Source organism: Cupriavidus sp. PB-02, assembly GCF_058252315.1.
This window is the reverse complement of the sequence record NZ_JBXPSX010000003.1, coordinates 1-56,268: the sequence shown is the minus strand read 5'-3', so window position 1 is coordinate 56,268 and position 56,268 is coordinate 1. Positions and strand designations below refer to the sequence as shown.

46 protein-coding genes and 12 pseudogenes (1 of these 58 only partly in view) are annotated in these 56,268 nt (G+C 64.3%); 24 read left to right on the top strand and 34 right to left on the bottom strand.

Annotated features, from left to right (window positions below; translation table 11 throughout):
- From AC10V3_RS34575 to AC10V3_RS34560, 4 genes and pseudogenes are all read left to right on the top strand, one after another.
- Positions 1 to 644, top strand: partial view of a 3-isopropylmalate dehydratase large subunit gene (locus AC10V3_RS34575; RefSeq protein ID WP_051370066.1) — the end only. The gene continues 655 nt to the left of window position 1, outside the view; 644 of the gene's 1,299 nt are visible here — the last part of the coding sequence; its start codon lies off the left edge, out of view; its stop codon occupies positions 642 to 644.
- Entirely contained in the window at positions 641 to 1,171 is a 531-nt protein-coding gene (locus tag AC10V3_RS34570) for a LeuD/DmdB family oxidoreductase small subunit (protein WP_022540473.1), read from the top strand. The genes AC10V3_RS34575 and AC10V3_RS34570 overlap by 4 nt, the downstream gene beginning before the upstream one ends.
- A complete protein-coding gene (locus tag AC10V3_RS34565) occupies positions 1,168 to 2,022 on the top strand; it encodes an isocitrate lyase/PEP mutase family protein (protein WP_022540474.1) in 855 nt (284 codons plus the stop codon). Before AC10V3_RS34570 ends, AC10V3_RS34565 begins: the two co-directional genes overlap by 4 nt.
- A gap of 118 nt (positions 2,023 to 2,140) precedes the next feature.
- Positions 2,141 to 2,929 (top strand): annotated as a pseudogene (locus AC10V3_RS34560) (GntR family transcriptional regulator).
- Positions 2,930 to 3,229: 300 nt separating this feature from the next.
- Here AC10V3_RS34560 and AC10V3_RS34555 read toward each other — a convergent pair.
- The 3 genes from AC10V3_RS34555 to AC10V3_RS34545 all read right to left on the bottom strand — a co-directional run bounded on the left by AC10V3_RS34555 (position 3,230) and on the right by AC10V3_RS34545 (position 5,687).
- Entirely contained in the window at positions 3,230 to 3,544 is a 315-nt protein-coding gene (locus AC10V3_RS34555; protein WP_490924417.1) for an aldehyde dehydrogenase family protein, read from the bottom strand.
- Positions 3,489 to 4,709, bottom strand: a complete 1,221-nt coding sequence (locus tag AC10V3_RS34550) for an aldehyde dehydrogenase family protein (RefSeq protein WP_490924416.1) — start codon at positions 4,707 to 4,709, stop codon at positions 3,489 to 3,491. The genes AC10V3_RS34555 and AC10V3_RS34550 overlap by 56 nt, the downstream gene beginning before the upstream one ends.
- A 546-nt stretch (positions 4,710 to 5,255) precedes the next feature.
- Positions 5,256 to 5,687 carry a GNAT family N-acetyltransferase gene (locus tag AC10V3_RS34545; protein WP_490924415.1) on the bottom strand — a complete coding sequence of 144 codons (432 nt, stop codon included), beginning with the start codon at positions 5,685 to 5,687 and terminating at the stop codon, positions 5,256 to 5,258.
- 477 nt (positions 5,688 to 6,164) lie between these two features.
- Here AC10V3_RS34545 and AC10V3_RS34540 point away from each other — a divergent pair, with 477 nt between their 5' ends.
- Positions 6,165 to 6,368 carry a cold-shock protein gene (locus tag AC10V3_RS34540; protein WP_022540476.1) on the top strand — a complete coding sequence of 68 codons (204 nt, stop codon included), beginning with the start codon at positions 6,165 to 6,167 and terminating at the stop codon, positions 6,366 to 6,368.
- Positions 6,369 to 6,688: 320 nt separating this feature from the next.
- Here the strand turns inward: AC10V3_RS34540 and AC10V3_RS34535 are convergent, their stop codons facing one another.
- Genes AC10V3_RS34535 through AC10V3_RS34525 form a run of 3 tightly spaced genes read right to left on the bottom strand, consistent with a single transcriptional unit; the run spans position 6,689 to position 10,224 of the window.
- Positions 6,689 to 7,678 (bottom strand): tripartite tricarboxylate transporter substrate-binding protein, encoded by a 990-nt coding sequence (locus AC10V3_RS34535; RefSeq protein ID WP_022540477.1) that lies wholly within the window; start codon positions 7,676 to 7,678, stop codon positions 6,689 to 6,691.
- A gap of 32 nt (positions 7,679 to 7,710) precedes the next feature.
- Entirely contained in the window at positions 7,711 to 9,213 is a 1,503-nt protein-coding gene (locus AC10V3_RS34530; RefSeq protein ID WP_022540478.1) for a M81 family metallopeptidase, read from the bottom strand.
- 21 nt (positions 9,214 to 9,234) lie between these two features.
- On the bottom strand, positions 9,235 to 10,224 hold the full coding sequence (locus tag AC10V3_RS34525) for a Bug family tripartite tricarboxylate transporter substrate binding protein (RefSeq protein ID WP_022540479.1): 990 nt from the start codon (positions 10,222 to 10,224) through the stop codon (positions 9,235 to 9,237).
- A gap of 171 nt (positions 10,225 to 10,395) precedes the next feature.
- Between AC10V3_RS34525 and AC10V3_RS34520 the strand changes: the two genes are divergently transcribed.
- Complete coding sequence (locus AC10V3_RS34520; protein ID WP_041682437.1) at positions 10,396 to 11,403, top strand: LysR family transcriptional regulator; 1,008 nt, start codon at positions 10,396 to 10,398, stop codon at positions 11,401 to 11,403.
- An 83-nt stretch (positions 11,404 to 11,486) separates the two neighbouring features.
- On the opposite strand, the gene AC10V3_RS34515 is transcribed toward AC10V3_RS34520, so the two are convergent.
- Positions 11,487 to 11,828 carry a hypothetical protein gene (locus AC10V3_RS34515; RefSeq protein ID WP_022540481.1) on the bottom strand — a complete coding sequence of 114 codons (342 nt, stop codon included), beginning with the start codon at positions 11,826 to 11,828 and terminating at the stop codon, positions 11,487 to 11,489.
- 79 nt (positions 11,829 to 11,907) lie between these two features.
- Here AC10V3_RS34515 and AC10V3_RS34510 point away from each other — a divergent pair.
- Positions 11,908 to 12,135 (top strand): annotated as a pseudogene (locus tag AC10V3_RS34510) (CoA transferase); the annotation flags it as partial.
- 236 nt (positions 12,136 to 12,371) lie between these two features.
- Here AC10V3_RS34510 and AC10V3_RS34505 read toward each other — a convergent pair.
- Positions 12,372 to 13,290: pseudogene (locus AC10V3_RS34505) on the bottom strand (LysR family transcriptional regulator).
- Between the two features lie 167 nt (positions 13,291 to 13,457).
- Here AC10V3_RS34505 and AC10V3_RS34500 point away from each other — a divergent pair.
- From AC10V3_RS34500 to AC10V3_RS34480, 5 genes and pseudogenes are all read left to right on the top strand, one after another.
- The gene (locus AC10V3_RS34500; RefSeq protein ID WP_022540483.1) at positions 13,458 to 14,423 is read left to right on the top strand and encodes a tripartite tricarboxylate transporter substrate binding protein; all 966 of its coding nucleotides are present in this window, start codon (positions 13,458 to 13,460) and stop codon (positions 14,421 to 14,423) included.
- A 38-nt stretch (positions 14,424 to 14,461) separates the two neighbouring features.
- The gene (locus AC10V3_RS34495; RefSeq protein ID WP_022540484.1) at positions 14,462 to 15,529 is read left to right on the top strand and encodes a Bug family tripartite tricarboxylate transporter substrate binding protein; all 1,068 of its coding nucleotides are present in this window, start codon (positions 14,462 to 14,464) and stop codon (positions 15,527 to 15,529) included.
- A gap of 44 nt (positions 15,530 to 15,573) precedes the next feature.
- Positions 15,574 to 16,635 carry an isocitrate/isopropylmalate dehydrogenase family protein gene (locus AC10V3_RS34490; protein ID WP_022540486.1) on the top strand — a complete coding sequence of 354 codons (1,062 nt, stop codon included), beginning with the start codon at positions 15,574 to 15,576 and terminating at the stop codon, positions 16,633 to 16,635.
- Positions 16,636 to 16,639: 4 nt separating this feature from the next.
- A pseudogene (locus tag AC10V3_RS34485) lies at positions 16,640 to 17,125 on the top strand (amidohydrolase family protein); the annotation flags it as partial.
- Entirely contained in the window at positions 17,067 to 17,510 is a 444-nt protein-coding gene (locus AC10V3_RS34480) for an amidohydrolase family protein (RefSeq protein WP_490924658.1), read from the top strand. The pseudogene AC10V3_RS34485 and the gene AC10V3_RS34480, both read left to right, overlap by 59 nt.
- 268 nt (positions 17,511 to 17,778) lie before the next feature.
- Here AC10V3_RS34480 and AC10V3_RS34475 read toward each other — a convergent pair whose 3' ends face one another.
- The 3 genes from AC10V3_RS34475 to AC10V3_RS34465 are packed head-to-tail and all read right to left on the bottom strand — an operon-like array spanning position 17,779 to position 21,057.
- Complete coding sequence (locus AC10V3_RS34475; protein WP_022540487.1) at positions 17,779 to 18,984, bottom strand: aminotransferase-like domain-containing protein; 1,206 nt, start codon at positions 18,982 to 18,984, stop codon at positions 17,779 to 17,781.
- A 13-nt stretch (positions 18,985 to 18,997) separates the two neighbouring features.
- Positions 18,998 to 20,020: a DUF1338 domain-containing protein gene (locus AC10V3_RS34470; RefSeq protein WP_041682326.1), complete on the bottom strand. Its 1,023-nt coding sequence runs from the start codon at positions 20,018 to 20,020 to the stop codon at positions 18,998 to 19,000.
- Positions 20,021 to 20,064: 44 nt separating this feature from the next.
- Complete coding sequence (locus tag AC10V3_RS34465) at positions 20,065 to 21,057, bottom strand: Bug family tripartite tricarboxylate transporter substrate binding protein (protein WP_022540489.1); 993 nt, start codon at positions 21,055 to 21,057, stop codon at positions 20,065 to 20,067.
- A gap of 152 nt (positions 21,058 to 21,209) precedes the next feature.
- On the opposite strand from AC10V3_RS34465, the gene AC10V3_RS34460 reads away from it, so the two are divergent.
- Positions 21,210 to 22,139, top strand: coding sequence for a LysR substrate-binding domain-containing protein (locus AC10V3_RS34460; RefSeq protein ID WP_022540490.1), 930 nt, complete (start codon positions 21,210 to 21,212; stop codon positions 22,137 to 22,139).
- A 241-nt stretch (positions 22,140 to 22,380) separates the two neighbouring features.
- Here AC10V3_RS34460 and AC10V3_RS34455 read toward each other — a convergent pair whose 3' ends face one another.
- From AC10V3_RS34455 to AC10V3_RS34440, 4 genes are all read right to left on the bottom strand, one after another.
- Complete coding sequence (locus AC10V3_RS34455; protein ID WP_041682439.1) at positions 22,381 to 23,559, bottom strand: MFS transporter; 1,179 nt, start codon at positions 23,557 to 23,559, stop codon at positions 22,381 to 22,383.
- Between the two features lie 50 nt (positions 23,560 to 23,609).
- The gene (locus tag AC10V3_RS34450) at positions 23,610 to 24,965 is read right to left on the bottom strand and encodes an MFS transporter (RefSeq protein WP_022540492.1); all 1,356 of its coding nucleotides are present in this window, start codon (positions 24,963 to 24,965) and stop codon (positions 23,610 to 23,612) included.
- Between the two features lie 56 nt (positions 24,966 to 25,021).
- Entirely contained in the window at positions 25,022 to 25,780 is a 759-nt protein-coding gene (locus AC10V3_RS34445) for an SDR family NAD(P)-dependent oxidoreductase (protein WP_349606796.1), read from the bottom strand.
- Between the two features lie 88 nt (positions 25,781 to 25,868).
- Positions 25,869 to 27,629 carry an FAD-dependent oxidoreductase gene (locus tag AC10V3_RS34440; protein WP_022540494.1) on the bottom strand — a complete coding sequence of 587 codons (1,761 nt, stop codon included), beginning with the start codon at positions 27,627 to 27,629 and terminating at the stop codon, positions 25,869 to 25,871.
- 171 nt (positions 27,630 to 27,800) lie between these two features.
- Between AC10V3_RS34440 and AC10V3_RS34435 the strand changes: the two genes are divergently transcribed.
- Positions 27,801 to 28,601, top strand: a complete 801-nt coding sequence (locus AC10V3_RS34435; protein WP_022540495.1) for an IclR family transcriptional regulator — start codon at positions 27,801 to 27,803, stop codon at positions 28,599 to 28,601.
- A gap of 249 nt (positions 28,602 to 28,850) precedes the next feature.
- Here AC10V3_RS34435 and ligD read toward each other — a convergent pair.
- The 8 genes and pseudogenes from ligD to AC10V3_RS34395 all read right to left on the bottom strand — a co-directional run bounded on the left by ligD (position 28,851) and on the right by AC10V3_RS34395 (position 40,281).
- Positions 28,851 to 31,327, bottom strand: a pseudogene (gene ligD / locus AC10V3_RS34430) (DNA ligase D).
- 17 nt (positions 31,328 to 31,344) lie between these two features.
- Complete coding sequence (locus AC10V3_RS34425; protein WP_022540497.1) at positions 31,345 to 32,145, bottom strand: tetratricopeptide repeat protein; 801 nt, start codon at positions 32,143 to 32,145, stop codon at positions 31,345 to 31,347.
- Positions 32,145 to 33,050: a non-homologous end joining protein Ku gene (ku, locus tag AC10V3_RS34420; protein WP_041682328.1), complete on the bottom strand. Its 906-nt coding sequence runs from the start codon at positions 33,048 to 33,050 to the stop codon at positions 32,145 to 32,147. Before ku ends, AC10V3_RS34425 begins: the two co-directional genes overlap by 1 nt.
- 500 nt (positions 33,051 to 33,550) lie before the next feature.
- The gene (locus AC10V3_RS34415; RefSeq protein ID WP_051370088.1) at positions 33,551 to 35,299 is read right to left on the bottom strand and encodes a long-chain fatty acid--CoA ligase; all 1,749 of its coding nucleotides are present in this window, start codon (positions 35,297 to 35,299) and stop codon (positions 33,551 to 33,553) included.
- A gap of 23 nt (positions 35,300 to 35,322) precedes the next feature.
- Complete coding sequence (locus AC10V3_RS34410) at positions 35,323 to 36,744, bottom strand: aldehyde dehydrogenase family protein (protein WP_490924413.1); 1,422 nt, start codon at positions 36,742 to 36,744, stop codon at positions 35,323 to 35,325.
- Between the two features lie 104 nt (positions 36,745 to 36,848).
- A complete protein-coding gene (locus AC10V3_RS34405; RefSeq protein ID WP_349606780.1) occupies positions 36,849 to 37,814 on the bottom strand; it encodes a PDR/VanB family oxidoreductase in 966 nt (321 codons plus the stop codon).
- Positions 37,815 to 37,849: 35 nt separating this feature from the next.
- The gene (locus AC10V3_RS34400) at positions 37,850 to 39,142 is read right to left on the bottom strand and encodes a cytochrome P450 (protein ID WP_022540502.1); all 1,293 of its coding nucleotides are present in this window, start codon (positions 39,140 to 39,142) and stop codon (positions 37,850 to 37,852) included.
- Positions 39,143 to 39,171: 29 nt separating this feature from the next.
- Positions 39,172 to 40,281 (bottom strand): NAD(P)-dependent alcohol dehydrogenase, encoded by a 1,110-nt coding sequence (locus AC10V3_RS34395; RefSeq protein ID WP_490924412.1) that lies wholly within the window; start codon positions 40,279 to 40,281, stop codon positions 39,172 to 39,174.
- A gap of 236 nt (positions 40,282 to 40,517) precedes the next feature.
- Between AC10V3_RS34395 and AC10V3_RS34390 the strand changes: the two genes are divergently transcribed.
- The gene (locus AC10V3_RS34390; protein ID WP_022540504.1) at positions 40,518 to 41,225 is read left to right on the top strand and encodes a TetR/AcrR family transcriptional regulator; all 708 of its coding nucleotides are present in this window, start codon (positions 40,518 to 40,520) and stop codon (positions 41,223 to 41,225) included.
- A 194-nt stretch (positions 41,226 to 41,419) separates the two neighbouring features.
- On the opposite strand, the gene AC10V3_RS34385 is transcribed toward AC10V3_RS34390, so the two are convergent.
- Complete coding sequence (locus AC10V3_RS34385) at positions 41,420 to 41,560, bottom strand: hypothetical protein (protein ID WP_022540505.1); 141 nt, start codon at positions 41,558 to 41,560, stop codon at positions 41,420 to 41,422.
- Positions 41,557 to 42,846, bottom strand: a complete 1,290-nt coding sequence (locus AC10V3_RS34380; protein ID WP_022540506.1) for an MFS transporter — start codon at positions 42,844 to 42,846, stop codon at positions 41,557 to 41,559. The genes AC10V3_RS34385 and AC10V3_RS34380 overlap by 4 nt, the downstream gene beginning before the upstream one ends.
- A 173-nt stretch (positions 42,847 to 43,019) precedes the next feature.
- Here AC10V3_RS34380 and AC10V3_RS34375 point away from each other — a divergent pair, with 173 nt between their 5' ends.
- On the top strand, positions 43,020 to 43,952 hold the full coding sequence (locus tag AC10V3_RS34375) for a LysR substrate-binding domain-containing protein (protein WP_022540507.1): 933 nt from the start codon (positions 43,020 to 43,022) through the stop codon (positions 43,950 to 43,952).
- Here the strand turns inward: AC10V3_RS34375 and AC10V3_RS34370 are convergent.
- A complete protein-coding gene (locus tag AC10V3_RS34370) occupies positions 43,921 to 44,223 on the bottom strand; it encodes a DUF2917 domain-containing protein (RefSeq protein WP_022540508.1) in 303 nt (100 codons plus the stop codon). The genes AC10V3_RS34375 and AC10V3_RS34370 overlap by 32 nt on opposite strands.
- Before the next feature lie 215 nt (positions 44,224 to 44,438).
- Between AC10V3_RS34370 and AC10V3_RS34365 the strand changes: the two are divergent.
- The 5 genes and pseudogenes from AC10V3_RS34365 to AC10V3_RS34345 all read left to right on the top strand — a co-directional run.
- Positions 44,439 to 44,573, top strand: a pseudogene (locus AC10V3_RS34365) (porin); the annotation flags it as partial.
- A gap of 264 nt (positions 44,574 to 44,837) precedes the next feature.
- Positions 44,838 to 44,999, top strand: a pseudogene (locus AC10V3_RS34360) (pirin-like C-terminal cupin domain-containing protein); the annotation flags it as partial.
- Between the two features lie 72 nt (positions 45,000 to 45,071).
- Entirely contained in the window at positions 45,072 to 45,749 is a 678-nt protein-coding gene (locus AC10V3_RS34355; RefSeq protein WP_022540510.1) for a hydrolase, read from the top strand.
- Between the two features lie 112 nt (positions 45,750 to 45,861).
- Positions 45,862 to 47,265, top strand: coding sequence for an alginate export family protein (locus AC10V3_RS34350; protein ID WP_490924411.1), 1,404 nt, complete (start codon positions 45,862 to 45,864; stop codon positions 47,263 to 47,265).
- A 97-nt stretch (positions 47,266 to 47,362) separates the two neighbouring features.
- Positions 47,363 to 47,617, top strand: a complete 255-nt coding sequence (locus AC10V3_RS34345; protein ID WP_490924657.1) for a DUF2783 domain-containing protein — start codon at positions 47,363 to 47,365, stop codon at positions 47,615 to 47,617.
- A 61-nt stretch (positions 47,618 to 47,678) separates the two neighbouring features.
- On the opposite strand, the pseudogene AC10V3_RS34340 reads toward AC10V3_RS34345, so the two are convergent.
- Positions 47,679 to 48,760: pseudogene (locus AC10V3_RS34340) on the bottom strand (enolase C-terminal domain-like protein).
- Positions 48,757 to 49,509, bottom strand: a pseudogene (locus AC10V3_RS34335) (alpha-hydroxy-acid oxidizing protein); the annotation flags it as partial. The pseudogenes AC10V3_RS34340 and AC10V3_RS34335, both read right to left, overlap by 4 nt.
- A 4-nt stretch (positions 49,510 to 49,513) precedes the next feature.
- Here AC10V3_RS34335 and AC10V3_RS34330 point away from each other — a divergent pair.
- A pseudogene (locus AC10V3_RS34330) lies at positions 49,514 to 49,660 on the top strand (RNA-guided endonuclease InsQ/TnpB family protein); the annotation flags it as partial.
- A 566-nt stretch (positions 49,661 to 50,226) separates the two neighbouring features.
- On the opposite strand, the gene AC10V3_RS34325 reads toward AC10V3_RS34330, so the two are convergent.
- From AC10V3_RS34325 to AC10V3_RS34315, 3 genes are all read right to left on the bottom strand, one after another.
- Positions 50,227 to 50,691, bottom strand: a complete 465-nt coding sequence (locus AC10V3_RS34325) for a YaiI/YqxD family protein (RefSeq protein ID WP_022540515.1) — start codon at positions 50,689 to 50,691, stop codon at positions 50,227 to 50,229.
- Between the two features lie 262 nt (positions 50,692 to 50,953).
- Positions 50,954 to 51,112, bottom strand: a complete 159-nt coding sequence (locus tag AC10V3_RS34320) for a hypothetical protein (protein ID WP_349606743.1) — start codon at positions 51,110 to 51,112, stop codon at positions 50,954 to 50,956.
- A gap of 261 nt (positions 51,113 to 51,373) precedes the next feature.
- Positions 51,374 to 53,110, bottom strand: coding sequence for an IS1634 family transposase (locus AC10V3_RS34315; protein WP_022540517.1), 1,737 nt, complete (start codon positions 53,108 to 53,110; stop codon positions 51,374 to 51,376).
- Between the two features lie 265 nt (positions 53,111 to 53,375).
- Between AC10V3_RS34315 and AC10V3_RS34310 the strand changes: the two are divergent.
- Positions 53,376 to 53,670, top strand: a pseudogene (locus tag AC10V3_RS34310) (helix-turn-helix domain-containing protein).
- Between the two features lie 56 nt (positions 53,671 to 53,726).
- Here AC10V3_RS34310 and AC10V3_RS34305 read toward each other — a convergent pair.
- Complete coding sequence (locus AC10V3_RS34305; RefSeq protein ID WP_041682329.1) at positions 53,727 to 54,038, bottom strand: DUF736 domain-containing protein; 312 nt, start codon at positions 54,036 to 54,038, stop codon at positions 53,727 to 53,729.
- 190 nt (positions 54,039 to 54,228) lie between these two features.
- Here AC10V3_RS34305 and AC10V3_RS34300 point away from each other — a divergent pair, with 190 nt between their 5' ends.
- The gene (locus AC10V3_RS34300) at positions 54,229 to 54,438 is read left to right on the top strand and encodes a hypothetical protein (protein ID WP_022540519.1); all 210 of its coding nucleotides are present in this window, start codon (positions 54,229 to 54,231) and stop codon (positions 54,436 to 54,438) included.
- Here the strand turns inward: AC10V3_RS34300 and AC10V3_RS34295 are convergent.
- Both AC10V3_RS34295 and AC10V3_RS34290 read right to left on the bottom strand, forming a co-directional pair.
- Positions 54,339 to 54,593 (bottom strand): annotated as a pseudogene (locus AC10V3_RS34295) (DUF932 domain-containing protein); the annotation flags it as partial. The gene AC10V3_RS34300 and the pseudogene AC10V3_RS34295 overlap by 100 nt on opposite strands.
- Positions 54,594 to 54,870: 277 nt before the next feature.
- Entirely contained in the window at positions 54,871 to 56,268 is a 1,398-nt protein-coding gene (locus tag AC10V3_RS34290) for a replication initiation protein (RefSeq protein ID WP_041682442.1), read from the bottom strand.

Genomic DNA, 56,268 nt, shown 5'->3' with positions numbered 1-56,268 from the left:
TGACGCTGGCGAACATGACCGCCGAGCTGGGCGCGCAGGTCGGACTGGTCCCTCCTGACTCGGTCACACGCGACTGGCTGCTGGCAGCGGGCGTCGACGCAGCGTCCATCGATATCGATGCCTGGCAGTCCGATGCCGATGCCGCCTGCCTCGCCACGCACGACTTCGACGCCGCGTCGCTGGCGCCGCAGGTGTCGCGGCCCGGTACGCCTGCCGATGCCTGCGACGTCGATACCCTCGGCAACGTGGCGGTCGATATCGCCTATATCGGCGCCTGCACGGGCGCCAAGCTCGAAGACCTGCGCATGGCGGCCGAGGTGTTGCGCGGCCAGCGCGTGGCACGCAATACCCGGCTGCTGGTGGCGCCGGCAAGCGCCGCTGACCAGGCGCAAGCCGCGCAGGAAGGCACGCTCGGCGCACTGCTGGACGCCGGGGCCGAACTGCTGCCGAACGCGTGCGGCGCCTGCGCCGGTTACGGCGAACACCGCTTTGGCGAAGACACCGTGGTGATCAGCGCCACGGCACGCAATTTCAAGGGGCGCATGGGCGCCGCATCGTCGCAGGTCTACCTGGGCTCGCCCTACACGGCGGCCGCGTCGGCGATTGCGGGCCGAATCGCCGATCCACGGGAGAGGCTGGCGTGAATCAACGCACTGCGCAATATACCGGTCGCGCCTGGGTATTTGGCGACGACATCAATACCGACCTGCTCGCGCCAGGCGCCTACATGAAGTTCGGCATCGACGAGATCGCCCGCCATTGCATGGAACAGGTCGATCCCTCCTTCGCCACCGCGGTGCAGCCCGGCGACATCGTGTTCGGCGGGCGCAACTTTGGCGCGGGATCCTCGCGCGAGCAGGCCGTGGAGGTGCTGCGCCATCTCGGCGTTGCCGCCGTCGTGGCGCCCTCGTTCGCCGGCCTGTTTTATCGCAATGGCTTCAACCTGGGCCTGCCCCTGCTAACGTGCCCCGCGCTGCCGCGGATGGCCACCGGCCGGCGCGTCGGCTGCGACATCGGCACAGCGCAGGTCATCGTCGAAGACCATTCGCCGCTACAATGCGAGCCGATTCCGCCACACCTGGTGGCTATGATCCGCGACGGCGGACTCGTGCCGCACCTGATGCGCAAGATCGCGACAGGCCAACTCTCCGTGACCGAAACCACATCATGACGCTGAAGCAACGCCTGCAACAACCCGGCATCGTTACCGCACCGGGCGTCTACGACGCCTTTTCGGCCCTGCTGGTCGAGCAGGCCGGATTCCAGGCCGCCTACCTGTCGGGCGCCAGCCTCGCCTATACGCGCTTCGGTCGGCCGGACATCGGCTTCCTGTCGCTCGACGACGTGGCGTCCGTCACCCGCAATATCCGTGAACGCGTGGCGCTGCCGTTGATCGTCGATGCCGATACCGGTTTCGGCAACGCGCTCAACGTGATGCAGACCGTACGCGTGCTGGAGCGCGCCGGGGCATCGGCAATCCAGCTCGAAGACCAGGCGATGCCGAAGCGCTGCGGGCACCTCGACGGCAAGTCAGTGATTGCCGCAACCGAGATGGCGGGCAAGATCCGCGCAGCCTGCGACGCTCGCCGTGATGCGAACACACTGGTCATCGCACGCACCGACGCCGTGGCCGTGGAGGGTATGGAGGCGGCGCTCGAACGCGCCGAGCGCTATGCCGAGGCCGGCGCCGACGTTTTGTTTGTGGAAGCACTGCGCAGCCGCGATGACATGAGCGCCGCCATCGCGCGGCTGGGCGGCCGCGCGCCGCTGCTGGCCAATATGGTCGAAGGGGGCAAGACGCCCGTGCTGCCCGCGCCGGAGCTGGAGGAAATCGGCTTCCGCATCGTGATCTTCCCCGGCGGGACCGTGCGGGCCCTGAGCTTCGCGCTGCGTGACTACCTGCAAAGCCTGGCCTCGCACGGCACCACCACGCCGTACCTGGATCGGATGCTGTCATTCCAGGCGCTCAACGAGATGATCGGCACGCCGCAGATGCTGGCGCTGGGCAAGCGATACGAATAGGCCGCCTGAACTCGGCCCCGGTAGCACTTGTCGCCGAGGCACCGAGGGCGTACCGTGGCGGCATGGCCGCCCAAGGCCGCCCAAGGCCGCACAAGGCCTCAGGTCGCCCCATCCGCCCATGTCACTCGACGCCAATCCCGACCTGCCCCGCTTCCAGCAGGTCCGCCTGATCCTGCGCGACCGCATCCGGAGCGGCTTCTACGAAATGGGGATGCCCTTGCCCGGGGAGCGGCAACTTGCCGAAGAATTCGGCGTGGCGCGCGTGACGGTACGCTCGGCGCTGGCGCGATTGCAGGAGGAGGGCCTGGTCGCCCGGCTGCGGGGCAAGGGCACGGTGCCGACCTTCCGGCACGATGCACCGGCCGCCTCCGTGCGCAGCGGACTGCTCGACAACATCGTCAGTGTCAGCATGCGCACGCGCGTGACCGTGCTCGAATGGAAGCGAATGCCGGCGCCGCCGGCCGTCAGTGCAGCGCTGGGCCTGGCCCCCGGGGCGCCCGTGCTCAAGGTGGTGCGCGTGCGCAAGTTCAAGGCGCAGCCGATTGCCTAAACCGAGGTGTTCGTTCCCGGCGAGCTGGCCGGCGCGCTCGATCGCCATACTTTGCAGGACACGCCAATGCTCGTGGCGCTGGAGCGGCATGGGGTGGAAGTTGTCTCTGCCGACCAGACCCTCGGTGCCGCCGTGGCCGACCTCGACGTGGCGCGCATCCTGCGCATCGCCCCCGGCGTGCCGCTGTTGCGTGTGTCGCGCGTCGTCTCGGACCGGCATGGCAGGCCCGTGCAGTTCCTGGTCGGCCTCTATCACCCGGAGCGTTACACGTACCAGATGCGCTTGTCGCGCGTGGGCGCGTCCACGCGCGTCTGGATCGATGCCGATGCTTCCAATACGACCGAGCCGGGCGCCTGACGCTGCTGGCGCCCGGGCGGTTCTCGATCACGACCGGCTGGCCGAGCTGCTCCTGCAGCTGGGGTCCGAGGGTGCGCGCGACGGTGTCGACGGATCCGCCTGGCGGAAACGGCACCACCAGCCTGATCGGTCCCGACGGGTAAGTGCCCGTGGCCCTTGACGCGAACGGTACGGCACCGGCCGCCAGCGCCAGGGCGCCGCCGCACAGCGCCAGGGCCTGACGCCGGCTGATCTCGCGGGGCCCCGCTTGCGGGGCTTCGCCTTGCTTGGTCTTCATGGGGGTTCTCCTTGCGGCGGGGGTCAGGTGCGGATCGCGAAGGGATCGCGCACCTCGTCGGAGAAATCGATCATCACATTGCGGGTGGTCAGGTATTCGCGCAAGCCGGCCTCGCCGCGTTCACGGCCGTTGCCGGACTCCTTGAAGCCCCCGAAGGGTGCCTGGGCGGCGATGGCGCGATAGGTGTTGACCCAGACCGAGCCGCATTGCAGCTGCCGCGACACGCGCATGACGCACGAGAGATCGCGCGACCACAGGCCGGCGGCGAGCCCGTAGCGGCTGTCATTGGCCAACTGTACGGCCTCGTCTTCGGTATCGAACGGGATGATCGCCAGCACGGGGCCCGAAGATCTCTTCCTGTGCGAGTTGGCTGCCGTTGTCGACGTCGGTAAAAATGGTCGGCTCGATGAAATAGCCCTGCCCCAGCCCGGCGCCTTCGGCACGGCGCCCGCCGGTGACCAGCCGCGCACCGGCCTCCCTGGCCTGCTCGATGGCGGCCAGGATGCGGCGGAACTGCGGTTCGTTGGCGACGGTGCCCATTTCGGTGGCGGGATCGAGCGGATCGCCCATACGGATATTGCGCGCGCGCTCCGCCAGGCGCGGCACCACCTGGTCCAGCACCCCCCGCTGCACCAGCAGCCGCGAACCGGCGACGCAGGTCTGGCCGGTGGCGCCAAAGATGCCGGCCAGTGCGCCGACCACGGCCTTGTCCAGGTCGGCATCGTCAAAGATGATGTTCGGCGACTTGCCGCCAAGCTCCAGCTTGACGGGCACCAGCCGGCGCCCGGCCATGGCGGCAATCTCGCGCCCGACCTGCGGGCTGCCGGTAAAGCTCACCAGCGCGACGCCGGGATCCTCCACCAGCGCCCGCCCGGTTTCGGCGCCGCCGGTCACTACGTTGAACACGCCCGGCGGGAAGCCGGCTTCCTCCACCAGCGCGGCAAACTCCAGCGTCGATGCCGACGCATGCTCGGACGGCTTGACCACCACGCAGTTGCCGGCGGCAAGCGGCGGGGCGAGCTTGTTGGCCAGCAACGCCAGCGGCGAATTCCACGCCGTGATCAGCGCCACCACGCCAAAGGGCTCGAGCGAGAGGTAGTCAAGCGTGTTCGGCTGATCTAGCGGCACATGCTGGCCGAATAGCTTGTCGGCATAGCCCGCGAAGTAGCGCAACTGGCGGCCGACCCACAGCATCTGCGGGCGGGTTTCCCGCACGATCTTGCCGTTGTCGGTGCTTTCGATGCGCGACAAGCGGGCTGCCTGGCTTTCGATCAGCGTGGCCAGCTTCAGCATCATCTCGGCGCGCCGGACGCCCGGCGTATCCCGCCAGACTTCACGGAAGGCGCGATTGGCGGCTGCCACCGCGGCGGCTACGTCTTCGGCACTGGCATCGGGGATCTCGGCCCAGACCTGGGACGTGAAAGGATTGGTGCTTTGCAGCATACGGCCGCTGGCCGGTGGGATGCGACGCCCGGCCACATTCAAGTGATACGTCTGGACCACTGTTGTCTCCTCGTTATCTTGTATTTGTCGGCGAGGCCGGGCGTTCTGCATAGCGTACCGGCGTCGCTTGCGTCATGGCAAATCAGTGGAGGGAGTATAGGGACGCGGTTTTCCCGGCGTCTAATACCGTTTTGCTCATTCAGTTATCTGAAGACGTCGTATTTCGCTGCGTGGCGGCGCCAACACCCGTTGGCAAGAAAAATGGCCCGCCCGGGAATCGCCGGGCGGGCCAAGCCATGCTTCTTGTTGTCCGTATTCAGGCGCTCAGTTCTGGCGCTCAGCTCCGCGGCTTGGGGGTGGGTAATCGTCCGCATTGGGTCCACTGAGTGGTGGAGGTCGCGCCGTCACATTAATACCCGCCAAGTACGCGCCAGGCGCATCGGGATCGACCACCCGAAGATGGATCCGGAAATCCGCCGTTGACACTCGAGGAGCGCGAACGCGCGGCCCTCGAAGGATGGATACTTGGCGTTTCGTAACACGCTCAGGGTAGGCTCTCCCAATTGCACCGTACCGCGGTTTGAGATAGTCCTAATGACCGAGGGTTCAGTCGAGTCGACGGCACATGTAATGCGTCCTCGCACCAAAGCGTCGAAGGAATTCCATCGACAACTGCATTTCCTGTGGCATGTCGTTCAAGGCCGTAAGCGTAAAGCCGAAGCGGGCGAAGAACGTGGGATGGTCGGACGTGAGCACTGCAGCCCTGGTGCAGCCACTGGCGCGGGCACGCATCAAGATGGCCCCGAGAAGATGGGTGGCTACCTGGTGGCCTCGGTACTCACTTAGAACCGCAACGGCCTGGATGATGATCATCTCGCCATATTTTTCGCCGCAGGCGCAGCCGATTACCTTCTCACCTAGGAGACCCAGACTGTAGAGACGGGCCGAGGGGTCCACATCGCTGCCGGGCAAACCGCAGGAACGGAGCACCTGTGAGATGGCTTGGATGTCTGACGCCCCGGCCGCGCGGAGTCTCATATCCTTTATCATTTTCTTTTTCTCGACTCCCGACGCACGTGCAACGATGTTCTACAAGCAGTGTGTCGCAAGAATTCGAGGCATACCATCGGCTAACGGTATGAGTGGCACCATTTCAAACATAATGCCTGCCTTCACTATTCCGTGCGCCGTGCCCAGTGCCAGGCAATATCGAGTGATTTAATTCTGATGTGAAAATTTTTAATTTCACCTGAGGCAGTCATGCGAAGTTCTTGGTCCAGCACAAACATGGCTGAATGAGTGGCGGCTATCAGACCCCACCAGCATCCCGCCCTCGCGACTCGCTGCCCATCGCCAAAGGTAAACCCTAGCGAGGGGTTGCTTGGCGTCAGGGAGACGGCGCGATATGCTAACGGCACGAGCAGCTACCGGCAGCGAAGCTTGCACCGGGGCTCAGCGAGTCTTGACAATTTTTCCTTGCATGCAAGTCTGCATGCTTTTGGCTTCGAGGATGAGATGGCAACAGGTATCGTGAAGTGGTTTAACAATGAGAAGGGCTATGGCTTTATTACGCCGGATGACGGCGGCAAAGACCTGTTCGCGCATCACTCGGAAATCCAAGGTACCGGGTTCAAGTCGCTCGAGGAAGGTGCGAAAGTAGAGTTCGAAGCCACGCAAGGCCAGAAAGGCCCACAAGCATCGAAGATTCGCAAGCTATAGGCCATCGCGGCTCCAGTAGTACAAATACAAAGGCCCTTCGTCACGGCGAAGGGCTATGTTGTTTCCGGCTCGCCGCTTCCTCCGCTTCCCACTAGACCTTGGGAACAGTCGTTGGCGCTGTCCAGCGTTCTTTTTAGTCACGAAGGCGATTCTTTCTCGCCTCCGTTTGGCCTCCCAGGCCGATGCAAAAAGGGACCGTTCGCTTACGTCCCTCGCACCTGCCTCGCCCGACACCGTGGTTCCTCCGGATCATGCCGGCAGGGCGGCCGTCGCGGGTGCGCGAACCCGAATGAGCCGGGGCGCGCTCTATTCACCCACATTCAGTCGCTCGCAGTAAACCCGGACGCCTCGACCACAGGTCTCCATTGCGCACGCTGGTCCAGGATGAGCTTGCGCAGCGCTGCGCCGGACTGGCCGTTCATTTCCATCCCTAGCGCGGCCATCTTGTCGCGCACCACTGGGTCTTTGATCGCCTCCAACATGGCCTTCTCGATCCTGGCGACGGTGGCGGGCGGCGTACCGGCCGGCAAAAATGCCGAATACCAGCCCGATGCGGTCTCGAAGCCCGGTGCGCCGGCCTCAGCAAGCGTCGGCACTTCCGGCAGCAGTGCGCTGCGCCGGGTACCGGTCACGCCGAGGAAGCGGATCTTGCCTGCCCGGTACAGTTCCATCTGACCCGCCACCGCATCGATGCCGAGCGGCAGCGTGCCACCGATCTCGTCGGTCAGCATCATCACGGCGCCTCGATAGGCGGTAGGCAACAGCGGCACGCCGATAGCCTTGCTGAGCGACAACACGCCGAAATGGATACTGCCGCCCAAGGTGACCAGCCCAACGCCGCCCTTGCCGGGCTCGCGCTTCACCCAGGCCAGGTATTCCTGCATGGTCCGGTATGGCTGGTTGACGCTGGTGGAAGCCACCAGCGGCACATCGGCCAGGTAGGCAACGGGAACGAAGTCCTTATCCGGGTCGTAAGGCAGGCGCTTATAGGTGAGCGGAAAGATGGTGAACGGCGGTGCCGGCGAGATCAGCACCGTCCTGCCGTCCGGCGCAGCGCGCCTGACGTTCTCCAGCGCCAGACGCGCCGAAGCCCCGGGCCGGTTCTCGACCAGGACCGGCGTGCCAAGCGATACGCGCAGCTTCTCGCCAAGCGTGCGCGCAAAAATATCCAGCGCGCCACCGGGCGCAAATCCGATAACGATGCGCGTGGGCGTCTCCGCGGTTGTAGCAGCGGTGGCATGCAAGGAGGCGCCGCCGCAGGCAAGCGCCAGCGCGGTTGCCAACCGCCTCAAGGTGGTTTGATATGGCATGGGGTGTCTCCGTGGGTGGCGTGGCGATACGTTCACGCGTGCTTCGCGGTGGTATGCGGCTCCAGCGGGTAGATCGGACGGCGCAAGTTGCGGAACGGGAACTGGCTGTAGTCCGAGCTGCAGACCCCGGGGCCGGCCACCAGGACGATCTCCTTGGCGATCGGCTCGAATCCGGCGCGAAAGTGCTGGCGCGACTTGATCAGGATGTACTTGCGGCGCGATAGATCAATGCCCGCGTGCGTGAACACGCCGCTATCGAACGGCTCCTGTGGCTTCTCGCAGACCACGACCAGCGTACCCCCAACATCCAGCACGACGGTGCGGCCCAGGCTCAGCTTCATGCCCGTGAACATCGGGCCGGTCACCTGGTAGTTGCCGTCGGTGATGCACTTTACGCAGCCCGTAAGCCGCAGCGGCGTGCCCTTGAGGCCGAGCGCCGGCATGTCGGTCTTACCACCGACATCCAGCGTGACGGTCTGGCCAACGCCCGCGGCTACCAGTTCCGCCACGGCCGCCGGATCCCAGAACGGGCCGGCGACCACCCCGTCGAGCCCCTGGCGCAGCACCTCTTTCAGCACTGTCATCTCGTCGGTCGGCCCACCCGCGCCGCAGTTGTCGCCGTGGTCGACCAGCACCACCGGCCAGTGCGCGAGCTCCCGGGCTCGAGCGACGGACGTTTGCATGGATTCGAACGGAAAGACAAAGTCGGCGCGGCGCTCCCAGGCCATACCACAGAGTTCGTCGAGCAGGCGCTGGCCAGTGTCCATCCGGTCCCCATCAGCCACGATCACCACGGCCAGGCCCGTATGTGGAATATCGGCCAGCGGAAAGCCGCCGAACACCGAAGCATTGAGTACCTCGCCATCGCGCTCGGCCGCCATCGCGCGATCCATGATGTCCTTCATCGGTTGCGCGCGCGGGGTCTGGCGCAGCATGTGGGTAAGCATCGGCAGCGTCCGCCAAAGCAGTACCGGCTTGGCTTCGCCGCGCAGCGCCGCCATTAACGTGCGGGCCGCGCGCGCTCCGGTCTCGTAGACGTCCACGTGCGGATAGGTGCAATAGCCGGCAATCACGGTGGCGTTGCCAACCAGGGCATCGCTGAAGTTGGCGTGGAAATCCAGCGCCACCGCGATCGGCACCTGCGGGGCGACGGCGCGGATGCGCGCCAGCAGTTCACCTTCCGCATCGGGGAAGCCCTCGGCCACCATGGCACCGTGGAGGTCGAGCATGACCGCATCGCAACCGGCGCGCACCGCCTCGACGATGGTGCCGGCCATCGACTCGAACGCCTCCGCGGTCACGATGCCGCTGGGGACGGCGTTAGCCATCAGCGGCATGACGGACTCATCGCCCTGGCGCTGCGCGATATCTATGAAGGCCGCGGCGGCGCTGTTGGTCCCCTGGCATGCACGCACCGCGTCGTCGCCATAGAGCGGGCCATCGGTGCTGCTGCCGCGGTTGAAGGCGCGCAACGGCGTGGCAATTGGCGAGAAAGTATTGGTTTCATGCCGCATCAGGGCAATGACAAAACGCATGGACAAGCTCCGGCGTAAGAATCAGTTGGCTTCGAGGTCGACCGCGCGCGCAATGGCGCCGTAGCGGGTCGTCTCCGTATGCAGGAAGCGGCGCGCCTGCGCCGGCGGGGTCAATACCGGCTCATAGGCAAGCGCCTGCAGGCGGGCGATGAAATCCGGTTCCTGCACGCTGGCCTTTACCTCTCTGTAGAGCCGCTCGATGATTGCGTCCGGCGTGCCGGCCTTGACTACCAGCGCGAGATTGGCCCGCACCTGCAGCGCGTCCGCGCCACCCGCCTTCTGCGTTTCGAGATTCGGGAGCTGGGCCACTGGCTCTGCCTGCAGCGTGGCCAGCGGCTTGGCCTTGCCGTCCTTGACGTAGGTGACGGAGGAGCCGATCACGTCGACGTGCGCATAGGTCTGGCCGCCGATCAGGTCCGACATTGCCGGGGGCGAGCCGCGGTAAGGCACGATGGTGAAGTCGAGCCGGTTGCGGCGTTTCCAGTCGGCCAGGCCGAGGTGGGCGGCACCGGCCACCGCGTTGACGCTGATCGAGACTTTGCCCGGGTTGCGCTGGATATGCGCCTTGAGTTCGGCGAGAGTCGCCTCCTTGCGATCGGCGCGAGTGATGATCCAGTGCGGCACGGTATTGACGATGGTGACCGGCACCAGGTCGGTATCGGGGTCGTAGCGCAGGCCCTTGATCGTGTGCGGATTGATGTTGAGCGTGCCGTCGCTGGCAAGCAGCAGCGTGTTGCCGTCAGGCTTATCCTTCAGCACGGACGACACGCCCGCCACGGTTGCGCCGCCGGCGATGTTCTCCACCACCACGGACTGCCCCAGCCGCTGCTCCAGCTTGCGTGCCAGGGCGCGGCCGACGATGTCGTACGAGCCGCCGGCAGGGAATGGCACCACCAGGCGCAGCGGCCGGTCCGGCCACGCGGCAGCCGCGTTGGCACCGGTAGCCGTCACCTGCAATGCGCCGGCAAGCGCGCCGCGCAGCACCGCGGCAAATCCGCTCATTGTCATCATCGATATCTCTCCTCCGAGGTCTGCTTGCCTCGTGTTTGCATATGGAATGGCAGGTGATGCGCCGACTATAGGGGAACTGCATTGATACCAAAAGCGAATTTAAATCTTAAATAGTTGAGCAAATGGTTAACTTGTAGAATGGGCATCTCCCCACCGCATGACCGCAACGCCATGACCTCCGCAGATCCTGCGCACACCTTGCTGAGCCGCCTCAAGCTGCGCCACTTGCGCATCATCCTGGCGCTGAGCGAAATGCAGACCGCCGCAGCCGTCGCCGCGCGCTTCCACGTCAGTCCAGCGGCAGTGTCCAAGACGCTGGCGGAGATCGAGGACATCGTCGGCATGCCCCTGTTCGAGCGCGGCCGCCGCGGCCATCTCCTGACCGAGTCCGGCCAGGAGATGGCCGCACACGCCGGGGTCTTGCTGGCGCAGCTTGAGCGGCTGGCCGAGTCGCTGCACGCCGTGCGCACCGGCAGCAAGGGCCAGTTGCGCATCGCGTTCCGGACCATGTCCGTGCAACCCTTCCTGGCGCAGGCGATGAGCGACTTCTACCGTGACCATCCGCGCGTGGAGATCAGCGTGATCGAAGGCGGCATCGCCGACCTGACCGAGCAACTGGTCGACGGTTCGCTGGACCTGCTGTTTGCCTATGACGATCCGCGCCTGTCGCTGCGCACGCTGCGCACGGCGCCGGTGGTGGCGGCCCAGAAAGTGGTGATCGTCTGCAGCCCGGACCATCCGCTGCTGGCCCGTCGCAAAATCACTGCGCAGGAGCTGTCGATTCAGCAGTGGTGTATTCCAGCGACCGGCTCGCGCATGCTGCATCTGCTTCATACGGCATTTCATGCCCTGGGCGCCGCGCCGCCGGAAGGCGGCATCCGCACCAGCGACGTGGCGGCGACGGCCAGCCTGCTGCAGGCGGGACATTTCCTCGCCGTGTTTCCCGAGCGCATCGCCGCACAGCTCACGCTCGCCAAGGTGGCAAAGGTGCTTCGCTTTGAACTGGAAAGCCACGTGGAGCCGGTGGTCACCGTTTGGAACAGTGAACTCACGCCGCGCACGCCGGCGCGCCTGTTCCGGGATTTCGTCATGCGCCGTGCAGGCGACAGCGCCGTGAACGCGCCCGTTCCACTGCTGGCCGCGCGCGCTGTGGCCGCCGCGGGCATCGGAAAGCCCTGAGCGAGCAGCCTGGCCGCTGGCACAGCGGCTAGCTAGCGAACCGCGAGGTGCTGCCCAAATCGATCTCGACGCACCGCCGAAGCTCAGGCAGGCCGCGTTGCCGGAACGCGGGCTTCGACCTGCTGGCGCAGCGTGATATGCGCCTCCGGCAGAAGCCACGCCTGCAACGCGAAGTGCGCCGACACAAGCGCGGTTTCAGGCGAAGTACGGTTGCCCCATAGGTTCGTGTAGGCTGTGAGGTAGCCGTGCTCAACAGCAGCCGGCATCAAGTCGCGGCGCAGGAACTCGGTCTTGCCCATCCCTCGGAGAGCGAACAATCCGCGAGCTGCGGATAGCTTCAAATCGAATGCACGCAGATACGCGTTCGCCAGTTCCGGACGGGCAAAGTGCCAAAGATCTGGCAACCTCTTCTCATCAGTTCTCATGGATCCTGAGAATTCTCAAATCTCTTGAGAAGTTTTGATTCAAGTCATTCAGTTCTTCGTAAAGAACTCGTGCGGACGCGGCAGCGTGACGTTGCTGGCGCTGAACAATGCGCAGTTCGCCAAGCTCTGCCACGCGCTGGACCGTGCCGACTGGCTGGAAGACCCGCGCTTTGCCGACAATGCCGCGCGCATGGCCCACGCCGCGCTGCTGAACCAGCAGGTGACGGAGAAGATCGCCACGCGCACAACCGCGCAATGGCAGGACATCCTGAGCCGGCATGACGTGCTGCATGCCCCGGTGCGTAGCCCCTGGATGGGCTTGTGCCCGACTGCATAGGCATGCGCATGGGTATGAGGCGTCTTCGGCCAAATTAGCTCGGAAGCGACCACCGGAATCCATCGCGTACCACCTAGCTGCCGCAGCGCCTTGATGTAGCCCGCATCAATCTGTAGCGCAACAGACGGACCAGTCAGAAGCGGACTTCGCGGTGGCGCGGTCACGCGCCGTAACCACCATCGTGCGGACAGCAAACTCGACTATCGCTATTTTTTCCGCGAACGTTTTTGCGCGGGTCGGCCGTAGGAGGCAACCAACAAATCGTGGAATGCCTGTGCGGCAGGCGCCAGCGGCCGGCCACGAAGCCTGGTGATACCTATGGTGCGAACAATCTCTGGCTCGACCAGCGGGACGCCGACCAAACCGGCCGGATGGTTGCCAGGCACCGCGTAAGCGGGCACGGCGCCGATACCAATGCCCGCTTCGATCAGGCTCACCAGCGCCGGTACATGGCGGACTTCGCAGGTCCACGCCGGACGCGCTGCGATGGCCGATAAGCCCTGATCGATCAGCATGCGATTGCCGCTGCCCGGCGCAAGCGTCACGCATTCATACTCGGCCAGCTCGGCCCAGGTGACCTGACGCCTCTGCGCCAGAGGATGGTCCGGCCGGCACGCCAGGACGAATGGCTGCTCAAGCAGCGGCTCGAACTCCAGATCCGGCTCCTGTGTTCCCAGGTAACTGACGCCAAAGTCCGCCTCCGAGCGCCCCACGGCCAGCAGGATCTCGGAGGCGGTCTCGTCCAGCAATCGGACGTGGATACGCGGGTACGCATGGTGAAACTTCCTGACGACATCCGCCAAAAAATTACCGATGGCGGAAGGAATGCAGGCCACGGAAACCTGTCCACGAAGGCGGTCAGACAAGTCAGTCATGCCAAGCAACGCGCTCTCAAGCTCGTTCAGGACGTGCCGGGCCTTGGGGATAAAGTTTCTGCCCATGGCGTTGAGCTCCACCTTGCGCGTGGTGCGCTCAAGCAAGCGAAACCCCAGCGCTTGCTCCAGCTTGTCCACCCTGCGTGAGAGTGCCGGCTGGGAAATATGCAGCGTCGCCGAGGCCGTCCCGGAAGCTGCCAAGGTCCGCAACAGTCACGAATGCACGTAAGTCTGCGAGATCAAAATTCATTCAATTTCGGCATCAATCGATAGGATATTTGCACTTTACAGCAAATTCCGTCCACCCGATCATTGCCGCTCAGGCAGGCGTGCGGCCCGCCGGAATACCCGCGCTGCCACGCTACCCGTGGAAACGATCCATGGCCGGCACGCAACCAAAATAACGGAGACACACGCATGTCCATATCCATTCGTGGTGCGCTGGCCGCGCTGGCGGCATTCCCGCTGCTGGCGGGGGCCGAGCCCGCCTACCCTTCCCGGCCGATTACACTGGTCGTCCCATTCGCGGCAGGCGGCGGCACCGACAGCATCGCGCGTGACATCGCAAAGAACATGTCGGATCGCCTTCACCAGCCGGTGGTCATCGATAACCGTGGCGGCGCTGGCGGTGCGCTGGGTGCTGACATCGTGGCCAAGGCCAAACCGGACGGCTACACGCTGCTGTTCGCCACGTCGACCTTCGCCACCAACGCTGCCGTCGAAGCCAGGCTCCCGTATGACCCGGTCAAGTCCTTCACCCCGGTCGCCATGATCGGCCGCGGGCCGCTACTGGTCGTGACCTCCAAACAACTTGGCGTGCAGAACGTGGCGCAGTTGATTTCGGCTGCGAATGCACGACCCGATGGCCTGAATTTCTGCTCGGCTGGCAATGGCAGCATTAACCACCTGGCAGGCGAAATGTTCCGTCAGAAGGCCAGCCTTACGATGACGCATGTGCCCTTCAAGGGCAGTGGTCCGGCAACGGTCGAATTGCTGGCCGGGCGCATCGATCTTTTCTTCGCCACCGTGCCGACCATCCTGCCCTACGTACGGGGTGGCAAGGTGTCAGTGCTGGCGGTCACCAGCACGAAGCGCTCGCCGCTGTTCCCCCATGTGCCGACGATCGCCGAGGCTGGCGTCCCGGGTCTCGACATCACCACCTGGTGGGGCGTGCTTGCGCCAGCCCGAACACCGGCACCCGTCATCGACGCACTCAATCGCGCGGTCAATGAAGCCGCCGCTGCCGATCCGGTCAAGGCGCGACCGGTGCAGGAAGGGGCCGATTCTGTCCGGCTCACGCCAGCCGCCTTCGGTCAGGCGTTGAACAAGGAACTCGCATTGTGGCGCGGCGTGGCAAGCCACCCGGGCATCCAATTGCAATGACGAGGCTCCCCGCTTCGGTTCGATCAAGGAGACATGGATTGGAAACCGCCACCACAGACGCCCGGGCGTTCACGGACCGCCGGGGACTCCTGCGCGCGGGCGTTGCTGCGGCAGCCTGCGGAATCCTCGGCAACGCGTGGGCAAGCAAGGACTATCCGGCAAAACCCATCACCGTCATCGTGCCCTATGCCCCGGGCGGGCAAGGCGATGTCTTTGCCCGGCTGATCGGTGAACGACTCTCCCGGGTACTAGGGCAACCGGTGGTTGTCGACAACCGGCCCGGCGCAAGCGGGGCACTGGGTAGCCGGCTCGTGACCAGGGCGCGGGGCGACGGCTATACGCTGCTGTTGGGGCAAACCGGTGAGATTGCGATCAACGGATCCGCGATGAAAGCGCCCGGCTATGACACGCTGAAGGACTTCCGGGCCGTAGCCCTGGTGGGCAACGCCCCGCTGGTGCTGGCCGCACCCGCAAGCGCGCCTTTCAGCAGCCTGCGCGAGTTGCTGCAGACGGCGCGCAGCAAACCAGGCAGCGTGTCCTACGCGTCGTCCGGCACGGCCACGCCGGGCCACCTCGCAGCAGCCGCCCTGGCAATCGGAACCCGGACTCAGATGGTCCATATTCCGTACAAGGGTGCCGGACAGGCAATCACGGACCTGATAGGTGGGCAGGTGCAGTTCTTCTTTTCCAGCGCCTCCGCCATCATGCCTCACCTCAAGGGTGGCAAGCTCAAGCCACCGGCCGTATCCACGCCCCGCCGGGTGCCAGCGCTGCCCCAAGTGCCTACGGTCGCGGAACTGGCCTTGCCGGGCTTCGATTTCAGTCTCTGGGGTGGCTACTTTGCGCCACGCGAAACTTCCGAGGCCATCGTCACGCTGCTCAATGCCGCGATCAACAGGATCATTGCCGAGCCCGCGATCCGCACGCGCTTCGAGGCGGACGGCAGCGCCGTCGAGCCCGTCACGCCAGCGCGATTCGATGCGTTCGTGCGCGTCCGAACGCCAAAAGTTCGCGCAACTCGTCAAGGCAGCGGGTGCTTACGTCGAATGACCGGGCCCGCGTATCGCTTTGCCCCTTCCCCTCGCACAATCAAGGACCAAACTTGACATCCTCTCCTCCCTAAAGGGCGGGGTTTCTCGAAGCAAGTCTGATGAAAATCGTCGTGCTTCCCGGTGATGGCATCGGCCCCGAAACGATAGCTGCCACGCTCGAGGTGCTGCGAGCCGTATCGTCGCGCTTCCGGCTCGACCTTGAATTCGACCTGGACATAGCCGGCCATGAGAGCCTGCGCCGACACGGGGCCACCGTGACGCCGGCCTTGCTGCAGAAAGTGAAGTCCGCCGATGGCCTGATGCTCGGACCGATGGCCACCTATGACTTCAAGGATGAGGCCAAGGGCGAGATCAATCCCTCGAAATTCTTCCGCAAGGAACTGGACCTGTACGCCAATATCAGGCCATCCCGCACCTATCCGGGCCTGCAGCACCGGGCTGGCGAGTTCGACCTCGTCGTCGTGCGCGAGAATACCGAGGGTTTCTATGCCGACCGCAATATCGAGTCCGGCGGAAGCGAGATGCTGATCACGCCGGATGTTGTCGTCTCGTTGCGTCGCATTACGCGCCAATGCTGCGAGCGTATTGCGCGCTCAGCGTTCGAGCTGGCCATGACACGCCGCAGGCATGTCAGCATCGTGCACAAGGCCAATGTGCTGAAAATCGGCGATGGCATGTTCATCGACATCTGCCACCAGGTGGCGCGCGAATTCCCGGAAGTACAGGTCGACGACTTCATTGTCGACGCAATGATGGCACACGTGGTGCGCGCCCCGCAGCGATTCGACGTCATCGTCACGACCAACATGTTCGGCGACATCCTGTCCGACCTGACCGCTGAATTGTCCGGCAGCCTGGGCCTGGGCGGCTCGCTGAACGCCGGCAAGGACCATGCAATGGGCCAGGCGGCACACGGATCGGCGCCGGACATTTCCGGCCAGGACATTGCCAATCCTTTCTCGCTGATCGTGTCCGCCGGACAACTGCTTGGCTGGCATGGCCAGCGCAGAAACCTGCCTGCCTTCCTGGCTGCTGCGCGCGCCATCGACGAAGCGATGATCGCCGCGATCCAGGCGGGCGAGGCCACGCGCGACGTCGGTGGCCGCCTGGGCACCGCTGAAACGGGCCGCGCCTTCGCCCGACGCCTGCTGGAAGGGTGACGACATGCGCGACGTTCCTGAGCTACCGGCAGGCGCCTGGGACTGCCACACCCACGTCATCGGCACGCGCAGCGACTATCCCATGGTCGCGGAGCGGCACTATACGCCAGGACCGGCATCGCATGAGGACCTGCTTGCCCACCTGTCGCGGCAGGGTCTGCAACGCGTAGTGATCGTGCAGCCCAGCGTCTATGGCACGGACAACCGATGCATGCTCAACAGCCTCGACCGCCTACAGGGCGCGGGCCGCGGTGTGGCTGTGCTGGACGAGGACGTGGACAACAAGACGTTGCGCGAAATGCACGCACGCGGCGTGCGTGGGCTGCGCCTCAACCTGGAAAGCAGCGGCCTGCGCGACGCTGGCGCCGCGCAGGCGGCGCTCGCACGTCGGGCCGACCGCATCGCCATGCTCGGCTGGCACCTGCAGCTCTATGCCAGCCTGGATGTCATCGTGGCCATGGCTGGCCACCTCGCGAATCTGCCCGTTCCGGTCGTGCTGGACCATTTCGCCATGGTGCCAACCACACTGGCCCATGACGACACGCGCGCGATCGCCTTGCAGCCGCTGCTGCGCTCCGGCAACGTTCTACATCAAACTCTCCGCGCCGTACCGGCTCGCGTCTGCAGGCATGCCGCCAGACGACGCGGCCAGCGCGTGGGCTGCGACCTTCCTGCGAACCGCGCCGCGACACGTGCTGTGGGGCAGCGACTGGCCCCACACCGCACGGGATCCGGGCAAGGCAAGGCACGACGTCTCCGCCTACCGAACGCTACCAGAGGCAGCGCTCGCGCGCTCCATCCGGGACTGGCTTCCCTCGCAGGAGCTCAAGCAGCAGGTCCTGGTGGAAAATCCAGCTCGCCTCTACGCACCTTAAAGAGAAAGCGGTGAAGCTTGGCAAGCGCCGGTGTGAGACGGACGTGAACCGGGCACTGCGTTGCGAAAAAGGCCGACGAGCGGTATCCCCCAGCTCGTCGGTTGAGGACAGCTCGCCTCTCTGCTGCAAGGGTGCAGATAGGCCCCACCGGGGAGCAAATGGAGAGTCAGCGGAGTGAGAAGCGCTCCGCCTTGCACCATAGAGACCGGACAAGTATCAGACAGCGAGTGAAATCGCGTGCGTTTGTCCGTTTACCGCATATTCGCCGTCAACCGACCCGCGCCACTGCATGAGCGAGCCGTGACACGCCATCGCCAATCTGCGCGGGGTCGGCGCCAGCGAACGACAGCCGGAATGTGGGCCGTGCGCGCCGCTCGGCATAGAATCCGGCGCCCGGGACGAACAGCACCTTCTCGGCAATCGCGAGCGGCAGCAGCGTGGCCGCGTCATCAATGCCGTCGATGGACGCCCACAGGAACATGCCTCCCCCCGGCTCGGCAAACCGGATGCGCGCGCCGAACACCTCACGCAGCGCCCGCGCCAACCGGTCGCGCTTGTCGCGATAGACGGCCACCTCGCGCGCGACCTGCGCGGGCAGCCCGCCTGCCTCCAGATAGTACGCGGCGGTCAGCTGGATCCACGGCGGCGTGCACAGGTCCGACACCTGCTTGGCAATGACCGCACGGCGCACGATCTCCGGCGCCGCTACCATCCAGCCGAGCCGCAGCCCGGGTGTCAGCGTCTTCGACAGGCTCGCCAGATGCACGAGCCATGGGCGCGCGTCGGGCACCTGTGTGCACAGGGCGAGCAGCGAGGGCGGCGGCGCGCCGTCGAAGCTCAGCGCGCCGTAGGGATCGTCCTCGACCAGCACCACGCGATGCCGCGCCACCAGTTCCAGCAGCCGCAAGCGGCGCGCGGGCGACAGCGTCGCGCCGGTCGGGTTGGCGAAAGTCGGCACCGTGTAGATCAGGCGCGGACGCACCGACGGGTCGGCGAGCATGGCCTCCAGGGCGTCCACGTCCATGCCGTCATGATCGGACGGCACGCCGCGCACATCGGCCCCGGCCAGCCGCAGCGCCTGCAGCGTCGCCGAATAGGTTGGCTCTTCGACCAGCACCATGCTGCCGGGCTCGACCAACGCTCGCACGAGAAAGTCGAAACCTTGTTGCGAGCCGCTGGTGACGAGCAACTCATCCTGCGCCACGACAGCTCCGCGCCCGGCCATCAGCGCCGCCAGCGCGCGGCGCAGCGAGGGCGTCCCCTCCGTCGCGCCGTACTGCAGGCACTCGGCGGGACGTTCGCGCAGCGCCTGTGCGGACGCGGCGCCGATACCCTCCGCATCGAACAGTGCGGCGGACGGATAGCCGCCCGCGAACGAGATCATCTGTGGGTCGGACAGGTACTTGAACAGCTCCCGGATCGGCGAGCCCTCCGGCTCGCGCAGTGCGAAAACGAATGGATAGTGGACTGTCATGGCGCGCTCGTCTTTAGCAGGCCGCGGCGGTCATCTTGAAGATGCCCTGCGCGTTGCCCGCGTCGAAGCCCAGGTCGGTGCGCGTGACGGCCTGCGCCTCGTCCACATAGCGGTCGCGCGTGATGAACTCGTAGAACGAGCCCGGCACCTCGCGCACGACCTCGGCGCCGTCCGCGCCGACGAACGCGCGCCGCACGGGATCGGCGCGGAACGCAGTCTGGCGCACGCGACCGCTCTGTGAAACCTCGACCTTCTCCTTCATCGGGCGGCCAATGCGCTTCTGCTGATCGGCGAGCGCGAACACATCTTCGACGCGGTCGGTGGCATGGTTGAACGCGTTGCCTTCGGTGGAGAGCCACGCCATCTCGGCCGACTCGGCCAGCAGGCGCTCATAGTCTTCCAGCCGCGGCGTCGCGTGCTGGCGCTCGAAACAGCGTGCGAGCACGCCGATCAGCTCCCCCGCGTCATCCAGCGGCAGCGCGCCGTCACGTTCGAGTTCCCACAGCAGCGCCTGCGCTCTGGGCGTCAGCGGATCGGCAGAGGTGCCGGTCACGCGACTGACGGCCTGCCGGAAGCCCTCGCTGTAGCGCTCCGGGTGGAACTCGCTGACGAAGAACTGTGCGATCTCCTCCGGAGCATCTTCATGCGCATAGGAGCGGCCCGTCATGCCGATACGGTCAAGTGGATAGGTACCGTTGAGCCGGTAGCCGAGCGGGCGCAGGATACGCGTGAAGGCGGCCTCGCCGGCAGGCAGTGCACCGTTGTCCTGCCAGCGTACGGTGCGAAGCGCGCCATGGTCGAAGTGCACCTTGCCGCCGGCGGCAGCCACGTCTTCGGTATAGGCCTTTCCGGTCGGCACGCGCTCGAGGATGCCGGAAAACAGCACCAGGTTCAGCGCATGGGCAATCTCGGCGCGCGCGGGGCGGCCGGGCTCGCCGGCAGGCAGCCGGGTGGGCGTCGCGACCAGATGCGTGAGGCGCTCGGCGGCCTCTGTGCCGAGGTCGATGGAAACGAGACGGGTGACGTTGGAGCTCATGATGGGATGCAACCTGGAAACAAATGGGAAAATTGTGGCGGCCTTCAGTCCACCGAGGCACCGGACAGGCGGACGATCTCGCCCCACTTCTGACGGTCCTTCTTCAGCACGTCGGCGAAGGCCTCGGGCGTGCTCGGCGCGGGCTCCGCACCGAGGTCGCGCATCTTGGCCTGCACGGCGGGTTCGCCGAGCACGCGTGTGAGGTCCTGGCTGATCTTCTGCGCCACCGCGGCGGGTGTGCCGCGTGGCGCGAGCAGGCCGAACCACGGGCTCGCATCGAAACCCGGCACCGGGCCTGCGGCGGCGACCGTCGGTACATTGGGCAGAGCCGACGAGCGGGCCGGCGTGGTCACCGCCAATGGCTTGAGCTTGCCCGAGCGGATGAACGGCAGCGATGCCGGCAGGTTGTCGAACATCACATCGACGCTGCCGCCCATCAGGTCGGCGATGGCCGGGCTGCTGCCCTTGTAGGCCACATGGCTCATCTCGGTGGACGTCATGCGCTGGAACATTTCGCCCGCAAGGTGCGTGGAGGTGCCATTGCCGGCCGAAGCCATGTTCACGCGCTTCGGGTTGGCTTTCAGGTAGGCGATGAACTCGGCCAGCGTCTGCACCCGGGCGCGCTCCGCGAAGGCGGGCGACAGCACGACCACGTTGGGTACCCGCGCGACCATCGTGACGGGCACGAAGTCGGCCGCCGCGTCATAGGGCAGCTTCTTGTACAGCGTGGGGTTGATGCCGAATTCGCCCACCGAGCCCATCAGCAGGGTGTAGCCGTCCGCCGTGGACTTGGCGGCCGTGCCGGTGCCAACGATACCGCCGGCGCCGGGCCGGTTGTCAACGATCACCGACTGCTTCCATTGCGCGGTGAGTTGCTCGCCGATCAGACGCGCCACCATATCGGTGGTGCCGCCCGGCGGATACGGCACGATGATGCGCACCGGCTTGGTCGGGAACTCCTGGGCGCCGGCGATGCCGGGAATCGTCATGCCGAATGCGAGGCCGCTGGCGGCGAGGACGCTGAACAAGCGCTTCATGTTGTCTACCTATCTTCTGGTTGTTGTTCGTTGTGGGCATGCACCGCGAGGGGGCGGCGGGACAAGGTCGCATCATTTCTCATCAAGTCGAGGCTTTCAAGCGAGATTTCGGTATAGGATGATGACTTTTAGTCATCAACTCCGCCTCCCCCATGCGGCAACGCCTTCCGAGCCTCTCCAGCCTGCGCGCCTTCGAGTCCGCCGCGCTGCACCTGAATCTGCGCCGCGCGGCAGCGGACCTGTTCATCACCGAAAGCGCGGTGTCGCGCCAGATCGCGTCGCTGGAAAGCCTGCTCGGGGTGCAGCTCTTTCACCGCGCCAATCAGCGCATCACGCTGACGGCGGCCGGCGCGCTCTATAGCGGCCAGGTGCGCGAGATGCTGCGCAAGCTGCAGCGCGACACGCTGGACATCATGGCGCACGAGGGCGCGGGCGGCACCGTCGAACTGGCCTGCGTGCCGACGCTGGCCGTCGAGTGGCTGATCCCGCGGCTGCCGGATTTCTACGCGCGCCACCCCAAGGTGGTCATCAACATTAGCGCGCAGTCGGACGTGTTCCTGTTTGACGGCACGCCCTACGACGCGGCGATCCACTTCGGCGAGGCGGTCTATCCCGGTGCGCGCGCGGACCCGCTGTTCGGCGAGGAATCGGTGGCCATCTGCCATCCGGACTTCTTCAGCGGCAGGAAGCGGATCGGCGCGCATGACATCGCGCGTGCGCCGCTGCTGCACCTCGCCACGCGCAGTTTCGGCTGGAAGCAGTGGATGGAGGCTGCCGGCATCGACGACGTCAACGCGATGCGCGGCGCGCGCTACGACCACCACAGCATGGTCATCGCCGCCGCGCGCGCCGGGCTCGGCATTGGCCTCGTGCCGCGTTTCCTCGTCGAGGAATACCTCGCGAGCCGGCAGCTGGTGATACCCGTCGCCCGCGCGCTGCGGGCCACGAGCGCCTACTACCTGGTTTCGCCCGACACGCGGCCGATGAGCGACGCGATGCAACGGCTACGCGACTGGCTGCTGGAGGCTGCGGGGGAGTTTGCCGGGCAATCCACCCAGGATAAGCCTCCACAAGACTTATAAGCCGCATTGTCGATAAGCTTTATGGGGAGGCGGACGGGACGTGGTGTTGAGGATCGTTTCGCTAATGAAGACCACCAATTCTCTTCTGGGTAACGCCACATCGGAATGGGATTGACCTGACTTCACGCTTCCCGCCGGCCGTGGCCGTCACATACCGACAGCCAACGTGTCAGTCGTCCGTATCGAATCAGCCGGGGCCGCTCTATGCAAGCGGGTCCAAATGCTTACCTGACCGGCCGGGCTAGCAACCCTTGCGATTGACCAAGTTGCCAAAGGCAATGCCAACAAGTGGAAGTGCCACGGCAGCGGAACAGAACAACGACGTCTCTCCGAAGGCGTCGATCATTACCGCTGCCAACTCCATCCCAAGGGCCTGACCGAAGAACAGACTCGCCGCAAATAGTCCCACCGCGGTGCCTCTTGCCTGTGGCGCCATCTGCGTTGCCTCGGTCTGCAAGGTGTTGTGAAGCATGTAAAAGCCAAGTCCGCCAAGGAAGCATCCCAGCACGCTCCATTCCCAGCGCGACCCGCCAGCGACGATTGCGAATGCCGCTCCAAGTAAAGCGCCACCGAGTCTTGCGAGACTGCCAGGAGAAAAGCGCCTGATCAATACGCTGGACAGGGTCACGTAAGCCAGGCCGCCCCCTCCGTACATCGCCATCACAGCCCCTGCCGCACCGATACCAATGCCGAAACGCCTGTGCAGATAGGCCGGCACAAAGGCAAACCCCGCGAGGGTGAACAGGCCTTCTATCGCAGTAACCAGCAGGATCAGCCGCGCCCATCGCTCACTGAGGACGGCCCTGACTTGATTGGCAAAACCCTGACTGCTGCTAAAGTCCGGCGCGGCGCATGATGCCTGCGCTCGCACCAGAAAGGCAGCCACGCCAAAAGCCGTTGCGAGCACGCAAAAGACAACTCGCCAGTTGAGCACATCGGCGAGGAATCCGGATAGCCACTGACCGCCGATCAGCCCACCGACCGTCGCAAACATGAAGCGAGCAAGCGCCTGCTGGCGCTTCTCGATCGGCACCGTATCGCCAATTCTTGCCATGCTCAAGGGAATGATGCCTGCCGCCGCGGCACCCGATAGGCCGCGCGCCAGTGCAAGGAACGTCATGGACGGAGCCATTGCCGCCATGACGTTCGCCATCGAGCAAGCCGCCAGCGCTGCCGATATGACACGAAGCCTCCCAAAGCGGTCGCCCAGCGGCCCATATAAGAGTTGCAGGAAACCATAGGCCAACACAAAGGCAGATACGGACTGTGCTGCTACGCCGACAGGTACGGCGAAGTCCGACGACAGCGCGGGAAGGAGGGCATCGCAGGCGCGCATCGACGCCATGCTCAGGGCCGCGGCTATCCCAAGGGCGCCGGACGTGGCCCCATTTTCACGAAGTCTGCCCGGCGGCGCAGTCATTGGCGCATTCTCCCTCATGCCCCGCTACGTTGACTGCGCATGTCGATACGTCACTCCGCCGCCCTGCTGACCCGATAGTCATGCTGCGGATTCGCGATCAGGAAGACGGCACAGGCCGCGGCCAGCGCCGGCACCGCCAGCAAGCCGAATACATCGCCGAAGTTCCAGCCAAAGCCCAATAGCGCGGCGCCAATGAATGAGCCGGTGACACCGCCGATCCGCCCGATCCCTTGCATCCATGCGACGCCGGTATTACGCGCCTCGGTCGGATAAAGGCTCGCGGCATAGGTGGACATTGACGTCGCGGCGCTGGTGACAAGGGTTCCGCACAGGAATAGCGATACCCCAAGGAATCCCGGATGGTCGACGCAGCGCCCGACTGCGACGACGAGAACGCCTGCCAGCAAGTACGCAAAGACAATGGTGCGATTGGCGTCGAAGCGATCCATCAGCCAACCGGCGACCAGGTTGCCGAGCAGACCGCCAAGGGGAAACAGCGAGGCCAGCAAGGCACCGTGCTCGATACTGAATCCTGCTTCGCGGAACAGCGTCGGCATCCAGTTCGTCATGAGGTAGTAGATCACCAACCCCATGAAGCACGACAACCAAAGCAATAGCGTGCGGCGCCGATATCCTTCCGACAGGACGAGTGCCAGTGCAGAGCTTTTTCGCTTCGACCCGGGTAGCGCCATTGGTGCGACGAACGTGCAGTCATCCAGCCGCTGTTGCGGCGCAATGCGCTTCAGGATTCGTGCTATCTGCTTGCGGGTGCCGGAGCGCACCGCAAGGAACTGGGGCGACTCAGGAAGCAAGACAAAAAGCAGCACGGCAAGCGCCAGGGGCCCGATGCCGCCGGCCGTCAGGACGCTGCGCCAGCCGAAATGGGGAATCAACCACGCTGACGCCGCGCCGCCCGCCACTAGCCCGCCCGAGAATCCACAGTACATGGCGTTCACGGTAAAGGCGCGAAGCCGCGCTGGTGCGTACTCCGACATCAGGGTGATGGTCGTCGGCATCGCTGCACCAAGGCCGAGCCCCGTCAGAAAACGTAGCACCGTCAGTGCGGTAATGGTCTGCGCATGCGCCGCTACCAGCGTCCACGCGCCAAAGCACGTCACCGCCACCACCAGCACTGCCTTCCGGCCGATGCGATCTGCGACAGGGCCCGCGAAAATGGCGCCCAGACTGAGGCCGACGAGTGCCGCACTCATGACCACACCCAGTTCGCCGCGGGCGATGCCCCAGTCGTGGACGAGGGATGGTGCGATGAAGCCGATCGCGGCGGTGTCATAGCCATCGGCCGCTACGACCAGGAAGCAGAAAATAAGAACCAGCCATTGACAGGGGGAAAAGCGTTCGGCGTCGATGAATGACTGCACATCGACGGTACGGGATACCTGCTTCATTGGTTGTCTCCTTGATAGTGGGCAAGCGCTGTTTGCGCTTGCATCCTTTATGCGTTTCAGGCAGCCAGGTAACCGCCGTCTACGGGCAAGATCACGCCGGTCACGTATGTCGACATCGACGACGCGAGGAACAGCACCGCTCCGACCAGTTCCTCCGGTTTGCCAACCCGGTTCATCGGAATGCGGGCCATGAATCGTTCCAGCTTCGCCGGATCGGAGCGCGTCGATACGGTCATCGGTGTTTCGATGACGCCCGGCGCGATGGCATTGACGCGGATGCCGTCGCGCGCCAGATCGGCGGCAAGCGACTGGGTCAGCATCTTCACGGCACCCTTGGATGCGGAATAGCCGAGCGTGTTGGGCTGGCCCGAGAAGGACGCGATGGAGGCGACATTGACTATGGCGCCCCTGGTCCGGCGCATGGCGGGCAGCCAGGCGTGGCAGACATTGAAAGTGCCTTCATGGTTGACCTTCATGACCTGCTGCAAGTTATGTCGGGCATTGGGGCTGTCGATGCCCTCGCGGATGAGAATGCCGGCGTTGTTCACCAGCACATCGACGGGGCCGACACTGGCTTCGACCTCCCCGGCAACGGCGTGGCATTGGCCGGCGTCGGTCACATCCAGCGAGCAGGACCGTGCCGCGTGGCCTCGGGCGTTGATCATGTCGGCCGTCTGCCGGGCATTGGCCTCGTTCATGTCGGTGACGACAACAAGCGCGCCGGCTTCGGCCAGGCCAATGGCAATGGCGCGGCCATTGCCCTGCCCTGCGCCGGTAATAAACGCGACCTTCCCGGTCAGCAGATTGGGAATCATCATGGTGTGTTGCGAGAGAAGAGAAAGAAGCTGCCACGGCGACAGCGCGCGCAGCGCGGCCGCCTGACGACTGAGCCGGTTCCGGCCGTCAGTCCATCGTTGCCAGTGCCTGTCGCGCCGGCGACGCAAGGCGCTGCAGAGGCGAAACCCTTGTCTGGTCGGCGATGTGGTTGCCTGCCACGTATCCGAAGGTCAGGCCCGGGCCGAGCGTAATCCCCGCCCCGCTGTACTCGCCGCCCATAATGCTGGCGGCGTCATTGCCGGCGGCATACAGGCCGGGGATCGGCATCCCGTGGGCATTGATCACCTGGGCGTGCTCGTTGGTCCTGATCCCCATAAAGGAGCCCAGATCACCCGGCACGAGCTTGAGGGCATAGAACGGCCCGGTGCGCAGCGGCGCGACGCACGGGTTGGGGCTGTGCAGGGCATCGCCCTGGTAACGGTTGTAGGCCTTGCTGCCGCGCCCGAACTCGGGATCATGTCCGTGCTGCGCGGTCTCGTTGTACTGCCGGATGGTGTTCTCCAGCGTCGGCGCATCGATGCCGAGCTGCCGGGCCAGGTCGGCAGCGGTCTTGCCCCGCTTCAGGTAGCCGTTGCGCAGGTGGTTGCAGAGTGGCATCGGGAAGGGCTTGACGAAGCCGAGGCCATATCGCCGCAGCGCTGCATGGTCGGCGACCAGCCAGCAGGCGGTTTCCGACTTCCCCTTCGAGGCGGCGATCATCGCCTGCACGAGGTCGTGGTACGAGTTGGCCTCGTTGGCAAAGCGGCGCCCGTCCAGGCTGACGGCGATCACGCCCGGTTTGGCCCGGTCGATGAAGTGGGGCATGATGCCCGTCGAGCCATCCTTGCGCGGCACCAGCGACATGGGCGTCCAGGCGGCGGCATTCGACAGGCTCTGGTCGAAGACACCGCCTACTGCCTCGGCCATGCGGACGCCATCGCCCACGTTCGTTTGCGGTGTGGGCGAATAGTGACCATGCCCGGCCTTGACATGCGGGTAGGTCTGCTTGCGGCGCTCGAGGTTGTGCGGGAATCCGCCGCTGGCCAGGACGACGCCGTGGCGCGCCTTCACAGCGACCTTTTTGCCGTCGCGCTCCACCACCGCCCCCGTGATCCGATCACCATCCTGCAGTAGCTGGATGGCCGGGGCAGAGAGCCAGACCGGAATCGACAGATCAGCTGCGGATTTTGCCAGACGCGCGGCCAGCGCGTTACCGTTGGTCAGCGTCATCCCGCGCCCATACTTGCGCACCTCGAGGAAATGTTTCGCCAGGCGTTTGGTGACATACCAGGCGGATGCCAGCGACCGCGTGACACGCATGAAGTGGACGATCTCCTTGCCCGAGCCGATCGTGACGCCGAACACGGTCAGTTCCGGCAATACCGGTCCCAGCGTCTTGAGCAGCGGGCCCAGCTCGCGAGCGTCGTAGGGCCGCGTCACCATCGAGCGCCCGCCTTGCGCGGCACCGGGGGCCTCCGCATGGTAGTCGGGGAAGGTCAGCGGCATGTCGAACTGGACCGCGGTGTTCGACATAAAGAACTCGATGGCTTTCGGCCCGTGCGCGAGGAAGGCGCGCACGCGCGCTTCGTCGAATCCCGCGCCGGCCTGGTTCCGGATATAGGCGAGCGCCTGGTCGGGCAGCTCATGATGGCCATACGCCCTGGCCAGATGGGTGTTCGGAATCCATAGCCATCCGCCGGAGCGCGCGGTCGTCCCGCCGTAGTAGCTGGCCTTCTCGGCCACGATCACCCTCAAACCACGGCTGGCAGCAGTAATGGCCGCCGACATGCCGGCGACGCCTGATCCAATGATCAGGACATCACATTTTTCCTCATACGTTGTAGACATCGAGTTCTCCCTTCAAGAACGCCGGGGCGAGCAACGCCGCACAACCCCGTCAATGTCGCTAGATTAGAACTAGCGCGCTTGAAATGATCTACTCGTTAACCCTACGCAATAGCGTTAGATAATATCTAGTGCTACACTCACGGCATCATCCATCTCTTCGCAGGAACGTACGTGGATCACACCGAGCCGGTGCCTGAGCGCGAGCGCCGTGGCATACAGTCGATTGAAGTCGGGGGGGAAATTCTCAAGGTGCTGGCATCCGAGGCCAGACCGATGGCGCTTCGCGACCTGGTGAAGGCGGCCAATATGCCGTCAGGGAAAATCCACCCTTACCTGGTCAGCTTTGGAAAGATTGGCCTGGTCGCCCAGGACCCGGTCACGGGCCACTACCTGCTGGGGCCCATGGCTATCCAGTTGGGACTGACAAGCCTGCAGACGCTGAACCCGATCCGCGAGGCCACACCGTTTGCGGAATCGCTGTCTGAAGAAACCTCGCACGCCGTCGCGCTTGCCGTATGGGGAAACCTGGGGCCGGTCATCGTGCGCCTGATCGATGCGACATATCCCATCCATACGAACATCCGCACCGGGACAGTCATGTCGCTCGCCAATACGGCGACGGGCCGGGTCTTCTCGGCGTTCCTGTCGCCCAAGTTCACCGAGAAGCTGTTGTTGGACGATCGCATACGCCTCGGCCCCGACATCGCGCATCCGCTCGACGCAAAGGTGGTGGAGGGCATGATCGAGGAGACGCGCACGCGCGGGATGTCTCGAAGCGTCAACCATCCGACGCCTGGTATCGTCGCTTTCTCAGCGCCGGTGTTCGATTATTCCGGCAATATCGCCTTGGCCATCACGATCATGGGGCCGACTGGTACCCTCGACACAGATTGGGACGGCCCGGTTGCCAGAGCCTTGCACGGATGTGTGGAGGCCGTTTCGAAGCGCCTGGGCTACCGACACTCCCTCTGATTTCCCAGCGGCTCAGGCTTGCCCCAGCAGGCTCTGGGGCGCCGACCCAACTGCTGCCAAGCGCAGGCCGCCCGCTGCTGGCCATTTTTCGATCGCTGGCGCCTCCCATTGCCATGGCCCAAAAATCGGCTCTGAAGTCGTTCGCATCTGCCGGCGTGCGCAATCCCCCGGTGGAGCAGGCTTCAGCGATATCTACCAGTTTCAGTCACTCGGCTTCGCCCTGCTGAACCAGCAAGCCAGGTAGTCGTTCTAACAAAGTCTCTTTATCGCGGCGGACAACGTTTGACGCGTTGTCCAATAATCCGCCCAAGGGTCTGCGCGCTGAAAGCTGAGGTATTCACGCGCGTCTCTGATGGTCCAGTGAGCACCGCTCTTCAGCTTCGGAAGGTCGTCCCAGGAGACCGGCATCGAGACGCCCATACCCGGCCTGGCGCGCGCTGAGAACGCTGCTGCTGTTGTCTGCCCATGGCCGTTTCTCAGGTAGTCCACGAATATCTTGCCTTTCCGGTTGGGCGGCCCGGACTTCGCGATGAAGCGCTGCGGTAGCGTCGCGGCCAGATGCTGCACGGCGGCGCGCGAAAAGTCCTTTACGACCTCGTAGTTCTGTCTCCCGCTAAGTGGAACAACGACATGCAGGCCTTTGCCGCCGCTTGTCTTCAACCAGGATCGCAGGCCCACTTCGTCGAGAAGTGTCCTCACGAGTAGCGCTCCCTCCTGCAGCTTCGACCACTCAAGTCCTTCGCCGGGGTCAAGATCGAGAATGAAGCGGTCGGGTGTATCGATGCGACGCTCTATTGAATTCCACGTATGGAACTCTACGACATTCATTTGGGCCGCCGCGACGATTGCCTCGACAGAGTTGGCCACAAGCAAGGGCGCGTGGCCTGGCCAGCGGCCCCTCGGCAGTTCCGTCAATCCTGGTATCGATGTCTCGGTATGCTTCTGGAAAAACATGGTACCGGCAATGCCTTCAGGCGCCCGCACAAGTGACAGCGGCCTGTCCTTCAGGTGCGGAAGCATCAGGCTCGCCACGCTTTCGTAGTAGCGAACCAGATCCAGCTTGGTGATGCCTGTCGTCGGGTCAATGACCCTGTCAGGGTTCGTCACCTTCACGCTCGACACGCCCTGGGGCGCGACGGACGCCCGTATGGCCTCCTTTCGCACGGACTTAGCTTGGAGATCCGAACGCAGCCCCTTGAAAATGGCATGGCGCACATGTCCTTCAGCTGTCCATTCGGAAAACTCCACCTCAGCAACAAGCGACGGCTTCACCCACCGAGCCGTTTCGGAACCGCCCCTGCCCCAGCGCCGGGCCTTTGTGTACTGATCGAAGGGCATGGATTCGATTTCCAACGACACAAGCTTTCGCATGAGAGCTGCCGCGGTCGAGCTGTCCCACCCCGTACCGACACCGCCGGTATAGCGCAGCGCACCATCCTCATACACGCCAAGGTACAACCTCCCTACCTCTTGCCTCGACCCGGTGCGAAGGGAGAAGCCACCGACGACAAACTCCTGCCGAAGCTTGCATTTGGCTTTGAGCCATGTCGGCGTCCTGGCGGAAACGTATGGTGCATCCGCCCGCTTGAACATCAAGCCTTCCAATCCGAGGCCGCATGCCGCCTTGAAGAGCTTGGCTGGTGGCGCATCGAAAGCTTCGCTGAGCCGGACTCGTTCCGAAGCGCTCCCCAGGATTCCCGCGAGGAGTTCTTTCCGTTGGGAAAGGCGGAATGCCCGCAAGTCCCGCCCGTTCAGGTAGGGAACATCAAACGCGAAGTACACGATTTCATCGTCTTGACGTGCAGCAATCGCGCTTTGCAATGCATTGAAATCGGGCACATCGTTGCGAAGGACGACTATCTCACCATCTATCCAGGCTTCATCCGCATCCAGTGATTCCAGCTCAGAAGCAAGAGAGGGATTGCGGTCCAGTCGTGCCCTGCCCGGGTGAACAGCCTTACGGTGCCATTTGCTATGCGCGCCAGCAAGCGATATCCATCGAACTTCGTCTCAATGATCCACCCTTCTCCCGTTGGAACCGTTGGAGAAAGGGACGCGAGCTGTGGCGCGAGCTTCGCGGGCAATGATGCCCTCGGTGCGCGATCTATCGACAAGCTCGCGGAAGCGAGATCCTCGTCGGGTAAGGATTCATCCTGGCTTGTTTGCGGTGTTGACGTGACGCTGTCTGGGAGCGCCGTCAGGACATCGAACTCGGCTAGGGGCCGTGCCCATGCGTCGGGCTTCTTAAACAGGATCCATTGCTCTGACTTGTCACCGGGCTTTGCGATGCGCACCAACTCCCACCGCCCTTCCAGTTTTACCCCGTGAAGGTCGAACAGGATCTTTCCCTCCGCCATGCCTTTACGCGGGTCGCCCACCGGATCCCAGGTACCCCGGTCCCAAACGATGACTGAGCCGGCGCCGTACTGTCCCCGTGGGATATCTCCTTCGAAGTTGGCATACTCCAGGGGATGGTCCTCGACATGCACAGCGATTCGCTTCTCCTTGGGATCGTAGCTCGGCCCCTTTGGCACCGCCCAACTCAAGAGCACACCATCAAGCTCAAGGCGAAAATCGTAATGCAGTCGCCGTGCCCAGTGCTTTTGAATCACGAAGGACAGCTTGCTCCTGGCTTTGCGGGCATTCGTGGCGCGCCCTGACGGTTCAGGCGTGATGGCGAAATCGCGCTTTTTCTCGTAGCGCTTCAGGTCGGCGTTGGTCTTCATGCCGGAAGAGCACCGGATCAGCGAGTCAGCATGCGATACTGGTTGTAGTGCCGCAGCGCGTCCTTGATTCGACCGGCGCTGTCATACAACCTCCCGATGTTGAAATGCGCGTCCGCGTTGTCAGGCTCAAGGTCCAGGCATTGCTGGTAGGCTCTCAACGCATCCCGGAAATCCCCGGTATCCTCAAACGCAAGGGCTTGGTTAAACAGCAACTCGGTGCTCGTCGGGAAGCGCCTGCGCGCCTCAGCAAGGACCTTCAACGCCTTTGTGCAACTCCCTCGGTCACACAGCAACGCGCTAAGGTTGACCCACGCTTCATACAAGCAGGGATCCCACTCCACCGCTTGCCGATAGGCTGCTTCTGCTTCGTCATCCAGGCGTTGGCGCTCGTATTCCTTCCCTAGCTCGTATGAACGCCGTGCGTCGTCACTGACCGCCCCCACATGCGGCACTACGACGGTGTTGTCGGCGTACCGCGTCAGATCGAAGCGCATTTGCCCAGAGTCAGCATTCCACTCAGCGCCATTGGCACTGGCGATGACGTCATTGCCCTCCGCACGCAAGGACGTGGCGGACGGATGACGGTCACGCGACAGCGACTTCGTGCGAAGCATCGACCTGCGGATGCGCCCGGAAGAGATGTTGGAAAGCCGCAGCGCATTGGCCGTGCGCAGCACGACGAGATCTCGAAAGCTGAAGCGATACTCGCCCCGTTCGCCTCGGCTTGGCGCAACCACTCCGGCTGCGACGAGCGACATGACTGCGGGGCGCGGTATGCCGACGATTTCCATGACGTCGCGCATCGTGTAAGAACGCATCAGGCCTGCTTCTTGGCTCGCTTAGTCGGGATTGTCGCGGTTGTCGGCGTTTCGGCACGTTTCGCTGCACGGCGCGCCGGCGCCTTGGCGCCTTTCCCGGCTTTCGCCGCGGCGGCAGCAGACTTTGGCGCCCCAATACTCTTCCTGAGAGCATCCATCAAATCGATGACTTCTGCGCCACCCTCAGCCGCCGCAGTCTCGGGGGAAACTGTGATGGCCTTGCCCTCTATCTTCTTGTCTATCTGGGCCAGGATTCGCTGCTTTTCTTCGTCTGTGTACTCCGTCGGGTCATAACCATCGACCGAGTTCTGGTCGATGAGCTGCTCCGCCAGGGAAAGCTCTGCCTTGGACACATCGACAGTCTCCACGTGCAGATCCGCCATCGAGCGAACCTCGTCTGCGTAGAGCAGCTGCTGGAGGATGAGCCCGTCGTCGCCGACCCGTATTTGCACCATATATTGCTTGCCCTTCCACGACCATTTTGCGAGCGCACATTTGTCCGTGGCTCGCATCGCCTCCGAAAGCAGGCTGTATGGCTTTGCGCCGCGCTTGTCAGGTCCCAGGTAGTAGGCCTTGTCGTAGTAGATTGGGTCGATGGCCTTCACGGGCATGAAGGCAACGATGTCGATGGTCTGTTGAGCCGCCTCCTCCAGCGCCTTGAGCTCATCCGGAGTGAAGACAACGTATTTGTCCTTTTCAAACTCGTAGCCCTTGACCATCTCTGAACGGTCGACTACCACCCCTTCCCTCTGGCAAATGTATTGTTGTCGCAGTCGTGAACCACACCCCTTATGGAGCAGGTTGAAACCCACAGCGGACGTGCTCTCCGTGGCGGAGAAGACCTTCACAGGGATAGAGACAAGCCCGAAGCTGATGGACAGCGAGGCGATAGAGCGCGCAGCCATTTTGGCACTCCTGGTGAGGGGGACATACGCTAGCAGCGTAGTAAATGGCGGGCCGTTGCGCCGTAGGTAAAAGTCGCATTCCACGAGCGGTGCTGACCGACGCGAGCGAGTTCGCCTGGCTGGAGAATTGCGAGTCGACTTGACGCCCCTTGGTGGGGCGCTGGGATAAGCAATCCAGCCCTGCAGGGCTGCTCGAGGCCAAGGCGCCGGCATGGTGTCATGCCCTTCACATTGCGGGATCATTCCCGAAGGGATTACGCATCCGTATTTGCCCGTCACCGACGTGAACCAAGAGATCGACACGCCTCTCTCCATCCCAGCGCAATCGCTTCGTCCTGGGTTCCGAAGAGCATGCCTGCGCCAGGGTCGCTCTCCATGTGAATCATTCTCGCCGCTTGTAACGCCTCCCGACAGAAAAACGTCCTTTTCCCGCACTATTTTGCGCGTGCGCTTTTGCTGGACTGGAAATCCGTATGCCGCGCCAGGGGATGGGTGATGGATCAAATACCATGCCGCGGCGCCTCGTTCTGCGCTTCTTGCAGTTCGCGCCACTGGATCTTTCCGATGGCCGACTTCGGCAGCGCCTCGACGAACTCGACCACGCGGGGGACCTTGTAGGCGGCCAGGCGCTCGCGGCACCACTGCATGATCTGTTCGGCGCCGGCCTCCTCGCGCCCCTGCATGCCCGCCTTGAGGACGATGACAGCCTTCACGGTCTCGCCGCGCCGCTCGTCGCGGGCGGCGATCACGCAGGCCTCATGGATGGCCGGATGGCCATAGAGCAGGTTCTCCACCTCGGCCGGCCAGATCTTGAAGCCGGATGCGTTGATCATGCGCTTGAGGCGGTCGCGCATGAAGAAATAGCCGTCATCGTCGACGAAGCCAAGGTCGCCCGTGCGCAGGAAGCGCTTGCTGTCGATCTCGATAAAGCTCTCGGCATCGGCCTGCGGATTGCGCCAGTAACCTCGCATCACCTGGGCGCCGCTGGCGATGATCTCACCCAGCTCGCCCCGCGGCAGCTCCACGCCGCTCTGCGGGTCAATCACGCGCGCGTCGACCCCGAAGGTGGCGATGCCGAGACACTCGCGCTTGGGCTGGTGGCGTGGGTTGGACAGCAGGAAGGCGGCCGTCTCGGTCATGCCGTAGGCCTCGATATAGACCAGGCCGAAGCGCTCCTGCAGCAGGTTGGCCACCGCATCGGGCATGGGCGCGCCACCGCCGCCCAGGAAGGCCAGGCAGGAGAGGTCGCGCTCAAGAATACCCGGCTGGGAAAAGAAATCCACCAGCATCGCCGGCGCCGCGCCCCAGTTCGAGACCCGGTAGCGCTCGATCAGGTCGGCTGCCAGCACGCGATCCCATCTCGGCAGCAATACGATGGTGGCACCCAGGTAGAGCGGTGCGTGAATGCCGTTCTGCATGCCGAGCAAGTGGAACATCGGCGCTACCGACAGGAACACCGCATCGGGCGTGTTGCCGCGCCAGATCTGCGAGCCTGCCGCGGCGCTCATCAGCGTGCCGTGGGTATGCATGCAGCCCTTGGGATGGCCCGTCGTGCCGGAGGTGTAGGCCAGCATGCACAGCGTGTCGTAACCGGCTGCGTGGGGCATCGGCACCAGGCCGGCCGCATCCGCGTCCTGCCAGCGCACCAAGGTGCCGCCAGCCGGAGCCTGCCCCGGCAGCGGGCTGCGCGCGCGCAGCCAGGCCGGCACGGCCGGCTCGCCATCGGATTCCGCCTCGCCGGGCAACATGTCGGCGTAGTCATGGACGACCACATGCGGCAGCACGTCGCCGTGCAGCGGCGCCAGCCGCTCGTAGAGCTCGGCCGCGGCAAAGGCCACGCGCGCGCCGCTGTCGGCGGCCACATGCTCCAGCTCGGCGGTCAGCCACATGGGGTTGGCCGGTAACACCACGGCTTCGGCACGCAAGATGGCGTAGTAGGCGATGATGAACTGCGGGCAATTCTGGCTGTACAGCAGCACGCGGTCGCCGGGCGCGACGCCGCATTTGCGCTGCAGGTAGCCGGCCATGCGCTCGATCTGCCCGAGCAGCGCGGCATAGGAAATCGCGCTGCCGAAGTACTGGATGGCGGTCTTGTCCGGGTAGCGGTGCGCGGCCATCTCGACGTTATAGACCAGGCTGGTGCGAGGTATGCTGGCCTCGGCAGGCAGGCCCGGCGGCCAGAACGGGGAGCGACGGATGGGGGCGGGCGCACGCGATGGCGATGCGCCAGAGGTTGGAGACTGCGTCATGTTGTCGTTCTGCAAGTCTTCTCTTATTGCGATCGCTTCAGCGAAACCGTTCGCGGCACCGTATATTCCAGCAGCCCTTCGACGCCGTTCTCGATGCCCACGCCCGATTGCTTGTGGCCGGCCATGGGCTTGTGGGGCCCAAGGGTGTGAATCTGGTTGACCCAGACGGTACCGGTGTTGAGCCGCAACGCGACTTGCATGGCGGCCTCCGCGTCGCGGCCCCAGACCGAACCTCCCAGTCCATATTCGCTGTCATTCGCGCGCGCGATGGCATCGTCCACGTCGCGGAACTTCAGCAAGGGCAGGATTGGGCCGAATGGTTCTTCGCGGACCACGCGTGCGCTGTCCGGCGGGTTGTCCACCAGCGTGACAGGGAAGAAATAGCCACGTCCCTCCGCCACTTCGCCACCGGCAAGGATGCGGTAGCCGGCGCTGCGTGTATCCTCCAGCAGCGCCTTGAGTCGCTCGAACTGGCGGCGGTTCTGCACCGGGCCAAGCTGAACGCCTTCCATGTCACCCCGGCCAACGGGCGTCTCCTGCGCCAGCCTGACCAACGCCTGCGCCAGCCGGTCGTAAACATCCTCATGGATATACAGCCGCTTGATCGCCAGGCAGTACTGCGCGTTGTTGGCAAACGCGCCCCAGAAGATCGCAGGCGCGATGGCCTCGACATCGGCATCGGGCAGGACAATGGCGGCGTCATTGCCACCCAGCTCCAGTGTCAGCCGTTTCAGGTTGACCGCAGCGGAGGCCATCACTGCGCGGCCGGTCTGGGTAGAGCCCGTAAAGCTCAGCTTGTCGATGCCCGGGTGGGCCGACATCAACGGGCCGAGGGCATCGCCGCCACTGATGACATTGAGCACGCCAGCCGGCAGGACATCGCGCAGCAGTTCGCCGAGCTTCAGCGTCGTCAGTGGCGTGAATGGCGATGGCTTGAGCACCATCGTATTGCCGGTAAGCAAGGCCGGCGCCACCTTCCACATCGCCAGCGCCAGCGGAAAGTTCCAGGGCACGATGCCGCCAACGACGCCTAGCGGCACGCGCAGGACACACACCTGCTCGGTGGCAGACTCGCTGACCGTCTCCACCGGGAGTTCGAGCCTGGCCATCTCGGTGCACCAGAACGCCGCTTTTTGCACCTCCTGCCGCGCCTGGGCAAGGGGCTTGCCCTGCTCCCGCGTCAACAGGTGCGCCAGTTCCTCCAGGTTGGTGGTGATGGTCTCACCGATCCTGACGACATATAGCTGGCGCGCCTGCAGCGGCAAGCCGGCCCAGGCCGGCGCGGCGCGGCGCGCGCTGGCAACGGCCTCGTCCAATTGTGCGGGGGGCGCGTCGGGTGCTGCGGCAATGACGCGTTCCGTTGCGGGGTTGAGTACATCAAATCCGGCCAGCGTGGGCGCGGCTTTGCCATCGATGGTCATGCTGAATCCAGCGGTGTCACCCATGATGATTGGGACCTCTTTTTAACCAAACGGATTTCGACAGGCCACACCGACGACACGCGGCTGTCCGAAGCCGAGCCTGCGTCGCCGGGTAGCGGATTGGCGCTTCAAAGATCGAGGACAAGCCACGAAGATTTCGCGCGCGAGCAACAGGGCGTGAACTGGTTGCCACAAGCGTGTTCTTCATCAGTCAGGAAGACGTCCCGATGATCGGCCTCGCCCTCCAGCAGACGCGTCACGCACGTCCCGCACGTGCCCTCCTCGCACGAGGTGTAGATGTCGATGCCAGCTTCGAGCAGCACCGAAGTGATCGAGCGGTCCGCGGGAATATGGAAGACCTGGCCGGTGCTGGCGATCCTGACGTCGAAGGCACCGTCATGCGAGGTATCGACCGGCCTGGCGCTGAAGTACTCGTATCGCACCCGCTGCTTCGGAATTCCCGCTTGCTCGGCCGCGCGGCAAACCCATTCGATAAAGCCGGAGGGGCCGCAGACGTAGATCTCGTCATCGCTTCCGGCCTGGGCGAGCAGCATGACGGGATCCAGCTTCTGCGCATCGCCCTGATCGTCGTAGTGGAAGGCGACTTGCTGCCTGTAGGCGGATTGCTCGATACGGCTGCGGAACGCTGCCTTGTCCTGGCTGCGTGCACAGTAATGCAGGGCAAAGCCGGTTCCCGACACATGCAAGGCCTCGGCCATGCATAGCATCGGCGTAACACCGATCCCGCCTGCGATCAGGATGCTGCGGGTGCCCGCCTTCAGCGGAAAATGGTTCCGGGGCGCGCTGATCTCGATGACAGCGCCCGCCTCCAGCCGCTCATGGATGGCGATCGAACCGCCGCGCGAGGCGGGATCCCGCAGGACGCCGATCAGGTAACGGTGGCGTTCGGACGGTGCATTGCAAAGCGAATACTGCCGCACGACTCCGGGAGCGACGTGGACATCGATGTGGGCGCCGGCCTCGAACGGTGGCAGCTCGCCCCCCTTCGGGTCGCGCAGCTCCAGGCTGACGATGTCGTCGGTTTCGCGGTTGCGTTGCGCAATGCGTACAAAGAGTGTGTCTTGGGAATTCATGGCGCGATGCCTTGCTGCAGACTGCGATGGAATGGCTACTGCATGACGCAGCGAACGGGAAGATGCTTGGGTCCGCCGACGAAGCAGGAAGCGATCATCTCCATCTCGCCCGCCGCTTCCACGCGTCGCAGGCGCGGAATCATTTCCTCGAACAGGATGCGCATTTCCATCTTGGCCAGATGCTGGCCCAGGCAGACATGGGCGCCGAAGCCGAACGCGAGGTGGCGGTTTGGCTTGCGGTCGATGCTGAAGTCAAAGGGCCGGTCGAAGACCTCTTCATCCCGATTGGCCGAGCCGTAGCACAGCATCAGCCAGTCGCCCTTGCGAATCGTTCGTCCGCGGATCTCGGTGTCTGCCGTCGCGGTCCGCATGAAATGCCGGACCGGCGAGGCGATGCGCACCGCTTCGTCAATGAACTGCGGAATCAGCGACGAGTCGGCCTGGAGCCGGGGCAGCAGTTCCGGATACTGGCTCAGCGCCCACATCGCGACCGCGGACGAGGACGATGTGGTGTCGTGGCCCGCCGTGGCAATAATGACGTAATAACCCAGCCGGCTGACCTCGCTGATCGGCTCGCCGTTGACGACGGCGTTGGCGAGCAGCGTTGCCACGTCATTGCGCGGATTGACCCGCCGCTCGGCGGTGACATTCTCGAAATAGTCCCGGAAGTCCGCCACCACCGCCATCAAGTTCTTTGCCAGCGCGCCGTCATTCGCGCTTGCTTCCTGCTTGGCGCGCTTGAGTTCAGGATCCTCGCCACCAAATAGCTCCTGGGTCAGCAGCAGCATCCGGGGCTCATCCTCCGGCGGCACGCCGAGGATGTCCATGATCACGTGCAGCGGGTAATGCAGGGCAATGTCCTTGGCGAAATCGATGGTGTTGCCATCGCTTTGCTGCAGCTTGTCAACGATCTGCCGCGCCAGCCCACGGATGCGCTCATCCAGCTTCAGGATGCTGTTAGGCATGAACCACGACTGCGTCAGCGCACGCAGGCCCTTGTGTTCGTCGCCATCCACGTGGACCAGCGCCTTGACGATATTCGGGCGGCCGGTGGTCGCGATCACATGGTCGATCGAAGCCTTGGGCCGGCAGACGACGGAGTAGTCCCCGTTGTGGAAGAGATTGTGGTCGCGCGAGATGGCGGTCACGTCGGCGTGCTTGGTCACGACCCAGAACGGATCGAAACCGTCATTGACGGCGCGCCCCAGCGGATTGTTCTCGCGCGCCCACGTATAGGCCGCGTGCAGCCGGGCGGGATCGGCATAGGCGCTGGGATCGACCAGGACTTGCGCCACGTCGCCGGGAAGATCGAAATCGGTGTGGTTCATGGTATCGAACTGGATGGTGGGGTTGGGGCTCAGGGCAGCAGCACGGGCTTGACACACAGCCCCTGCTTTTGCTCCGCGACGGCACGGTTGATTTCGGCAAGGGGATAGGTCTTGACCAGCCTGTCGAAGGGGAAACGTCCCTCGAGGTACAGGGCCATCAACTGCGGGATGAACACATCGGGATCGCTATCGCCTTCGATGATCCCGCGATAGGTGAAGCCGCCGCGCATGACCTCGCGCAGCGTGCCCGGCAGGGCCAGGCTCGTCGCATGGGCGGGCGGCACGCCGACAAAGCCGAAGGTGCCGCGCGGCGCCAGCAGCTTCGGCACCGCTGCGATGACCGCCGGGATGCCGCTGGTATCCAGCGCAAAGTCGACTCCATGGGGCGCAATGGCGCGCACCGCGGCAGCCAGGTCAGCGCTCTGGCCCGGATCGATTGCATGCGTGGCGCCGAGCGACAAGGCCAGGTCGCGCCGGCTGGCGTCGGGCTCGACCACGATGACCGTCCCGCATTTCTGCAGCACGGCGCCCATCACAGCACTGAGCCCGACCGCGCCCGCGCCCAGCACCACCAGCGATGCGCCTTCATGACATGCCATCGAGCGCATGACCGCGCCCGCGCCGGTCTGGATGCCGCAGCCAAGGGTGCCGGCGATCTCGAGCGGAACGCCGTCCGGCACCTTCACCACGTTGCGTTCGGTCGTCACTGCATGCGTCGCGAATGAGGACTGGCCGAAGAAGCTGCCGGAGATCTCGCCATTGCCGTCGCGCATCGATTTGGAGCCATCGCTGCGCTGGCCGACGAAATTCAGCGCTGCCATCGCATGGCAATAGGCCGGCGCATGGCGATCGCACTGCGGACAATGGCCACAGGAGGAGAACGTGATGGCCACATGGTCCCCGGGCTTCACCTTGGTTACGCCGGCGCCGACCATCTCGACAACGCCGGCGCCTTCGTGCCCGAACACGGCCGGCATGGCGACGGGGAGCAAGCCTTCGGCAGCGACAAGATCGGTATGGCAAAGCCCGGCGCCGACAATCCTGACCAGGATTTCCCCTGCCTCTTGAGGGTCTAGTTCGACCTCTTCGAGGACGAACGGCGCGCACGGCGCCCGTGTCACGGCAGCAGTGATTTTCATGGTGTCCCCGCTTGGTTTTATTGGCTGGGCGGCGTGGCGCCCGGTGCTTTTTAAGAATCAGAACTCTGGTTCTATTATTGAAAGGCGACGAACCTGCTTCAATGCGGGCTTTCCCCTACGGAAGCAGTCGAGGTGGGCGCGGCCAGCCGTGAAGCGCCAGCGGATGCGGCTTCCGGGCGAGGCGGGGCCGGTGCTGCATAATGCTGACCTGTCCCAGAATCAGGATTGCCGTTTCCATGGCTGCCACCCTAAAGCGCCAAGAAGATCACAAAAGGCGTCCTACCCGCGCCGTGCACACCGCCAGCCAGGCTGCAGAAGCGGCGCCGGCGCTGCGCCCTCCTCGCCAGCTACGCAGTGAGGAAACCCTTGCCAAAATGATCCTGGCCGGACGGGACCTTATCCAGCAGCACGCGAATTTCGATCTGGTCCTGATCAGCGATGTCATCCGCACCGCGGGCACCTCTACGGGAGCGTTCTATGGCCGCTTCAAGGACAAGGACGCCTTCATTGCGTCGGTCCTCGAGGCCGCCTTTGTGGAAATGGAGGCCGAGGCGGACAAGACCATCCGGGACGACGAGGCCTGGGCGCAAGGCACGGCATCGGAGTTCGCCGCCCTCATCGTCCGGTACTACGTCGACATGTGCCGACGGAACCAGGGCATGTTCAAGGCCGTGCTGCGCCACTTCGGCGCGATCGACCCGGAAGCCAACCCGATGCGCCGGCTGAATCGCAACATCCAGAGCGTGGTCGCGCCGGCCCTCGCGCAGAAGATGAAGGCCCAGGGCCAGGACGCTTCCGAGACAGAAGTCCGGATCGCCATGCAGATGGTTGTGGGCACACTTACCCTGACCCTGCTGACCGACCCGGGGCCTTTACGTTTTGACGGGGATCTGATCGAGGCCAAGCTCACGGCGATGATGCAGCGGTTCTTGCTGTTGCCTTGATTTCCGCTCGGAGCGCGTCGGCAAAGCGAAAATGTCGAGTATTTCCTTAGCTACCAGCGTGGATCATTGGCGACCACTTTGTTTCTTCAGCCATGCCACTGCCACCTCGACCATTGGGTGGTAACGGTTGGCATAGGCGTCCGACGGGCGCGATGGTACTGCGGGCAGCGCGCAACCGCGAGGCATGGCCACTGCTATCGGCACAGCGCCATCAGCTGTACCCACGCCTGCGCATGAGCCGGATCGAGCCACGCCATCAGTGCCACCGCGCACAGGCCCGCCAGGCTGAGCACCGACAGCCATACGCCGAGCGCCGGTCCGCAGCGCGGCCTCATGACCGCGCCGGCGCGAGGCCGGTCCTGACGATCTGCCGGTCGTCGATCGGCCAGTGCAACGTCGCCGCCAGTACGCCCAGCGCCATGGCGCCGAACCAGACCGGGTCGTACGAGCGCGTCAACTCGAACACCAGCCCGCCCAGCCATACGCCGAAAAACGAGCCCAGCTGGTGGCCGATGAACACGAAGCCGAACAGCGTGGCGAGATAGCGCACGCCGAACACCTGTGCGAGGATCCCGTTGGTCAGCGGCACGGTGCCGAGCCACAGGAAGCCCATCGCTGCGCAGAACAAGTACAAAGTCGGCGTGCTTAGCGGCAGCAGCAGGAACACCGCCATCGCCACGGTGCGCGCGAGGTAGATGCCGGCGAGCAGGTATTTCTTGCTGTGGCGACCGCCCAGCAGGCCGAACACGTAGATGCCGGCCACATTGGCGAGCGCGATGATGGCGAGCGCGGCCATGCCGTCGGCCGGACGCATGCCACGGTCCAGCAGATAGGCGGGCAAGTGGCTGGCGATGAAGGCGAGCTGGAAGCCGCAGGCAAGAAAGCCAAGGTTCAGGAGCCAGAAGCCGGAATGGTCGAAGGCCTCGCGCACCGCGCCCAGCAGCGGTGGCTGGCCGCGGGCCATGTTCGTCTCGTCCGCGGTCGGCGCAGGCGCGGCGGCGATCCGGTCCTGGAATGGCAGCGCAAGCGGCAGCAGCACTGCCAGTGCCAGGGCGAGCATCAGCAGCGTGGTCGCCCATCCCGATGCGACCAGCAGCCCCTGGGCGGCCGGCACCAGCGCAAACTGCGCGATGCCGCCGACGGCGCCGGCCAAGCCCAGCGCGCGGCTACGCTGCGCGGCGTCAGTCATCCTGCTCAGCGCGCCATAAATCACGCCGAAGGTCGTGCCGGACAGCGCAATGCCGATACAGACGCCTGCCGACCAGACGAAGGCCGCTGACGTGTCCGCCTGTGTCATCCCGTACAGTCCGGCGGCATACAGGGCCAGTCCGCCGGCCATCACCTTCCACGAGCCGTACCGGTCGGCCAGCATGCCGGTGAAGGGCTGCATCACTCCCCAGGTCAAGTTCTGCATCGCCATCGCGAAGCCGAAGGTCTCGCGGGTCCAGCGGCGCTCGGCGATGATCGGCAGCAAGAACAGCCCCTGCACATGGCGCACGCCCAGCGCCAGCCCCATCAGGAGGCCACCCGCCAGCACGAGCACCCACAGCTCCCGCCACCACGGCGTGGCGGACTGCGGCGAGGCGATGGTAGCGGACGAGTGCGGCAGGCGGGAAGTCATGACGGCCCTTGTCGAAGGATGGCGCCGGCAGGCGCGCGATGGCTCTATTGCAGTCGCCCTGGCGCCGTGCTTCAAGCGATCATTTGGTCGTTCTGCCATGCGCGCCGCGCATGGCAAGGGGGTCGTGGATCGTGCTGTAATGGTGGTTCGCGTGTCTGCCAGGAGGCCATCGCATGTCCGTCCCGCTCGTCCGACTGTTTCCGCTCGACCTGCTCAAGGGCTTCGTCGCCGTCGGGCGACGCATGAGCATTACGCAGGCGGCGGACGATCTGTGCCTGACGCAGTCGGCGGTAAGCCGGCAGATCCACGCGCTGGAGGAGCAGCTGAAGGTGCCGCTGTTCGTGCGCAAGCATCGCGGCGTGGCGTTCACTCCCGAGGGCGAACGGCTGTTTCGCAGCGCCGACAGCGCGCTGCAGCAGCTGCAGGACGTGGTGGCCGAGGTGCGTCGCAACGAGGGCCAGCGGTCGGTCACGGTCACCGCCAGCATCGGCGTGACCGGCTTGTGGCTGCTGCCGCGGCTGGGGAACCTGCAGAAGACGCATCCGCATCTGGATGTGCGCCTGTCCGCCAGCAACCGTATCTGCGACCTGCGTGCCGAGGGCATTGACCTCGCCGTGCGCTATTGCCGCGACGCCGCGGCGCCGCCCGATGCCGTGCGCCTGTTCGGCGAGAACATCGCCCCGGTCGCCCATCCATCGCTGGTGTCCGGGGTCGGCCAGCACGTCGATGCGCTGCTCCAACTGCCGCTGCTGGAATTCGACGATCCCCGTCCGTGGCTGCAATGGCGCAGTTGGCTCGAGCCGCGCGGCTACCATCAGGCGAGCCAGCACGGCATGCTTCGCTTTAATCAATACGACCAGGTCATCCACGCGGCGCTGGCGGGACAGGGCGTCGCACTGGGCCGGCTCGAGCTGGTGCGGCCCCTGATCGATGGCGGCCAGCTGGTGATCGTGCCGACGGCGCTACAAGCGCCGCCGAGCCCGAACGCGTACTGGCTGATCCATGCCTCCGCCCATCCGCGCGAGGACGTCAAGCGCGTGGCCGAATGGATTTGCCGGGAAGCCGTGCACACCGTCAGGTCACCCGCGCGCCCTGCAGCCACCTGAACCAGCTGAGCCAAGGACGGCCGGCGCGACGCGGGTGCGGCGGCGCTTCGATCTCGCACAACGCGGGGCCGGCGCCGTGCAGCGCGGCGAGAAACACCTCGGCGTCGCCGTGCAGCCGATAGCGCTCGCCGGGCGCGAGCAAGATGTCCGGGGACGGCCGGTCCCGCGCTTCGAACGTCAGCCACAGGCTGCCGCCGCGGCAGACCAGTTCCGCGCCGGCCCGCAGTCGCAGGCGCAGGCATTCTGCTTCAAGGGAAAGGGTGCATGACATGAAAAGCTCCGGTGGGCCTTTCAATTGTGCGAACCGGCGTCGTGGCTTGCCATGAGCATTGCGTCGGCCGGCCATACGTCAGCGGCATGCAAGGCGCGACAGCCCGCTGCACGGGTTCCAAATGTGGACTATCTGCATTACCGGGTGGCAGCCGTGGGCTCTGTCTTCAGCGGCCGCATTCACCTAAGCGGCCGGACGGCCATCGTACGCACGTTATTCGCCCGCACACTCAGCGCAATGTCCAGGCGCAAACTGGGGCGACGCTGTACGGCGTGATCGACGGCTCGGTGGAATACGTAAATCGCGTCGCTGCATACGCCGCCACACTTGCCACCGGCGGTAGCCGCTTCGTCAATGCCCCTCACGTCACTTTCGACTTAGCCATCGTTCACCAAATAGAACTCTGAGGTCAAACTTCCCCGCCTACTCGGTCATGTTCCCCGGACCTATTCTCCTTCCATCGCCGCCACGCATTCGGCAACGGCACCAAAGGGAATTAAGGTGAGAAGTGTGCTCGGTATCCACTCCGAGGCGTTCACCCGCAACGGTGGCGCCCTGGAGATGGTGCAACTCTGGGGCAACCTGCCCGCCCGGCAGAAGATGACGACAGCGTGTCGCTGGATGCCTCCACCGACGCCACCGTACTGCTGCTCGCGGGCGGGCCCATCGACGAGCGCGTGGTTGGCTACGGCCCGTTCGTGATGAACACCGAGCAAGAAATCCGGCAGGCCGTGAGCGACTACAACAGCGGCCGCCTTGTCCCTGCAGCCGCCTGATCTTCCCTCCCGCCGCGCCAGGCACGGCGGGGCCTCTTCACGCAGTACGCCCTTCTGACAAGGAGCAACACCATGAGCCAACCCGCAAACTTCAATGGCAAGCGCCCCGCCATCGACCCGGCCGATCCCGCCATGCTGCTGATCGACCACCAGAGCGGCCTGTTCCAGACCGTCGGCGACATGCCCATGCCGGAACTGCGCCTGCGCGCGGCAGCCCTGGCCAAAATGGCGACGCTATCCAAGCTGCCCGTCATCACGACCGCTTCGGTGCCCCAAGGTCCCAACGGTCCGCTGATTCCCGAGATCCACGAGAATGCCCCGCACGCCAAGTACGTCGCCCGCAAGGGTGAAATCAATGCCTGGGACAATCCCGATTTTGTTGCCGCGGTCGAGGCGACAGGGCGCAAGACGCTGATCATCGCCGGCACCATCACCAGCGTCTGCATGGCGTTCCCGGCGATCAGCGCGGTAGCGGACGGCTACAAGGTGTTCGCCGTGGTGGACGCCTCGGGCACGTACTCGAAGATGGCCCAGGAAATCACGCTGGCGCGCGTGGTCCAGGCAGGCGTGGTGCCCATGGACACGGCCGCGGTAGCGTCCGAACTGCAGCAAACCTGGCACCGTGACGACGCGCAGCAATGGGCTGAGGTCTACACCAAGATATTCCCGGCCTATCAGCTGCTGATCGAAAGCTACATGAAGGCACAGGACGTACAGAAGAACGGCGAGGTCCTGGACTCGGCACGTTGATCCCCGGCGCTGCATGGCCCTCGCGGCCATGCAGCATGGGGCGCAGCGCCCAAGGCGGGCCTGGATTGGCGGCGCTTCAACGCGCGGCGTCACTACATGATTCGTCAGCGACATGACACGCACCGTCGTTCCTACCCTGGCGCTTGCCCTGGCATTGGCTGGCATGCCATGCCACGGCAGCGCGCAAGGGTCGGCCCCGGCCTACAGCTTCCTCCGCTACAACGAGGACTTCCGCTACCTGCAGGATCCGGCCAGGCGGAGCGACCCCTGGGACCCGATCAAGTTCATTCCCGTAGGCGCGCCAAGCGCCTACCTGAGCCTGGGCGGCGAAATCCGGGAGCGCTTCGAAGACTATTCCGCGCCCAACTTCGGCGTGCCGGGCCCGTCCGCGGACGGCTACCTGCTGCATCGCATCCTGCTCCATGCCGACCTGCACGCTGGCGACTATGTCCGTGGGTTCGTCCAGCTCGGCAACCACTTCGCATTCGGCAAGGAAATCGCCACGCCGCCGTATGAAGACCGGCTGGATATACAGCAGGTTTTTGTCAACATACGCCTGCCAACCGCGGACAGCCCCCCCACTTCCGAGCTGCCAGTCCTGCGCGTTGGACGTCAGGAAATGGCATTTGGCTCGCAACGCCTGATCTCCGTGCGCGACGCGCCCAACGTCAGGCGCTCCTTCGACGGTGCTCGCCTTGGCGGCAATGTAGGCGATGTGAGGCTGGATGCGTTTGCCACACGCCCGGTACTACTGAAGGCCGGCAATTTCGATGACCAGCCCAACCACGCGCAAGGCTTCTGGGGTCTCCACTCAACCTTTCCGAAGACGTTCATCGCGAATTCGGGTGTGGATTTCTACTACCTCGGCTTCGAGAACAGCCGGGCCCTCTACAGCGTTGGAACGGGCGTGGAGCGAAGGCATTCGGTCGGTGGGCGTGTGTTCGGCAGCCACGGCCGGTGGGACTGGGACTGGGAAGCGCTGGCGCAATTCGGCAGCTTCGGCCAGCAGGACCTGATCGCCTGGGGCTTCTCCACCGATACCGGCCATGCCTTCCTGCTGGGGGGATGGGGCGCGCGCGCCGGCGTGAAGGCCACTGTGGGCAGCGGCGACCGCGATCCCCGCGACGGCAAGCTGGGGACCTATGGCGGCTTGTTCCCCAAGCTCGCCTATTTCAACCAGGCGGGCCTGCTCGGCGCCTCGAACGTGATGGACCTGCAGCCTTCGCTGACCCTGAAGCCGACGGCGAAGCTGCGGTTCACCGTGTCCTGGGACTTCATCTGGCGCCAGACCACAAACGATGCGGTCTACACGGCGGCGGCATTTCCCATTGCCGGCACAGCGGGACAGCCCGGGCGCTACACCGGCAGCCAGCTGGCTTTCGACGTCTACTGGCAGGTCGACCGCCATATCGTGATCAATGCCGGTTTGGTCCACGTGGACGTGTCCAGGGTGCTGAGCACGGTGGGCGGGCACAATACCAACTTCACATATGTGTCGGCAGCCTATTCGTTCTGACGGCATGCACACAAAGGCGCGGCATCGCTGCACTTTCGGCGGAGCTCACGCCAGATTCGCGCGGACGACGCTACGGTAATACGCGACCAAGGCATCCATCACCACCTGCCTAACCGTAACGTCGCTTGACCCTGGATTCAACAGAACGGTTTCGGTCATCAGATGGGGCGCGGCCGCCCAACCGATCCTGCTGCTCGCCAACCACATCCGCGATCCGGCCGTGCTACGCCAAGCCATGGCGCTGGTGCGCGAAGGCATCGCGGTTTCCGCGCAGGCCGCGCGGGCCGCGACCCGGCTACAGGTGGCACCGGGTGGCGCCGCAAGCGCTATTCGCGCATCTTCTCCTCCATGAAGGCCCGCAGCACGTCCATCGCGGGTGCCTCGGTCCGCCGCTGCAGGCTGTGCGTTCGGAATCAGACGGCGAAGCGCTCAACCTCGCCTTCCCGCCAGACGATGCCGGCTCCAGCGGATTGACCGAAGTGAGCCATGCCGTTCTTGAATTCGATAGCTGGTTCGAGAATCGGGCCGGCGAGATCCATCCGCTCGAGCCAATGACAGGTAGGGGTTACCGCTAGAAGATGGGCGCTGAACTCCTGGAAGATGTGACTCGACATGGGAAGCCCGGCTTGCTCGGCCAATGCGCTGGCACGTAACCATCCGCTTACGCCGCCGATCTTCATCAGGTCCGGCATGCAAAGGTCACACGCTCGCACTGCGAGCGCCTTGGCCATGTCCTCCGGGCCGAACCAGTTCTCGCCCAGCTGCACGGGGACGTTCAGGGCGGCGCGGACCGCGGCATGGCCCTCGTAGTCGTGCTGCAAGGTCGGCTCTTCGATCCAGGCAATCCCTTCCTGTTCAAGCGCGCGCCCCTGGCGGGTGGCTTCCGGCACGGTCAGGCCCTGGTTGTAATCGACCAATATCTGGACGTCGCTGCCGACGGCGGCGCGAATGGCGCGTACGACGGCGATATCCTCCTCCAGCGTCGGATACCCGATCTTCGTCTTGACGGCGGTGAAGCCCTGCTCGACCGCTGCTTTCGCGCGCTCCCTGCCCAGCGCTACGCCATCCATGCTGTGACTGTCGTACGCGCGTAGCGGCCGCGCTTTGCCGCCAAGAAGTTCCACAAGCGGCAGGCCGCACGCCCTTGCCAGGGCATCCCACGCTGCCATATCGATACCCGCTGTTGCCATCCTCACGATGCCGGTATTGCCGATGAGGCGAAAGCGCGACTGCAGCGCCTGGTCGATGGCGTACGGGGCGAGCGGCATACCGCCGACTACGATCGCCAGCTCTTCGACCATCCGATGCACGGGCTTCAGCGCGAGCGGCGTATAAGTGAACACATAGGCCCGTCCCGTGACCCCGGCATCGGTCAGCAGGTCGATCAGTACCAGCGGCGACGACGCCACCGTTCCAACCGCGGTTCTGACCGATACTGCAGCGGCACGTTGACGGACCGCGCACGCAGGCCGGTAATCTTGATCTCGTTCTTCATGGTGTACCGCAAAGAAGCGGCTCATTCGAATGCCGGTCTCCCTGTGCTTGCGGAGTGGCGGCCCAGATATAGTCACTGTTCAGTTGCGTCACGGCCGGACAGCCGATTTGCGCGAGGGTGGTATCGATCTCGCCCCTGAGCATGGACAAGACCGCTTCCACGCCGCGCTCGCCGTGTGCCGCGAGGGCATACAGCGTTGCCCTCCCGAGCAGCACCGCGCTTGCGCCCAACGCAACGGCCTTGACCACGTCGGAACCGCGGCGCACGCCACTGTCGATCAATACCGGCGCCGCGACACGTCTCACCGTGGCAGCCAACGTGTCGAGCGGCGCGATGGCCCCGTCCAGTTGCCGACCACCGTGGTTGGACAGGATGACGCCGTCCGCACCGAGGGCGATGCAGCGCTCGGCATCGTCGGGGCGGCTGAGGCCTTTGATCAGCAACGTGTGCGGCCACATGTCGCGCAGCCATTTGAGGTCGTGCCACGCAAAGCTGGCATCCATCTGGCGGCTCATCAGAGCCGCCTGTAGCTCGGCGTCCCTGACGTCTTCTGACGCAAAGTTGGCGAGCTGCGGCATGCCATGCCGGACGAAATCGCAGGACCAGCGCGGATGCAAGATGCCATCGAGCAGCGTGCGCAGGCTGTAACGCATCGGCATGGCGAATCCGTTGCGCAGGTCGCGTTCGCGCTTGCCATTGACGCCGACGTCCGTGGTCAGTACCAGCGTCGTATAGCCGGCGGCCAGCGCGCATCGCATCGTGCGGGACTTCGACTACATCGCGGTGGGTAATGTGAATGCCGCCAGCCTCGCCAGAACCAGCATGGCGAAGTCCGTCCTCGATGCAGGCTGGTCGTCTGATTCAACACGACTGCGGTCTAGATCGACATACATGGGTGCAGCGCAGAAGTAAGTCAGCCAGTCCGAGAGGCCTTACCGGCCCGAGACTTTCGGCGATCCTCGCTCCCAGCGATGATCTGTGCCAAGCTGATCGAGGAGGAAGAAGGCAACTTGATTTGGCCACGCAGCGAAACGGCAGCCGGACGGCCTCGCCCATTGCGGCGGGGCGCTTTCGCTCCGCCTACGTCCGAGGGACGGGGGCTTCACCCTACTAGGTCGACAAGCAAGGCGTACCCATTTCTGCGTGAGGTGCGATCATGAGCCTCGCGGCGCGATGCGCGGTACCTCATACGCTAAGTCGAACATTCGCCTTGTGGGGAAAGGACGGTTCACGGACCCATTGCAGGCGGTAAGAATGCCGACGTCGATGGTGGCTCGCAGAGCGGAATGAGACATTGGGGCTGCAGAATCGCCAGAGTTACCTGCAAACTGCTCGAGAGCTATGCCTGGAGAGTGCGCCGATTTTGGCGACTAGAAGCGCTGCAGACACAGGCCATAGGGCAGCCACAGCCAGCGGTACCTTGCCCCAAGGCCGGCCCAGTATTGCGTTGCTGTGGCTTGCACGCCTCAGGCGACCGCACCTGGCGGCGCATGGCGTGCCAGGAAACGGTCCAATTGGCCAGCGAACGCCTTGCTATCCTGTGGGGCGTACGGTGCCGGTCCGCCGGTATCGACGCCCGAGCCGCGGAGCTGGTCCATCACCTCGCGCATCGTTAGGCGCTCCTGGATATTCTCACGGCTAAACCAGGTTCCTCGTGGGTCGAGCACGTAGGCGCCCTTGTCGAGGGCAGCGGCGGCAAGAGCTATGTCCGCCGTAATCACGAGGTCACCGCTGCTGACCAGCTCGATGATACGGTCATCGGCTACGTCGAAGCCCGCCGGCACTTGCAGTGCCTTGATAAAGCGGGAAGGCGGCGTGCGCATATACTGGTTCGCCACCAGCGTGACGCACACCTCGAGACGCTGTGCGGCCCGATACAACATTTCCTTGACGACAACCGGGCAGGCGTCTGCGTCAACCAGTACTTGCATCGCGGGATTTCCAATTTAGGGAGGGAACGCCCATATTACTGCCTCCCCGCGTCTCGACGGGACGAACGTCGGCCGGCGAGTGGTCTTTTATCGGTGCGTCCGCCGGCAACGGTCCCCGTACCAACGCAGACCGGCCTTTCGCCAGCACTATGCGCTTGTTCGTTGCTATCCGGTAAACGTTTACTCCGGCGATAGTCGACCCCAAAGCAGCCAGGTAGGCACGCTGATGTCCGACTGCGGCTCCCCAACCCAGAGTAGGACATTAGCCAATCAGCACCCATTGTTTCGCAGTGGCGTTGTTTGACCCCTTGTTCCAATACTGGCCGCCTGACAGCTTTGCAGCTGTCGGAGACTCGATCATCAGTGCGCGAGAATCAGTCGCCGTCGCGACGCCCGCATTGGTGTCGTCGAAGCGCAGCATGTGAATGGTCGCTGCAGGGTCGGCGCTCTTGCAGATGCCCTTGTTCGTCCCCGAAAACACACGCGGCCAGCCAAGAGGGGCGCGCTTCGCCGAGATGGTGCCAGTTGCTGTCTGATCGGCGATGCCTGCCGCGGCATTGGCATCCGCGGGCCGTCGGGCCGGGAGGGCAGGGCGATTCTAAGCCGAAGTTCCCCAACCCCCTGGGCGAGTTTCCCCTTGTGCGACAGGCACTTGGCGTAATTCCCGGGTTCCGATTTCTGTCTACACGCGGATTTGCTGAAGCAATTCCAGAGCCTGCTTCTGTTTCGCGTTTGCCGTGGTGACGTGTTCGAACGTCGGCACTTCAGCGCCAGCGCTGGGTGTGCGGCAGGTGTTACGCACGATCGTGGCGAGTTCGGCCATCAAGCTCGAGAAGCTGTGCACGGGCGTGCCGTCGTCAAGTGTGTGGCGCGCCGCCTTGGCCAGCGCTGCCGCAGAGCGCACGGCAGGCGCCACCGGATCACGCGTGGCCTTGGCGGCCTGATCCGGGTCGGCGAACATCAGTTCGCGCCAAGCCTCACGCATGTGCCATTCGACGTAGTAGGCCAGCATGCACAGCAGGATATGCGCACGCACCCGATCGGCCGTGCGGTGATGGATTGGCCGCACCTTCAGGTCCACCGTTTTTAGCGAACGGAACGCGCGCTCCACGTTGGCCAGCGCCTTGTAGTTGCGCACGCACTCGGCCGAGTCCATCTGCGCCGCACTCACCGAAGTGCGGATGATGTAGAGGCCGTCGAGCGCCGCCTCGCGGGCGATGCCCTCGCTGTTGCGGCTGAACGTGAAGGCCGCGTCGTCGATACTCAGCGCAAAGTGCTTGGCCACCTTGTACTTGTCGATCACCTTGCCCACGCGCAGGCCGATCTGATCGCGCCCGGCAAGCTTGCCCGCCTGCACGCGGGCAACGATCGGCTGCAGGCACGCCTCGGTGGCCGCCAGCAACTCTTCTCGCTTGTGGGCACGTAGCCTGGCCAGTTCCGGATTGCGGCACGCCACCAGCCGCTCGCCCGGATAGTCCGGTGAACTCAGCTCCAGCAGATTGCGCTCGTCGAACAGGCCAAGCTGCAGTTGCCCTTGCTCGAGCAGCGGGCGGATCGAGGCGCTCTTGAGCGCGGTGATCCAGCCCAGGTCACCGCCTTCGCGCATCTGGTCGATGGCCTTGCTGGAGATCATGCCGCGATCGCCCACCATGACCAATCGGGAGAGACCAAATTCCTCTTGCAGGCGCCGCACCTCGGGCATGAAGGTCTGGCTGTCGGCCACGTTGCCCTCATGCACCGACACCGCCACTGGGCAGCCGCGCGCATCGGTGAGCAAGCCGTAGTTGACCTGTAGCAGCCCCTTCTTGCCATCGCGGCTGTAGCCAAGCTTGGCCAGCGGGCAGGTGCTGCCCTCGAAGTAGCTGGAGCTCAGGTCATACAGCACCAGGCCACCGGCGCTCAAGTGGCGCGCGGCGAGCTTCTTCTGGATTGTGCCCTGGCGCGCGAGCAGCCAGTCCATTGCCGCGTACAGGTCGTTCTCGTTGGCCTCGGTCACGCCGAAGTCCTCCGCCAGGGTGCTGGTGTGCCACCAGCGCGTGGTGGCCAGCTTCGTGTGCGGCGCCGCGATGCGCGCGGCCACCATCGCCAGCACCAGGTCGCGCTCGCGCGAAGGCTTGGAGGCGATCAGCGAGGCAAAGCCCAGACGCTGCATGGCCGTGGCCACCGCCTGCACGTGGCCGTGAGCGCGCGAGCGTGTCACCTCGAACGCCTCGCCCAGCGGCACGAAGGTCTCGCCCTTGAGTGAGCGGCGGATGATCTCGATCAGTGCCTCGGGCAAGTGGGACAGGTTGCCCAGCGTCTCGTTCTTGACCACGCCGTCCTCGCGGTAACTGCGCCGCAACAGGTGGGTGCGATAGATCTGGTCCTTGTACTTGCGGGTCGTCGTAACGACGTGAGCGGTTCCGTTTCGTGCTGGCATAGCCAGCAGAATAGGAGAAAACCCGCCAATGTCAAGAACTTTTAGTGACTACAAAATGAGGGCATCGAACGCCCCCCGATGAGCCGATTCCTCAATCAGGAAAAGGGCTTCGCGACGCCGCAGCCGCGGCGTCGGCATGGAACTTCGGTCTAAGGGTCGCGCGGCCGGGCAGAAAATGACAAGATCGCCGCCAGCCTATGCTGGCGCGACATTGCCCAGTCACGGCGATTCCACGCTCTTGCGGCCCTTGCGGTAGGAGGTCGGGCTGCGCTGCATCCGCACAGTCAGGAAAGCGCGCGGCTTGAGCCAGGAAGCGTTCTCCGACGTGTCTAGCTGTACCTACATGAGTTCCCTGGAGCGCGGCCTGAAAAGCCCGACCATGCACAAGCTGACCGAGCTGTGCGAGGTCATGGAAGTGCATCCGCTCACGCTGCTAACGCTGGTTATGCCGGCGACAGCACGCGCAAAGCCGACCAGCGTCTGGCGCAGGTGCGCCGGGAATGCGCCGGGAGCTGGAGGCGGGGTTGAAGGAACGCGACGACCCGCAGGCGCATGCGTGACAGGCTGCGTCAGCGGCACGGCGCCCGCCGCATGGACGGGGCGCCGTGGAGGGCCGTCAGATTACCGGTTTGCCGCGCGACCAGATCAGGTTGTGCATGCCGTCTTCTTCCTCGATCGGCCGGGCATAGATCGTCGCCGGGAATGAAGGATCGTCCAGGGTCACGGACAGGTAGGGCCGCTCGGACTGGCTGACTTTCTTCCACGCCGCGCCGAGGTCATAGCCGCCGGCCGCCTGGACGCGGAAGTCGGGGGCGTTCTCGCTCGCCTTGTCGTCGGGGATGAACCGGACCTTGACGTTGAGCGTCAGGGTGCGGACCGTGCCGATGAAGCCGTCGTTCTGAGCGGTGAAGGTGCCGATGTTGGCCATGATGCTTTCTCCTTTCGGGTTATCCAAGGTCGCGCCCATCGCGTCCTTGTTGTGATCCGATCAGCGGGGGCCGGGCTGGCTGCACCGCTTGCGGCCGACACGCAGTGGAGGACCTGGTGGGGCGAACAATTTGCTGCGCGAGGAAGCCGCGCAGCGGCGGGGAAATTGTTGGTGCCGGAAGGTTGCGGCCATGAAGACCGAGGCGCAGCCGCGCCCCTGCCAGGATGCACAACAGCTAAAGGACGCATGGGCCGACCTCACCGAAAGGAGCCGTGGCCGACTCGGCATCCTCGCATATCGGCTGCTCGTGCCGTCGTGCGAGTTCAAGAGGATGATTTCGTTGGCCTCGCTGCCGTTGATCTGGCTGGCATGGCGCAGCCGGATCATGTGCGTGGTGTAGTGGCAGCGGTTTTCCTGCCGCACGCGGGTCTGGCACACCATGAAGGGCTGGAACCCTTCACCGCGCAGTTCCTGCAAGACAGTTGCGGTCGGGATGTAGCTGTACCGTTGCGAGCGGGTCGAAGACGGCCACGGCCGCAAGCGCCCAAGGCGCACAGCCCTTGACGGCGAGAACGTCGTGAAACGGTGAAGGGAACAGCAAGACCGTCCTCTCCTTCCCGCAGAAACTACTGGTAAGCGTAGCGCGCAGGCCGGAGGGCCGGAAGCGTCAGAGACCAAAGCCGGATAGCCGCGCCTCTCCAGGGGCGCGGGCCCGCAACCGCCGACGGCGGAACGCAGAGATAGACTTGATAGCTCCGCGGAGATCGAACGTAGCGCCTCGCGATAGTTGCGCGCGCTGACGCGATCGGCCCGGTAGGAAAAATCTGCAGCTTCAGGCGCGCGAGGTTGCCAGACGCCCAAACACGAATTGGCCCAGATACCATGCCAACTCCGAGTTTGCCAGGATGTCGTCTTCGGATACGGACGATGCCTCCAGCTTCATCCGTCTCAACACAAGCTTGCCCTCGCGCGAGGCCAGCCATGCACGGACAAACTCCCGTCGAGCTTTGGTATCCGCTGCCCCGAAGTGCTCGCGCCCTTGCCGCGATTCTTCGTTCATGCGAGCGCGGGTCTCGTCTTCGCGCGAGGCAACGCTGCGCTCCACAGTTGTCTTGACAGCAATCTTCGCGGCTTCCTTCTCTGCTTCCTCGGTGAGGAGTTTGGTCTGAACTTGAACCATCGTCCGTTCGGCATCTGACATCCGCCAGTTGTCGCGCAAGGCCTTCATCAGGTACCCAGCGGGGCTCTTCTTGATCTGCCCGCGATTCAACTTAAACCGTGTGTACTCGATTGCCTGCAGAATGCGATCATCGCTCCATGTCTCGCGGTTCTCGGAAATCTCGCTGAACTGCCGGGTGGAAAGGTTGAACTCTTCCTTCAGAATCTTGTAGAGCTGACTGGCATCGGACAGGCTGGCCATGACAGCGTCGGCGGTGTCCTTACGCTTGAGCAGGAACCGAATCCGGTCGACTTTCTTCGACGACGTGGATTCGGTCTTGGTTTCATATGACAGGTCGATGTCCGAGATCTCATTGATTTCACGGACCGCCGGCTCAAGCCAGTCGCGCTTGAAGTATTTGAAGATGGTCGCATTCGCGCCCATCTTTCCCGGCCAGGTCCGCATCTCATCCAGCTTGATCCAGTCTGTGCGCGCGTTAGGCACACTTGGCAGAACCTTGTCATAGATCGCGCGCGCAAGGCTGCGGGTAAAAGACGTGGAGATTCGAAGGCTGAGCCAGTGAGACTTGCGGGGGTCTCGAATGTGTGGAATCAAGCTGTGATGCACATCGAAACGGACGCGGCCGCGATGCAGAGCCACCATGCCTATCAGCTGAACCTGAACCCAGATATCCTGTTCCTCGGGCTCACGGTCTGATGGTGTATTAGTGACACGGACCTTCGCGTTCTGCGCTTCGTCCGCGATGGTACGCAGATGCTTCAGGTTGCGGCTGTCATAGCGCATCAACCACTTGAAGTAGTTCAGCTCGACATCGTATTGGTCACGAGCTTCCGGCTCTTGTGCGACGATGAAATACGCGGCATCGAGGAACCGTCGCGCCGCCAACCCCATGTTGACGATTTCCGTGAAGAAATTGTTGCGCTGATAGCCGATCTCGCGGTTGGCCTCGTTGATGGGCATCCCGAGGTCAAACATGTCCTCGAACAACGCGAGCGCCATTTGGCGAGGCGTTGTCCTCGCTGCGGCCTCCACCGGATTCTCCGTCGCCAT

Coding starts and splice junctions, on each gene's coding strand:
- AC10V3_RS34540 (WP_022540476.1), top strand. CDS start 6,165: ATGGCAACAGGTATCGTGAAGTGGTTTAACAATGAGAAGGGCTATGGC.
- AC10V3_RS34385 (WP_022540505.1), bottom strand. CDS start 41,560: ATGAGGCCGCGCTGCGGACCGGCGCTCGGCGTATGGCTGTCGGTGCTC.
- AC10V3_RS34545 (WP_490924415.1), bottom strand. CDS start 5,687: ATGAGACTCCGCGCGGCCGGGGCGTCAGACATCCAAGCCATCTCACAG.
- AC10V3_RS34405 (WP_349606780.1), bottom strand. CDS start 37,814: ATGAATTCCCAAGACACACTCTTTGTACGCATTGCGCAACGCAACCGC.
- AC10V3_RS34375 (WP_022540507.1), top strand. CDS start 43,020: ATGTCCGTCCCGCTCGTCCGACTGTTTCCGCTCGACCTGCTCAAGGGC.
- AC10V3_RS34500 (WP_022540483.1), top strand. CDS start 13,458: ATGTCCATATCCATTCGTGGTGCGCTGGCCGCGCTGGCGGCATTCCCG.
- AC10V3_RS34350 (WP_490924411.1), top strand. CDS start 45,862: ATGACACGCACCGTCGTTCCTACCCTGGCGCTTGCCCTGGCATTGGCT.
- AC10V3_RS34305 (WP_041682329.1), bottom strand. CDS start 54,038: ATGGCCAACATCGGCACCTTCACCGCTCAGAACGACGGCTTCATCGGC.
- ku (WP_041682328.1), bottom strand. CDS start 33,050: ATGGCTGCGCGCTCTATCGCCTCGCTGTCCATCAGCTTCGGGCTTGTC.
- AC10V3_RS34565 (WP_022540474.1), top strand. CDS start 1,168: ATGACGCTGAAGCAACGCCTGCAACAACCCGGCATCGTTACCGCACCG.
- AC10V3_RS34355 (WP_022540510.1), top strand. CDS start 45,072: ATGAGCCAACCCGCAAACTTCAATGGCAAGCGCCCCGCCATCGACCCG.
- AC10V3_RS34300 (WP_022540519.1), top strand. CDS start 54,229: ATGAAGACCGAGGCGCAGCCGCGCCCCTGCCAGGATGCACAACAGCTA.
- AC10V3_RS34475 (WP_022540487.1), bottom strand. CDS start 18,984: ATGACAGTCCACTATCCATTCGTTTTCGCACTGCGCGAGCCGGAGGGC.
- AC10V3_RS34530 (WP_022540478.1), bottom strand. CDS start 9,213: ATGCGTTTTGTCATTGCCCTGATGCGGCATGAAACCAATACTTTCTCG.
- AC10V3_RS34480 (WP_490924658.1), top strand. CDS start 17,067: ATGCCAGCCTGGATGTCATCGTGGCCATGGCTGGCCACCTCGCGAATC.
- AC10V3_RS34325 (WP_022540515.1), bottom strand. CDS start 50,691: ATGCAAGTACTGGTTGACGCAGACGCCTGCCCGGTTGTCGTCAAGGAA.
- AC10V3_RS34395 (WP_490924412.1), bottom strand. CDS start 40,281: ATGAAAATCACTGCTGCCGTGACACGGGCGCCGTGCGCGCCGTTCGTC.
- AC10V3_RS34535 (WP_022540477.1), bottom strand. CDS start 7,678: ATGCCATATCAAACCACCTTGAGGCGGTTGGCAACCGCGCTGGCGCTT.
- AC10V3_RS34515 (WP_022540481.1), bottom strand. CDS start 11,828: ATGAGAACTGATGAGAAGAGGTTGCCAGATCTTTGGCACTTTGCCCGT.
- AC10V3_RS34460 (WP_022540490.1), top strand. CDS start 21,210: ATGCGGCAACGCCTTCCGAGCCTCTCCAGCCTGCGCGCCTTCGAGTCC.
- AC10V3_RS34440 (WP_022540494.1), bottom strand. CDS start 27,629: ATGTCTACAACGTATGAGGAAAAATGTGATGTCCTGATCATTGGATCA.
- AC10V3_RS34455 (WP_041682439.1), bottom strand. CDS start 23,559: ATGACTGCGCCGCCGGGCAGACTTCGTGAAAATGGGGCCACGTCCGGC.
- AC10V3_RS34390 (WP_022540504.1), top strand. CDS start 40,518: ATGGCTGCCACCCTAAAGCGCCAAGAAGATCACAAAAGGCGTCCTACC.
- AC10V3_RS34525 (WP_022540479.1), bottom strand. CDS start 10,224: ATGATGACAATGAGCGGATTTGCCGCGGTGCTGCGCGGCGCGCTTGCC.
- AC10V3_RS34410 (WP_490924413.1), bottom strand. CDS start 36,744: ATGGGTGACACCGCTGGATTCAGCATGACCATCGATGGCAAAGCCGCG.
- AC10V3_RS34415 (WP_051370088.1), bottom strand. CDS start 35,299: ATGACGCAGTCTCCAACCTCTGGCGCATCGCCATCGCGTGCGCCCGCC.
- AC10V3_RS34370 (WP_022540508.1), bottom strand. CDS start 44,223: ATGTCATGCACCCTTTCCCTTGAAGCAGAATGCCTGCGCCTGCGACTG.
- AC10V3_RS34290 (WP_041682442.1), bottom strand. CDS start 56,268: ATGGCGACGGAGAATCCGGTGGAGGCCGCAGCGAGGACAACGCCTCGC.
- AC10V3_RS34465 (WP_022540489.1), bottom strand. CDS start 21,057: ATGAAGCGCTTGTTCAGCGTCCTCGCCGCCAGCGGCCTCGCATTCGGC.
- AC10V3_RS34470 (WP_041682326.1), bottom strand. CDS start 20,020: ATGAGCTCCAACGTCACCCGTCTCGTTTCCATCGACCTCGGCACAGAG.
- AC10V3_RS34400 (WP_022540502.1), bottom strand. CDS start 39,142: ATGAACCACACCGATTTCGATCTTCCCGGCGACGTGGCGCAAGTCCTG.
- AC10V3_RS34490 (WP_022540486.1), top strand. CDS start 15,574: ATGAAAATCGTCGTGCTTCCCGGTGATGGCATCGGCCCCGAAACGATA.
- AC10V3_RS34450 (WP_022540492.1), bottom strand. CDS start 24,965: ATGAAGCAGGTATCCCGTACCGTCGATGTGCAGTCATTCATCGACGCC.
- AC10V3_RS34315 (WP_022540517.1), bottom strand. CDS start 53,110: ATGCCAGCACGAAACGGAACCGCTCACGTCGTTACGACGACCCGCAAG.
- AC10V3_RS34380 (WP_022540506.1), bottom strand. CDS start 42,846: ATGACTTCCCGCCTGCCGCACTCGTCCGCTACCATCGCCTCGCCGCAG.
- AC10V3_RS34425 (WP_022540497.1), bottom strand. CDS start 32,145: ATGCGTTCTTACACGATGCGCGACGTCATGGAAATCGTCGGCATACCG.
- AC10V3_RS34320 (WP_349606743.1), bottom strand. CDS start 51,112: ATGCTGCGCTTCGACGACACCAATGCGGGCGTCGCGACGGCGACTGAT.
- AC10V3_RS34520 (WP_041682437.1), top strand. CDS start 10,396: ATGACCTCCGCAGATCCTGCGCACACCTTGCTGAGCCGCCTCAAGCTG.
- AC10V3_RS34445 (WP_349606796.1), bottom strand. CDS start 25,780: ATGATTCCCAATCTGCTGACCGGGAAGGTCGCGTTTATTACCGGCGCA.